Origin of the sequence: Arcobacter caeni, from assembly GCF_003063245.1 — a bacterium.
Lineage (GTDB): Bacteria > Campylobacterota > Campylobacteria > Campylobacterales > Arcobacteraceae > Aliarcobacter > Aliarcobacter caeni.
In genome coordinates, this window is sequence record NZ_MUXE01000017.1 from 1 (window position 1) to 43,891 (window position 43,891).

A 43,891-nucleotide genomic window follows, 5' to 3' on the forward strand; every position below is an offset into this window, starting at 1 on the left:
AATAAGAAATTGGAGCTTAACAATTTCACAACTAGCCATCCACTTTGATGGACGGCTTGATGATGCTTTAAATTTATGATAGAATTTTAGGAATTATCTAGGCTGACACAGAATGATGAACACTACCTTGTAAAAAGAAGGGAAGTTTAAATAAAACTTCCCAATTCATCACCTAAATATTCATCAATTATTTTTGTAAATTCTTCAAAAGATTTATCTCCAATTTTATTAAAAATCACGATTTCTTCTCCAAAATCATCTTGAATAAAATGTTCTTCTTTTAATATTTTTTCATATAGTTTTTGTAAATCTTCTTCACTTTCATTTTTGTTGAATAAAAACCAATTTGCTGTTGATTCTTCAATTCGAATTAATCCATAAGTTTTGTTATCATCAATATAATCTTGAATAGTTCCATTTTCAAATCTAGCACCTACAATTAAATCATTTTCATTTAGAATCATTTCCATATTTTGCCTTTTTTATTAGTCTTGGAATTATAATTAAACTAGCGTTAGCCTAAGATTAGTTTTTATCTACTATTGGATACAATTTCAAAAATTTAAAAAGGAAATATTATAAAAAAATTTCACAAAGTACATATAGAAATCACAAATATTTGTAATTTAAAATGTACATTTTGTCCTCCAAAAATACTTCCAAATGCAACTATGAGTTTAGAAAAATTTGATGATTTAAACAAACAATTAAAACCATATACAAAAGAGTTAGCTTATCATATTGTTGGTGATCCGCTTGTTTTATCAAATTTATCAGAGTATTTAAATATTAGTTTAAAATATGAGTTAAAAGTAAATATTACAACAACTGCAAATAATATAAATGAAAAACATTATATAGCACTTATGAATCCAACGATTAAACAAATAAATTTTTCAATAAATTCATATAATGCAAATTCTCATAAAAAATCACTTGATGAGTATTTAAATCCAATTTTGGATTTTGTGAAATTTGCTCAAGAACAAAAACATGAATATTTTATAAATTTTAGAATTTGGAATTTAGATGAAGAAAAAAGTGCAAAAGAGTTTAATAAAAAAGTCTTTGACAAAATCAATGAAACTTTTGGTTCAGATATAAATATAGATGATGTTTATAAAGAAAAACCAAAAAATATTAGGATAGCTAGAAAAATATTTTTTAATTTTGACGAGTATTTTTCTTGGCCTTCTTTAGAAAATGAAATAGTGTCTAAAACTGGATTTTGTTATGGTTTAGATTCTCATTTTGGGGTTTTAGTAAATGGAGATGTAATTCCATGTTGTTTGGATCAAAATGCCTGTGTGAAGCTTGGAAATACAAATGAGGTCCAAATTGAGGATATTTTAAATTCAAAACGAGTCAAAGATATTCAAAAAGGTTTTAAAAACAATATTATAGTCGAAGAGCTTTGCCAAAAGTGTGAATATCGAACAAGATTTGATAAATAGGAGAGAAAATGAATGAAGTAGAAATTATATTAAAAAGTATAAAAGATTTTTTCACAAGTTCTATGTTAAAAATAGCACTTGTCCCTTTGATTGTTACGATGATTATTTTATATGTATTGTTTTTTACAGCAGCAGATTTTGGGATTTCAAGTTTACACGAAATCGCAACTGCTTCACAAAATGGTCAAGAAGTTATTATTGATGAAAATGCACCATTTTATTTTGTTTGGTTTACTTATTTGATTGTATTTTTATTTAAATACTCATTTACTTCGTGGATTGCTGGGTTTTTGCTTTATACTATTGGAACAGTAATTGTGTTACAAGCATCAGTGATTTTTTCGATTATTGTAATTGGATTTTTAACGCCAATGATTTTAAGAATCTTGCATAAAAGATATTATTCTCATTTAAAATTACATGAATATGGAACTGTATTTTTATCTCTTTGGGTTTTAGTAAAAAGTTTTTTGATGATGATTTTTTTATTTATACTTTTAATTCCAGTTTATTTTGTACCTGTTCTAAATATAATAGCTTTTTCTATTCCATTTTATTATTTCTTTCATAAACTTTTAAATTTTGATGTGAGTTCAACTATTTTGAGTAAAGAGCAATATAAAATTATTTATGAAAAAGAAGCAAACAGTTTTAGACTTAGAACACTATTTTTATATTTTATTTCTATGATTCCATTTGCGATGCTTTTTACGGCTGTTTATTATGTTATTTATTTAGGACATGCATATTTTATAAAACTAGATGAATTAGAAAAACTAGAGGTAAAACTAGTCTCGAACTAGTTTATATCCTATTCCTTGAATATTTTTTAAAAAATCTTTAGGAAGTTTTTTCCTAAAGTTTTTAATAAAAAGTCTCATTGCATTTGCTGTCATAATTGAATCTTCATCCCAAATATTTGTTTCGAGTTCTCCATAAGTGATAATTCGATTTTTACTAATAAGTAGTTTTAAAAAGTTATTTTCTTTTTTAGTTAAAGTAAATTCTTCTTTTCCATTTGAAACTAAAGTTTTACTAGAATCAAAAATCCAATTAGGAATTAAATTATATATTTTAGAGTCATTATAACTATTTACAAAACTTTCAAGTGCTTCCATTAGTTTATCTTGAGTTATTGGTTTAATAATATATTTGATCAGATGAAGTTCTGTGGCTTGTAGTAAATATTCTAAATCTGTATATGCAGATGTTATTATAATTCTTGTTTTAGAATCAGATTTTCTTATTTTTTTTACCAAATCAATACCTGTTTCATTTCCCATTTTTATATCTGTAATTATTAAATCAGGATTATTTTCAAGATATTTTATATAAGCTTCACTGGCATTTTTAGTACAAGTTACTTCTTTAAACAGATGTTCTAAAATCTCTTTTATATTATTTCTAATTCCATCTTCGTCTTCTGCATATAAAACAGAATAAGCATTGAGTTTATTTATAAAATCATTTTGCATATTTATAAAAATCCTTATTATAAAAGATATGTTATCATAGCAAAATTAGGTTAAGAAGGGACTATTTTGGCTTTAGTTATAGAAAAAAATTTATCAAAGATTATTATTTTTACATTTATTGTAATTATGACATCAATGGTTTTTGCAATGTCATATTTTTATGTTAAAAATACTTATAGTGATTTTGATGTTGAAATGGAAAAATTTATAAATGAGTATTATTCTGATAAGAAAAAGACATTAAAAAAAGAGATTAATACTATTCTTGATATATTAAATTATAATATAGTTAAATCAAATTTAGATGATGAAGAACAAAAAATAGACGCGATTAGACTTCTTAATAATATAACTTTTGAAGAAAATACAAGTAACTATTTTTTTGTATATGAAGTAAAAAATATGCAAGGTGGCGATGATTTTGCAAAACTTATAGTAAATCCAAATAGACTTGATTTAGTGGGAACATTAATATCAACAAATTATGAAGATGCAGATGGGAAAAAATTTAGAGAAGATTTTTTAAGAGATATACGATATAAAGGTGAATCTTTTACAAAATATGCTTATAAAAAGCCAGATACAAAAGAGACAAAACAAAAAATATCGTATTTTAAATATTATGAAAAATGGAATTGGATTATTGCAGTTGGTATTTATACAGATGATATGGAAAATGAAATAGCAATAAAAACTCAAGATTTAAAAAAAAGAATTAAGAATCAAGTAGTTCAAAATGTAGTTTTATTTGTAATGTTTTTATCTATTGCTATTTTAATATCAATATTTATTTCAGAAAAAATTGATAAAGTTTTAAAAGGTTATGAAAATAAAGTTTCTTCAAATGCAAAAGAATTGGAAGAATTGAATCAATCTTTAGAAGAAAAAGTAAAAAAAGAGATTGAAAAAAATAGAGAAAAAGAGCAGTTTTTAGTTCAAAAATCAAAATTTATAGCATTAGGTGAAATGATTTCAAATATTGCACATCAATGGAGACAGCCATTAAGTGAATTGTCTTCCATTTTAATGTACATAAAATTTAAATATAGTATCAATGCCCTTGATTCTAAAACTATGGAACAAAAATCTTTGGAAGCAGATAGAGTTTTGGAGTTTATGTCTCAAACGATAGATGATTTTAGAAATTTCTTTATGCCTAAAAAAGAGAAAGAAGAGTTTTTTTTGTATAAAATAGTTGATGTTGTAATAAATATAATTTCAAGTACATTAAGAAACTATGATATTAAATTAGAAATACATATTGATAAAAACATTGTTTTAAAAACATATTTAAATGAATATCAACAAGTTTTATTAAATATTATTAACAATGCAAAAGATGTTTTAATAGAAAAAAAAATAAAAAATCCGTATATAAAAATTACTGCTTATGAAGAAGATACTTATATTGTTTTATATGTAGAAGATAATGGTGGTGGCGTTTTAGTTGAACCAAAAGGTAAAATATTTGAACCATATTTTACAACTAAAGAAGATAGTAATGGCACAGGAATAGGGCTTTATATGTCTAAAATAATTGTGGATAAAAATATGAAAGGTAAATTAAGAGTTAGAAATACAAAAGATGGTGCAAAATTTGCTATATTTGTACCTAAAAATAGTGATACTAAAGGAATTCATTATGAATTTATTTAAAAATAGATTTATAGCACATAGAGGTTTACATAAAAGTAGAATAATTCCTGAGAATTCAATATTAGCTTTTAAAGCAGCCATAGAAAAAAATTATGCAATTGAGTTTGATATAAATATTACAAAAGATAATCAGATAGTAGTTTTTCATGATGATGATTTAAATCGTTTATGTAATAAAAAAGAAAAAATTGAAGAGATAACTTATGATTTTTTTAAAGATTTAAGATTATATGAAAGTGATGAAAAAATTCCATTATTAAAAGAGTTATTAGATGAGGTTAATGGACAAATACCTTTAGTAATTGAAATAAAAAAACACGAAAATATTGGTGTATTAGAAGATATTTTAATTAAGATGTTAAAAGAGTATAAAGGAGAATATTTTATTTGTTCTTTTGAAAAAGATATTTTGTTTTGGTTACAAAATAATAAACCTAAACAAATTAGAGGATTGATTTTTGGAAGTTTTCTAAAAAAGTTCAAAAAGTATGAAAAAGCAATTTTTTTATATAAATTTCTTAAAAGTAAAGCAGATTTTATCTCTTTGGATGATAAGTTGATTGATAGTTCGATTTATGATTTTTGTAAAAAAAAAGAGTTGGAAGTTATAACTTGGACAATTAAAGATAAAAAAAGATTTAAGCAGATAGAAAAAAAAGTAAATGGTGTAATTTTTGAAGGTTTTATAATTTAAAAAAGAGGAGAATAAATCTCTCTCTTTTTTATCCATACATAAAATTCGGAAGCCATAATGAAATAACTGGAATATATGTTACTAATATTAAACCTAGAAGTAATACAGCAGTCATTGGTAAAGATGCCACAATAACTTCTTTTAAACTTAGTCCCGTTATACCACTGGCCACAAAGAGATTGAGTCCCACAGGCGGGGTTATCATACCTATTTCCATATTTACAACCATAATAACACCTAAATGAATAGGATCAATTCCTAATGCCATTCCAATAGGTAATAAAAGTGGTACTGTAATCATTACCACAGAACTAGGTTCCATAAATTGTCCCATTAATAAAAGTAAAATATTTACAATTAATAAGAACATCAATGGTCCAACATTTGCCTCAATAATCATTTGAGTAATATGTTGAGGAATTTGTTCATCTGTTAAAAAATGAGCAAATAAAATAGCATTTGCAATGATAAAGAAAATCATTGAGCTTGTTTGTGCTGAATCTAAAATAATTCTATATAAATCTTTATATTTTGTATCTTTATAAATAAAGAATGAAACAAAAAATGCGTACATAACACTAAATGCACCGGCTTCTGTTGGAGTAAAAATACCTCCGTAAATTCCACCAATTACAATTACGATAATTAATAATGCCCAAAAAGAATTTTTAAAAGCTATAAATTGCTCTTTTAAAGTTGCTTTTTTAGTACCTTTGAAACCACTTCTTTTTGCTAGAATATAAGTAGCAACCATCATCATTGCACCAATTGCAAGACCTGGTATTACCCCTGCCATAAAAAGTTTTCCAATAGATTGGTCAGCCGTTACCCCATACACAATAAATACAATTGAAGGAGGAATCAAAATACCTAAACTTCCTGATGTTGCAATCGTACCAATGGCAAATTGTTCATTATATCCAGCTTGTTTAATTGCTGTATACATAACAGAACCAATAGCAGCAACCGTTGCAGGAGAACTTCCACTAACTGCTGCAAAAATTATAGATGCAAGAATAGCTGCAATAGGAAGTCCACCTGGAAGATGTCCAACTAAAGTTTTTGCAAATTCTATTATTCTACCAGCTGATGAACCTCTTGATAATAAAGACCCAGCTAGAATAAACATAGGAATTGCCATAAGTGTGTACTTATTTAATCCATCAAAAACAGTAGATGGAATTCCCATTAAATCAAAATCTGTAAAAAAGAATGATGTAATTAATGTTGTAGCACCCAATGCAACAGCAACAGGAACACCTACAAACATTAAAGCAAAAAGTAAAATAAATAAAGTAGCAATAACCATATTATTTTTCTCCTTTTTGTGAAGTTACTTCATGTATTACAGCTTCATGTTCACTAAAAAGCTTAATATTATTAGAATCAGTTTTATAAAGTTCAACCAATTTTTCAGCACATCTGTATGCTGCTAATGCAAATGCAATAGGAAGAACTAAATGGGGAATCCACATAGGAATTCCTAAATCAACACTATCTTCGCCAAAATCTTTTAATAAAAAGATGAGATTGTATCCCAAATATGACATTAATCCAAGATATGCAATTGAAATAGCATTTGCAAAAACTAAAAAAAACTTGGTAATTTGTGGTGGAAATTTTTCTATAAATAAAGATACAGAAATATGAGCACCTTGTTTAAATCCATATGCAGCTCCAAAAAGTGCAGACCAGATAAAAAGATAGTTTGTAAGTTCAGCAGCCCATGTAAGACTCATATCAAAAACATATCTTAATATAACATTGATAAATGCCAGTAAAACACCAACTGACAGTCCAAGGACTGCCATAGTTTGGTTAATTGTACCAACAATTAAATCGATAATTTCAAAAAATCTTTTCATTCTATTTCTTCATTATTTTGTGTCAATAGCTTTTTTAATTAAATCTTCACCAATTACATCATAAAACTTAGGATAAACCGATGACATAGCTTTTTTCCATTGTTGTTTTTGTTCAGGTGTTAACTCAATAATTTGAAGCTTATTTGTATTTTTTGCATAAGTTTTTAACTCTTCCATTATTTTTGCATCTTCAATTGCTGACTCTTCTCTTTCAAGAACTGTAGCTTCTTTCATTGCTTGAGAAATATTATCTTGAAGATTTTTTGGAAGTTTATTCCAGAATTGTTCATTCATAACTACTAAATAACCTAAATAACCATGTTCTGTCATAGTAAGACTAGATTGAACTTCGTGGAATTTTTTTGTATAAAAGTTTGATAATGGATTTTCAGTTCCATCAACAACACCTTGTTGTAAAGCTGAATATACTTCTGAGAATGGTAATACTTGAGGATTTCCACCAATAGATTTAAATTGTGCTTCTAAAACTTTTGAACTTTGGATTCTAAATTTCATACCATTAGCATCTTCTGGTAAAATTAAAGGTTTTTTGCTACTTGAAAGATCTTTAAATCCAGCATCCCAATAATCCATTGCTAACATTTGTTTTTTTTCATCAACTTTTGATTTTAAAATCTTTCCAACTTCTCCATCCATAACTTTATATAAATGGTCTTTATCTCTAAAAATAAAAGGTAAATCAAAAAGTTGCATTTGTGGTGCAATACTTGTAAACTTTGATAAACTTGGCATAATTAATTGAACATTATTCATAGCAAGTGCTTTCATTTCTTCACCATCACCGTATAATTGTGAATTTGGGAATACTTGAACATCAATTTTCCCACCTGTTAACTCTTCAATTCTTTTTTCAAGAAAATCAGCAGCTTTTCCTTTTGGTGTACTAGCACTAACAACATGACTTACTTTCATTATATAATCTGCTGCAATTCCTGATGTTGCAATCATTGCAGCTGTAATTGTTCCTATAACTAATTTTTTCATATCTTTTTCTCTCCTTAAATTTGACATAAAAAATTATAGTTAAAAGTTATGTAATTATTATGTAACAAAGAGGGATAACTTTATAATTGTAGATTTTTTATCATTAATGAATTTTTTGTATAAAAGTTATCTTCTGTATAAAAATTATACAGAATGATATAAATTAAATCTTTTTTTCATAGTATAATGGCTTATCGTAAAGATTCAGTATTCTGCGTAATTAACTTCATTTAAACTAATTTGCAGTATATTACAATTCAATTTTATTACGGAATATAAAGATTAATATAAAGGAAAATGATGGGGTGCAATTTAGACTTACTAACTTCTTTTAAAGATAATTGCGGGTTTGGTTTAGTAGCAGACATGAAAAACCGACCGAGTCATAAAAATTTAGAAGATGCAATAACTTCGCTTGAAAGAATGATGCATAGAGGTGCAGTAGCAGCCGATGGAAAAACGGGAGATGGTTCAGGGTTATTGTTATCAATGCCAGACTCTTTTATGCGAAAAATGGCTAAACAAAAAGGTATAGATTTACCAGAAACATATGCGGTTGCTATGATTTTTACAAAAGATTTAAAACATATAGATGTTTTTACAGAATACTGTGAAACAAATGATTTAAAAGTAGTGTTTGTAAGAACAGTTCCTGTTGATATAAGTGCTTTAGGACAACAAGCTTTAGAAAATTTACCTCAAATAATACAAGTTTTTGTTGTTCCTAATACATTAATGTCATCAAAAAGATTTGATGCAATGATTTATTTAACACGAAAAGAGTGTGAACACAAATTAATAGATGATAAAGACTTTTATATTCCAAGCTTTTCATCAAAAGTTTTATCATATAAAGGGCTTATTATGCCTACTCATATTAAAACTTTTTATGTAGATTTAAGAGATGAAGATTTTAAAATATCATTCTCATTATTTCACCAAAGATTTTCAACAAATACACTTCCTTTGTGGAGATTAGCACAACCTTTTAGAGCAATTGCACATAATGGTGAGATAAACTCAGTTGAAGCAAATAGATTTAATGTTGAAGTAAAATCGGAACAATTAAAATCAGAGATTTTCTCAGAAGCTGAAATGAAAAGATTATTACCAATTTTACAACCAATTGGTTCTGATTCTACATCTTTAGATAATATGTTTGAATTTTTATTAGCAAATGGGGTAGATTTCTTTAAAGCTGCAAGAAGTTTAATTCCAGCACCTTGGCAAAATGCTCCTCATATGGATTCTAATTTAAGAGCTTTTTATGAATATACAGCAACTGCAATGGAAGCATGGGATGGACCTGCTGCTGTTTCATTAACAGATGGAAGACATATTGGTTGTTTAATTGATAGAAATGGATTAAGACCATCAAAATATATTATTACAAAAGATGACAAATTATATATTACATCTGAATATGGAACACTAAATATTGAAGATGACAATATTTTAGAAAGAGGAAGATTGCAATCAGGTCAAATGATTGCCCTTGATTTAAAACATGGGAAAATCTTAAAAGAAGATGATATTAACAATTATTTAAAATCATCTCAACATTATTCTAAATGGTTAAATGATGATATGGATTATATTCAAGAGTATATTGAAGATACTTTTTTAAATGTAAAAGACTATAAATTAGAAAACTTAGAGAAAAAACAAAAGTTCTTTAATATTACTTATGAAGTACTGGACCAAGTTATTGAACCAATGGCAAAAGAGGGTAAAGAACCTGTTGGTTCTATGGGAGATGATACTCCATTAGCCTGTTTTTCTCAAGTAAATAGAAATTTTACAGATTTATTTAGACAAAAATTTGCACAAGTTACAAATCCTCCAATTGACCCATATAGAGAAAAAGTAGTTATGTCTTTAGAAACAGGATTTGGGAAAGTACATAATGTATTAGATGAAAAACCTGAATATGCAAGAAGATTAAAAGTTACAAGTCCTATTTTAATGAAAGAAAAATATGATGTTTTATACTCTTTTGGAGATGAAAAATCACCAAGATATGATGCCTATTATAAAAATAGAGTATTTGCAACAACATTTAAAACAAATTTAAAAGCAGCTTTAGAACAATTAGCTTCTTATGTGATAAAAGCAGTTAAACATGATGGTGTATCAGTAGTTCTTTTAGATGATAGAACACTTAGTGAAAATGAAAAAGTAATACCTGCTGTAATGGCTGTTGGATATATTAATCAAAGATTATTAAAAGAAGAAATTAAACATAATGTTTCAATTGTAGCAATTACAGGTGAAGTTTATGATCCACATATGGCTGCTGTTTTAGTTGCATTTGGATGTACTGCAATTTATCCATATATGATGTATGCCTCAACGGTTGCATTTTTTCAAAGAGAAAAACCAACTAAATATGAGATGCAAAAATATTTAAAAAATACACAAAAATCTGTAAATGCTGGATTATTAAAAATCATGTCAAAAATGGGAATTTGTACAATTGCATCGTATAGAAACTCTGGTTTATTTGATATTATTGGTTTAAGTGATGAAATTAATAATGACTGTTTTACAGGTGCTCATAGTGATTTATGTGGATTATCATATGCTGATATTGAAGAAAAGATAAATAAATCTCATCATAATGCATTTAAAGAAGAAAATACAGTTTTTCCATTAGATATAGGAGGATTTTACAAATATAATAATGGTGGAGAATACCACGATTATGGACCTGCAACTACAAGAGCTATGCATAATAAAAAAGCGGCTAAAAAAGAAGATATTACAGATTTTGAAGGTTTAAGAGATTTAGTAAATAATAGAGATAAAAAGTTTATTAGAGATTTCTTTGAATTTAATTCAGATAAAGAGCCTATTGATGTAAGTAGTGTTGAAACAAAAGAAGATATTTTCAAAAGATTTTCAACTGCTGCCATGTCATTGGGTTCAATTTCACCAGAAGCTCACGAAGCAATGGCAACTGCTATGAATACAATTGGTGGTATGAGTAACTCAGGTGAGGGTGGTGAGGATTCAAAAAGATTTGGAACAATCAAAAATTCTAAAATCAAACAAGTTGCATCTGGGAGATTTGGTGTAACGCCAGCATATTTAAGAAGTGCTGAAGAGTTACAAATAAAAGTAGCACAAGGGGCAAAACCAGGTGAAGGTGGACAATTACCAGGACACAAAGTTACTCCTTTAATTGCAACGCTTAGACATACCGTTGCTGGTGTTACACTTATTTCACCACCACCACACCATGATATTTATTCAATTGAAGATTTAGCACAGTTAATTTTTGACTTAAAACAAATTAACCCATTGGCTAAAATTACAGTTAAATTAGTTTCATCAATTGGTGTTGGAACGATTGCAGCTGGAGTTGCAAAAGCTTATGCTGATAAAATCATTATTTCAGGTGGAGATGGAGGAACGGGAGCTGCTCCTTTAACTTCTATCAAACATGCTGGAAATCCATGGGAAATGGGTCTTAGTGAAGCTCATAATGCTTTAAAAGCAAACCATTTAAGAGAATTTGTTCATCTTCAAACAGATGGTGGATTAAAAACAGGTCTTGATGTTGTAAAAGCAGCAATGTTAGGAGCTGAGTCATATGCATTTGGAACAGCTTCATTAACACTTCTTGGATGTAAAATTTTAAGAATTTGCCATACAAATAAATGTTCAGTTGGAGTTGCAACTCAAGATGAAAACTTAAGAGATTTCTTTACAGGAACAGTTGATAGATTGATTTCTTATTTTACTTTTATAGCAGAAGATGTTAGAAATATTCTTGCTTCATTAGGTTATAAAACAATAGAAGAAATTGTTGGAAGATCTGATTTACTAAAAGTAATTGATGATAAATTTGCACAAAAATTTGATTTCCAAAATATCTTAAGAAGAATAGAGGGAATTGATACTTGTCAAAAAGAGACAAATGCTCCTTTTGATGATAATAAATTTGAAAAAGAGTTATTAAAAAAAGTTCATAGAACAATAGAAAACCCAAATTCGCCAATAAAAGTAAATACTGAAATTTCTAACTTAAATAGATCATTTGGTGCTTTAATTTCTGGAGAAATAGCAAGATTTTATGGAGACAAAGGATTACCTGAAAACTCTATAAATATAAATCTAAAAGGAATTGCAGGTCAATCTTTTGGGGCATTTTTATCAAAAGGTATGAATTTACACCTTGATGGAGTTGCAAATGATTATGTTGGAAAAGGTATGAATGGTGGAAAAATCATCATAAATCCAGCACATCAGGGAAACAATTTCGCTGGCGCTGGAAATACATGTTTGTATGGTGCAACAGGTGGAAAACTTTATATTAGAGCAACTGTTGGTGAAAGATTTGCAGTTAGAAATTCTGGTTGTATTTCGGTTGTTGAGGGAACTGGCGATAATCCTTGTGAATATATGACAGGTGGAATTGCTGTAATTTTAGGAAATACTGGAATTAATTTTGGAGCTGGAATGACAGGTGGTTTAGCATTTGTTTATGACCCCGAAAAAACTTTTGTTGATAAAATGAATCAAGAACTAATAGAAGCAGTTAGAGTTGATACAGATGATACAGAGCGAGAAAGATTATATTTAAAAAGATTGTTATTAGACTATTTACATGAAACACAAAGTGAAATAGCTGAAAATATATTACAAAATTTTAGAGCAGAAATTAGAAACTTTTGGATGGTAAAACCTAAAAATATGACGGTGCTACCACTGGATCCGGACAAGGGAGATTAGAGAGATGTTAAACTTTACAAAATTTGAAAGAATTAATCCTGAAAAAAGAGATGTACTTCAAAGATTAAAAGATTTTAATGAAGTATATCAAGTATTTACAAAACAAAGAGCAGTTGAGCAATCTGATAGATGTATGCAATGTGGTGATCCATATTGTCATACAGGATGTCCATTAGGAAATTATATTCCAGCTTGGTTAAAACAAACTGTTGTTAAAAACCCAGATATGGCATTTGCTTTATCAAATGAAACATCTCCTTTTCCTGAAATTTTAGGAAGAATTTGTCCTCAAGATGTTTTATGTGAGGGTGCATGTTCATTAAATACAGGCCATGGAGCAATATCTATTGGTGCTGTTGAAACTTTTATATCAGAAGATGCTTTTGAAAGAGGTGTTAAACCTAAATTCACTGAACATAAAAATGATAAAAGAGTTGCAGTCGTAGGTTCAGGACCAGCTGGAATTTCAGCAGCAACTTTTCTTTTAAGAAAGGGTTTTAATGTTGAAATGTTTGAAAGAGCAGATAGAGCAGGGGGACTTTTAATGTATGGAATCCCTGGATTTAAGCTTGATAAAACAACAATTGATAGAAGAATTAATTGGTTATTAGAAGCTGGAATGAAATTACATACAAATTGTGAGATTGGGCGTGATAAATCAATATCTGAACTTGAAAATGATTTTGATGCAATATTTTTAGGTATTGGATCAACTAAAAGTAATGAAGTAAAACTTGAAGGTGAAAAATCTTCAAATGTACATTTTGCAATTGATTTTTTAACAGGAATCCAAAAAAGAAATCTTGGCAATAAAAATGTTAATTATATAGATGTAACAGATAAAAAAGTAGTTGTAATTGGTGGTGGAGATACGGCTATGGACTGCGTTAGAACATCTGTAAGAGAAAATGCTACAAGTGTTAAATGTCTTTATAGAAGAGATGAAGCAAATATGCCAGGATCTAAAAAAGAGGTTGTAAATGCAAAAGAAGAGGGTGTTGAATTCGTATTTAATGTAAGCCCAAAATCTATAAAAGTTGAAAAAAATTTAGCAGTTGGCGTTGAATTAGTTGAAACTTCTATGAGTAAAGAAGATACAAGTGGAAGACAAAAAGTTGTATTAATTGAAGGTAGTGAGTATTTAGAAGAAGCTGATATTGTTATTTTAGCACTAGGTTTTTCTCCTGAAGTTCCTACATTTTTAAAAGAATTAAATGTTGAAACAAACTCATGGGGTGGAATTATAATTGATTCTAATTTCAAGACATCAAACAAAAAAGTTTATGCAGGTGGAGATTGTCAAAGAGGCGCTCACTTAGCTGTTACTGCTGCTGTTGATGGAAGAGAAGCTGCAAAAGCCATAATAAAAGAGTTATTATAAAAAATGAATAATAATCTTACAGCCTTATATAAAAGAAGTTTTATTGAGGCTGTAATTCTTGCAAACAAAGAATTACATATTTACATAAATACAAATCTATCTTTAAAAGATTATGAATATACAAATATCACTGGTTTTGGTGGTGATAATTCTTTAAAAATGGATTTAATTGCAGAAAATATTTTTATAAAACATCTGGAAAATTTTGGAAATATTTATTCTGAAGAGTGTGGATTAAAAACAACAAATAAAGAGTTTACAATTGTTATTGACCCACTTGATGGAAGTAATAATTTTTATTCTAATTTACCATATTATGGAACTTCTGTTGCTTTACAAAAAGATGGAACAACAATAGCTGGTTTTGTGACAAATTTAGTATCTTCAATTATAAAATATAGAGCATTTGATGATGAAATAAAATATTTTTCTCTTATAAAAAACGAAGAAATAATACCTATTCATATAGAAAAAACAAAGATTTCAGTTTTTGAAAGAGCTTATGAGTATCCAATAATTTGTCAAAAATTATCAAAAAATAATATAAAATTTAGATCTTTAGGTGCAGTTGCTTTGTCTTTGAGTGATGCCCAAAATTACGATTTTGTATTGTATTGTGGGAATATACGAGAGTTTGATATTGCTGCATCTTTATATATATTTAAAGATTTATATATTTATAAAACAGATAAATCTTTATTGCTTTCAAAAAATAAGCAAAAGTTTGATTTAGTTAAAGAATTTATTAAAGAAGTTTAGGTTATAACTCCACCATAAATAAATTATACTAGGGAAAAATTATATGTCTTTAATTATTACTGATGAATGTATCGCATGTGATGCATGTAGAGAAGAGTGTCCAAATTCTGCTATTGAAGAGGGAGATCCAATTTATATGATTGACTCTGATAGATGTACTGAGTGTGTAGGGCATTATGAAGAACCTTCATGTATTGAGGTTTGTCCAGTTGACTGTATTATAATTGATCCAGATAACCAAGAAACAATGGAAGAGTTAAAGTTCAAGTATGAACAATTAATGGAAGAAGAAGTTTAATGTCTAAAGTAACAACTATTATCGACATTGGGTCCAACTCAATGCGTATGGTTGTACTACAAAAAAGTAGCAGGTTCGCATTTAATTTAATAAATGAAACAAAAAGCAGAGTTAAAATATCTGAGGGCTGTTACGAAAATGGTGGAAATCTACAAGAAATTCCTATGCAAAGAGCATATGAATCATTAAAATCTTTTTTAAATATATCTACGGCATTAAAATCAAGAAAAATTATTTGTGTTGCAACATCAGCATTAAGAGATGCTCCAAATGCAAATGTATTTATTTCTAGAATCTCAAAAGATTTAGGATTAAATATAAAAGTAATTGATGGTGAAAAAGAAGCATATTATGGTGGAATTGCAGCTTTAAACTTACTTCATGATGATACTTTTGTAACTGTTGATATTGGTGGTGGTTCTACGGAATTTTGTTTTATAAATAATGGAAAAGTAGAAAAATCAATATCTTTAAATATTGGAACAGTTAGAATAAAAGAACTTTATTTTAATAAAAATGATGTTGAAGGCGCTAAAAAATATATTTTAGATAATTTAAAAAAGATTTCAGAATTAGAGATAAAAATTCCGAAAAAAGTTGTAGGAATTGGAGGAAGTATTAGAGCTTTGTCTAAGATTGTAATGACAAAAAATCAATATCCTTTAGATGTATTACATGAATATATGTATAAAGTAAAAGATGAAATTAGTTTATTTGATAAAATATCAATAGCTAAAAATAATGATGATTTAAAATCATTTGGTGTTAAAAAAGATAGATTTGATACGATAAAAGAGGGTGCATTTATTTTTAAAACTATTTTAGAAGAGTTAAATATAGATGAGGTTGTGACCTCTGGCGTTGGAGTGAGAGAAGGTGCTTATCTAACTGATTTATTAAGAACTTCAAATCATAAATTCCCAGAAAATTTTAATGTAAGCGTTAGAAGCCTATTGGATAGATTTCAAATTGATGAAAAACAAAGTGCTTATTTAGGAAATAATGCAAAAAAAATATTTGATGTTTTAAAACCAATACATAATTTAGATAATAAGTGCAGAAGTTTATTAGTAATATCTTCAAAACTTCATTCTATTGGTTCTGCACTAAATTTTTATAAATCAAATGATAACGCATTTGATTTTATTTTAAATGGTTTAAATTATGATTTTTTACATACTTCAAGGGTTCTTGTAGCTCATACAATTAAATTTTCAAAAAAATCACTTCCTACAAAAAATGATATTTTAAAATATGAAGAGCTTTTACCATCTTTAGAAGTTATGCAATGGATGTCTTTTATGATTTCTTTAAATATTGCAATAAATCAAGATTTATCAAGACCAAAAGTTGAATATATATTGGAAAATAATACTTTGCAAATAGCTTTATTAAATAAATCATTTTTGATTGAATCAAACATTGATAAATTAGAAAGTCCTGAAGATTTAAATATAAAGATATTATGATGAAAAAAATAGTTTACAAACTTTTTTTAGTAGTTATTTTTATACTAAGAAAAATACCAAAATCTTTAAGAAGAGCCTTTTTTAGGTTTATTGCTACTTGTGGATATTTGTTCGCAAAAAAAACAAATAGAATAATAAAAACAAATTTAGATTTTGTTTTTGAAAATACTTTATCAGATTTAGAAATTAAAGAGATTCAAAAATACTCTTATTTTAATATGATTTTATGGGTTCAATCACTTATAGAAAACTTAGATGTTACAGATGAAGAACTTAAACAAACTGTTGAAATAGAAAATGCACATATTCTTGAAGATTTAAAAAAACAGAATAAACCAATTATTTTAATCTCAGCTCATTACGGAAATATTGAAATGCTTAGCTGTTATATAAATAAATTCGTAATACCTTTATATCAAGTAGCAAGAGAATCAAATTTTGAAGAAATTGATGAATTTATAGTAAAAGCTAGAGAAGCATCTGGAAGTAAGATCATTTTTAAAACAGGAGCTTTAAAAAAACTGGTAAAAGCGATGATTAAAAAAGATGCTGTTTCTTTATTAATTGATCAAAATATTAATTCAAAAGATGGTGAAGAAGTAGAATTTCTAGGAAAAAAGGCTTATCAAACATCTTCAAGTGCAAGTTTAGCTAGAAAATTCGATGCTTATATCGTACCTCTTGCTATTTTTAATCAAGAAAATTATAAATACAAAATAAAAATATATAACCCTATTATTCCTGTTAAAACAGATAATGAAAAAGATGATATAAAAATAATTTCACAATTAGAAGCTAATGCAATATCTGCTATAATCTATGAAGATAAAAAACAATGGTTTTGGCCTCATAAAAGGTTTAAAAGTCATTATAAAGAGATATATGAAAAGAATTTTAATAATAAGTGACGGTAAACCAGGACACTTAAATCAATCCATAGCTTTTTGTAAAATTAAAAACATTAGTTATGATATTTTAGAAGTAAAATTTAAATCAAGGTTTTATAAACTTTTATCTTATGTTTTTGATAAATTTAATTTTTTCACAGACTCTTTATTTGAAGAACACAAAAATTATTATCCAGAATTTTATGATGCAATTATTAGTGCTGGTTCTGGAACTTATTATTTTAATAAATTAATTGCTCAAAAATATAACAAAAAATCAATCGCATTAATGCTTCCCAAATCTTACAAATACTCAAATTTTTATTATATAATTGCGCAAGAACATGACCATCCTGTTTTATTAGATAATTTATTGGCTATTCCTTTAAATTTATCATATTCAAGTCCAAAAGGTTTTATTGAAAAAAATAAAAATAAAAAATCTCTGGCTATAATAATTGGTGGAGATAATGGTGTTTTTTCAATGCAATACCATATTATAAAAGAAAAATTAGATGAAATTTTCAAAAATTATCCTGATTATTTAAAATATGTTACAACCTCAAGAAGAACATCTTCTAAAATAGAAACTTTGGTTGATGAATATGATTTTGATTATAAGCTTATTTATTCAAAAGAACCAAATATAAATCCAATCGGTGATTTTATAGCTGTTTGTGATGAATTTTTTATTACTATTGATTCTACCTCAATGTTAAGTGAAGTAAGAGCAAATAGTGATGCAAAAATAAATATAATTGAATTAAAATCAAAAAAAGAGAATACAAAATATCATAAATTAGCATCTATAATTAATGATATGGATGAAAAATTAGATTTTGTGAAAATATTAAAAAGAGTAAAAATTTAAAGGAAAAAAGTTGAATAAAAAAATATGCATAATCGGACTAGGATATGTAGGACTTCCTCTAGCACATGCTTTTAGTAAGAAATATCAAGTAGTAGGTTTTGATATAAATAAACCAAGAATTGATGAATTAAGTAGTGGTTTTGATAGAACTTTAGAATTAACAACAGAAGAAGTAAATGAATCAATCAAAAATGGAATGATTTATTCAACAAATATAGATGATATTAAAGATAGTAATATTTATATAGTTACAGTTCCTACTCCCATTGATAGCTCAAATAGACCCGATTTAACTCCTTTAATTAAATCTTCTCAAACTATTGGGAAAGTACTTAAAAAAGATGATATTGTAATTTATGAATCAACTGTTTATCCAGGTGTTACAGAAGAAGTTTGTGTACCAGAACTTGAGAAAGTTTCAGGAATGACTTTTAATAAAGATTTTTTCTGTGGATATTCTCCTGAACGAATTAATCCAGGTGATAAAGAACATACAGTTACAAAAATTCTTAAAATAACATCAGGTTCAACTTCTGAAATTGCAACTGTTGTAGATGATTTATATAAAAGTATTATCACAGCAGGAACTCATAAAGCAAGCTCAATAAAAGTAGCAGAAGCTGCAAAAGTAATTGAAAATACTCAAAGAGATGTAAATATTGCACTTATAAATGAATTAGCACTAATTTTTGATACTATGAATATAGATACAAATGATGTAATTGAAGCAGCTGCAACAAAATGGAATTTTATAAAACTAAAGCCAGGACTTGTTGGTGGACATTGTATTGGTGTTGATCCATATTATCTTACTTATAAATCTGAAGAATTAGGATATAAACCAAATCTTATTTTGAGCGCAAGACAGATAAATAATGGAATGGGTAAATATATTGCTGAAAAAACAATCAAACTAATGATAAAAGCTGGGAAAATTATAAAAGATTCAAATATTCTTGTAATGGGATTAACATTTAAAGAAAATTGTCCTGATATTAGAAATACAAAAGTTGTAGATATTATTTCTGAATTAAAAGATTATGGTGCAAATATTGATATTTATGAACCTTGGATTGATGAAAAAGATAAAGGTTATTATAATTATAACTTTGTGAAAAATCCATTTGAAAACTTAAAAAAATATGATTCAATCCTTGTAGCGGTTGGACATGATAAATTTAAATCATTGACTCAAAATGAATATGACAATATAATAAATGGTGAAAAAATAATAATAGATGTAAAAGGAATAGTTCCTAATCCTTCTTGGAAATTATAGCACTATAAAAAATTATAAATAAAAGGAAATCACTTGAACGAAAAACTATTAAAATCAATAGAATATTTGTTTTATCTAATGATATTATTATTCTTGGTTGGTAAAGCTTTTGAAATTATAACAATATTAATTGATATATTATTTATTATATATTGTATAAAAAATAAAAATTTAATTTTAGAATTTTATAAGAAATATGAAAGTCTAATTAATGGATTTGCTTTGTTATTAGGCTATTTTATTATACAGTCATTATTTACAAATAATCCAATGATTTCATTAAAACATTCTTTTGGCATGTCAAGATTTATAATTTTATTATTTGCAATTTTATATGTATTTAATACAAGAGAAAAAATTAAAAATGTAATGATTGTTTCCTTTATAGCACTTTTTATTCTTAATCTTGATTCTTTGTATCAATATATTTTTAAATTTGATGTTTTTGGAAAACCAATGTATGGAGATGGAAGTAGAATAACGGCATGGACAACGATGCCAGTTGTAAATCTTTACTCAGGAGAATTTTTTGGTTTACTTTTATCATCAATAATTTTATTAAAAGATAAATATAGAAAAATTGCAATATTTTCATTCATCTTTTTTATAATAATATTCTTTTTATCAGGGAATAGAAGTCCCATAGTAGCTTTGTTTTCTACTTTATTTGTTGTAGGGCTATTATCAAGTTATAGAAAATATTTTGTATTATTATTCATTGGATTATGTATTGTTTTTTCTTTGAGTTTATTTAATGATAAGTTGTATCGAGGTTATTCTGCAATATTAAATCCTACATCAAATAGTGCAACATCAGGAAGACATCAAATTTATAAAACTTCTTTTGAGATAATTAAGGATAAACCTTTATTAGGTATTGGTGGTGGGATGTTTAGATACGATTTTCAAGAGTATTATTCAAAAATATATGATAATAAATCATTAGATCCTTTTGAAAAAACATGGTTAGAAATTTCTCCTTTTCATGCCCATAATATCTTATTAGATTTATTAGTTTCATGGGGAATAATAGGTTTACTTTTATTTATATATATTTCATATAAAATATATAAACTTTTTATTAAAGATAAACCTATTTCATTAATAGCATCTATTGGAATTTTATATTGCATTACTCCCTTACAGTTTGCAAAAAGTTTATCACAAAGTAATTGGCAATTTTATACATTTTTAGCTCTTATATTCCTGCTTTTAGTTAGTATTTATGAGGCAAAAGATATTGAAGAAAAAAGAAATAAAGTGAAAAACATTTGATGAAGATAGTACAATTAGTTCCAGAGCTAAATGAAGGTGGAGTTGAACGAGGTGTCGTCGAGCTAAACCGTGAGTTTGTAAAAAAAGGAATAGAATCTTTTGTTATTAGTAATGGAGGAAAACTTGAAAATCAAATAAATGTTGATGGTGGGAATTTTATAAGATTTGATGTTTGTAGTAAAAATATTTTTACTGCATTTTCAAGAATAAATGGTTTAAAAAAGATTTTAAAAGAACTAAAGCTAGATATTATTCATGTAAGAAGTCGCGTTCCTGCATGGCTTGTTTATTTTGCAAATAAAAAATTAAAAATAAAAGTTGTAAGTACTGTTCATGGATTTAATAGTGTTGGTTTTTATAGCTCAATTATGCAAAAAGCAGATGCTGTAATTTGTGTGAGTAATAGTATAAAAGAGTACATTCAAAAGCATTATAAAACAAGTGAAAATAAAATTACTGTAATTCCACGAGGAATTGATTTAGAACTTTTTAATCCTAAAAATATAGATGAAACTTTTATTGATAATTTTAAAAAAGAGTTTAATTTAAAAGATAAATTTATAGTTTCAAGTGTTGGAAGAGTTACTCAATTAAAAGATTATGAGACTTTTATAAAAGCTATTTTAATAGTAAAAAAAGAAATTCCTAATATAGTTGGTTTAATTGTAGGTGGCGTTAGAAGTGATAAAGAGAATTATTTAAACTCTTTAAAAACCCTAATGAAAGAGTTGGATTTAGAAAATAATATTATATTTACAGGAAGTCAAAGTAAAATCGAACAAATTTATGCTTTAAGTGATGTAATAATTAGCAGTTCAAAAAAACCAGAGAGTTTTGGTCGAGCTGTTGCTGAGGCTATTTGTATGAATAAACCAGTAATTGCCACAAATCATGGTGGTGTAAAAGATATAATTATTGAAAATGTTAATGGTTTTTTCTTTGAAGTAGGAGATGATAAAAGCTTAGCAAATAATATTTTAGAATCTATAAATCTAGAGTTTAATGGATATAATTATATTTCTAATAATTTTTCTTTGGAGAATATGGTAAATAAAACTTTAGAAGTTTATAGGAATTTATAATGAATTATATTTATTTTATTGAAGGAATTATTTTTTTAACTTTTGTCATTTTATCATTTAGATTCTCATGGTGGAGAAAAGATATCGCTTATTCTTATCCTCGAGTTTTAATGTATCATATGATTAGTGAGCATTTAGAAAAAGACAAATCAAAATTTAATAGATTAAGAGTTAAACCACAAGAGTTTGAGAAACAATTGAAATGGTTAAAAGAAAATAATTGGAATAGCTATACATTATCAGAGTTAGAAAATTTAAATGAAATTCCAGAAAAAGCTGTCGTAATAACTTTTGATGATGGATATGAAGATAACTTTAAAAATGCATTTCCTCTTTTAAAAAAATATAATTTTAAAGCAACAATTTATATTGTTTTAAATAGATTTAATCAAAATTGGGCAACGGATAAAGATTTAAATCAATCTTCAAATGAATTAAATTCTGAGAAAATGCTATCAAATGAACAAATAAAAGAGATGATAAATAGTGGACTAATTGAAATAGGATCTCATACTTTAGATCATGTAAATTTACCAAAATTGATTAAAGAAGAAAAAGAGAAACAAATATTTGAGTCTAAAAAACAAATAGAAGAAATTTTTAATATAAAATGTACTTCATTTGCATATCCTTTTGGATTTTTCGATAATGAGGATTTGAAAATATTAAATAATTCTTCTTATACAAATGCAACAACGGTTGTTAATGGTGTTTATGATAAAACGAAATTCTCAAGTTATTTAATTCCAAGAATTATGATAAGTGGAAGACAAAATATGTTTAGTTTTATTTTAAAAATGAAAAAAGGTCAAAGTAGATGAATATTTGTTATTTTACTTGCTCTACTAAATATGGTGGACTTGAAAAAGTAACAGTAGATATAAGCAATAGTATATCTTTATACAATAGCGTTATAGTCTTAGTTCCAAATGGTTGTGAATATAAAGACAAATTCTTTAAAAATATAATTTTAGTAGAATATAAATCTTTAGATAGAAGATTAAATCCATTTTTATATTTAGAAGTATATTTTATTTTGAAAAAATATAAAATAGATTTAGTTCATACTCATGCATCAAAAGCAACACAAATTTTTTACTATTTAAATAAATTTATGAAGTTAGTTCATATTGCTACAAAACATAATGCAAGAAAAGGAAAAATATTTAATAAAATAAAATATGTGACAGCTGTTTCAAATGATGCTGCTAAAAGTATAAAAAATGATAATGTTAAGATAATTTATAATGGAATTGAACCTTTAGAATTAGAAGATAATAAACAAAAAAATGAGATATTTACAATAACAGCAATAGGAAGACTTGATAAAATAAAAGGTTTTGATATTTTAATAAAAGAGTTTTCTAAAATAAAAAATAATGCAATATTACAAATTGTAGGAGAAGGTAATGAGTATGATAATTTAACTTCTATTATAAAAGAGTTCTCTTTGGAAAATAAAGTAAAATTATTAGGATTTAGAAAAGATATACCAGTTGTTATAAATAACTCAGATTTAATAATAATGTCTTCGTTGAGTGAAGGTTTTAGTATTGTAATGATTGAATCATTATTTTATGCAAAACTTTTTATTTCTACAAAAGTTAGTGGCTGTAAAGATATTTTAACTTCAAAATTAATAATTGAAGATTTTAATATTGCTTTAAAAATTGATGAGCTTATTAATAATTATGAAGAGTATAAAGATGAATTTTCTAGAATTAAAAATAAATATAAAAATAGATTTACTTTAGAGAATATCTCCAAAGAGTATTTTGAGTATTATTCAAGTATATTAAAAATAGAAAGAAGATAAATTGAATATTTTAATATTAATTATATGTATTTTAGTTGTTGTTTTTTCTTTAAGATACAACTGGTGGAGAATTCCTCAAAGCTATAAAAAAGCGAGAGTTTTGATGTACCATAGTATTTGTGAGCATATTGGAAAAGAGAAACATAATAAATGGAGAGTAAAACCAAAAGATTTTAACAAGCAGATGAAATGGTTTTATGATAATAAATGGAATTCATTTACTATTTCAGAACTTGTAAAACTTGATAAAATTCCTAAAAAATCATTTGTAGTTACTTTTGATGATGGATATGAAGATAATTTTATAAATGCGTTTCCAATTTTAAAAAACTACAATTTTAAAGCTACAATTTATTTAGTTCCAAATCAAAAAACAAATCATTGGGAAGAAAAAAATACATCAGTTTTATCAAAGCTATTGACTGTTGAACAAATTTTAGAAATGCAAAACTCAGGTTTAATGGAATTTGGTTCTCATACTTTATCTCATGTAAATTTATCAACGATAAATGATGAACAATTATTTATTGAACTTAAAGAGTCAAAAGAAGAGATTGAAAATATTACTAAAAAAGTGTGTGAAGCATTTGCTTATCCTTATGGAAAATTTGATGATAAAATTATTCAAGCTGTAAAAAAAGCTCAATATGAAAATGCAACGGTAGTAAAAAGAGGTTTATATCAACAAAATGATGATCCTTTTATAATAAAAAGAATTGGGATTTTAGGAACAGAAAGTTTCGTAGATTTTTTATTAAAAGTTAGTAGAATTAGGAATAAATTATGATAAAAGCATCTGTTTATATTATTTGCAAGAATGAAGAAAAACATATTCAAAGAGTTTTAGAAAGTGTAAAAGATTTTGATGAGATTGTGATTGTTGATAGTGGAAGTATTGATAATACTTTAGAAATTGCAAAAACATATACAAATAAAGTTTTTCATCAAGATTGGAAAGGATTTGCAAATCAAAAAGAGTATGCAAAGAATTTATGTTCAAATGAATGGGTTTTAAATCTTGATGCAGACGAACAATTAACAGATGATTTGAAAAAAGAAATTATTGATGTAATTGATAAAAATAAAATTGATGGATTAAATATAAAAATTTCTAGTTTATATCTTGGAAAGTTTAATAGTGAAAAGTCAAAATTCAACAGAAGAATTAGATTTTTTAGAAAAAGTGTCGGATTTTATCCTGAAAAATTAGTTCATGAATCAATAGTAATAAAAGGTAAAATAGAAAAAGCTAAAGGTTTTATTTATGATTATGGAACATTAAATTTAAGAACTCATTTAACTAAGATAAATGAGTATTCTTCATTACGAGCGCAAGAAAAATTTGAGAAAAATAAAAAAGCTTTATTATTAAAATTAATTTTTGTTTTCCCTCTATCTTTTTTTAAATCATTTTTTATTAAAAGAGGCTTTTTCAATGGAACAAGAGGATTTATAGCAGCTATAAATAACTCTTTTTATGCATTTTTAAAAGAAGCAAAATTATATGAATTAAATAATCAAAAGAGTATAAAGAAAGATAATAATGAATAAAATAACAATCTCATACAAATCAACAAGTTTGTTAATTGAAGAATTAAAAAAACAAGAAAATATAAAAGTTTTAAAAAAGAACAATTTACTAGCTTCTTTATTTAGTAAAGAAAAGTATGCAGATGTATATTTTCATATAGGTATTTTAGATGAAAAATCTATCAAAAATATTAAAAATTCAAAAATAACTATTACAAATTCATTTGCTTTAATGGATGAAATTATTGAAAAAACTAAAATTTCTCAAGAAAAAATAAAAGTAATTTATCCAAGTATAAATATCGAATATAAAAAACCAAAAGAGATAAAAGCAAAACTTTGTGAAGAATTACAAGTAAATTTAGACACAAAACTTATTTTATTTACTGCAAAAAACTTTAAATCATCAGGTGTAAAAGAATTTTTAGATATTTGTTCTTCTATTACTTATAATGATTTTAAAATTATAATTGCTGGAGAGAAAAAACAAATGGCAAATTTAAATTTTCAAATTTCTAAGTATTCTAATCTTCAAGATAGAATAATTTTACTAGAAAATTATTCTAATATGGACGATTTATTTTTAGCTTCTGATATATTTTTATTGCCAACTTATAATAAATCATTTTCAACAAATATAATAAAAGCAATGTATTGTAAATGTGTAGTTTTCGTAAGTTTAGATAATGATGCCAAAGAAATAGTTGATGTTTTTGCTTCTATGGATTCTCCAACAGATCAAAGTATCGCTTTCAAAATAGATGCTATTTTGTCAAATGAAAATGATTTAAAAATGATTAAGAAACAAAATCGAAAACTAGCTTTAGAATTTACTCTTCAAAGTAATTTAGAGAAAATAAACAATTTAATTAAGAATATTTAAATAGAACTTAAGAAAATTAAGATAGAATACGCAAATATTTTTCACTATAGAAGGAATACAAAATGGCAAGAAGATGCGCAATATCTGGAAAAGGACCTATGTCTGGTAATAACGTAAGTCACGCAAAAAACAGAACTAAAAGAAGATTTTTACCAAACATTAGAACAGTTAGAGTTACATTAGATGATGGAACTACAACTAAATTAAAAGTTTCTGCAAAAGAGTTAAGAACTCTTAAAAAACACTCATAAAAGGCTCTAGAAAAGTGCTTTCATGAGCATCTTTACTAAAGTAAAAAAGGCTATTGGCTGGGAAATAAGAACAGCCAAACCTCAATACGATTTAAATCCCTTAATTTATTCTCAACTCAAACCTTTAAGGCTTCCCTTAATATTGATTCAGATTGTTATGATGATAGGAACTTTAGGATATGTTTATCTTGAAGATTATTCTATTATGCATGCAATATTTCAATCAGCATATACTTTAACTAATACAGGATTTGGTGCATTAAATGAATCAAATTTTAGAAATGAAACAATAGTTTTTACAGTATGTTTGATGTTATCAGGATTTGCAAGTCTTATTTTTGCAGTGGGTATTGTAATTGATGTTATAGCTAATGGACCTTTACGAGAATTATTAAAGGAAAGAAAAATGCTTTATAAAATAGCAAGATTAAGAAGACATTTTGTGATTTGTTATCACAACGAATATACAGCTCAATTAGCAAGACAATTTAGAGAAAATCATATTCCTTTTGTTGTTGTTGATCCAAGTGACCAAATAGAGCAAATTGCAAAAGAGAATAACTATCCTTATTTTGTAAAAGAAGAACCTTATAAAGAAATTGCTTTTCTAAAATCACATTTAAGTTCAGCAAAAGGCGCTATTTCTTTATCAAAAAATATTTCAGATAATATTACTTTAATAGCATCTGTTAGACTTTATGAAAAAGAGTTAGGAAGAAATCCCTTTTTAATTATTTCAAATGCAGAAACTCAAAATGAAAAAATAAGGCTTAAAAAACTTGGAGCTGATAAAGTTGTAGCAACTCCATCTCTTATGGCAAAAAGAGTAAGTGCCATGGCAATTAGACCCGATATGGAAAATGTTCTTGATGAATTTTTATATAAAAGAGATACTCCAATAGATATGGAAGAAGTTTTCGTAAATGAAAATTCTTGGGTAGTAAATAAAGAGATAAAAGATTTACATTTAAGAGACAGATTAAAAGTTTCTATCATTGGAATCACGGAAGATAAAGGAAAGTTCATTCAAATGCCAAAAGGTGCAACACCAATAAATGCAAATTGCAAATTATTGTTAGTAGGTTCTCAAAAAGGTATTGTAAGAGCTAAAAAAATTATAAATTTAACTAATAAACCAGAGGATGTATAAGATTATGTTTACTATTTTACCAATCAAAGGCTATATTGACCAAATAGATGGATTTTATTGTGATGGAATTCATGCTGGACTTAAATCAAATTCAAAGCTTGATTTAGGGTTTATTTATAGCGATAAACCTTGTACTGTTGGAGCAATTTTTACAGAAAATAGATTTCAAGCTGCACCTTTAAAACATTTTTTGCAATATGAAGAAAATTTTAAAACAAATTTTGTTTTAATAAATTCTAAAAATGCAAATGCACTAACAGGAAGAAAAGGTATTGAAAACATTAATACTCTGTTTTCTCAATTGGATTTTGGCTCTTTAAAATTGGTAAATCCAATTATGAGCTCAACAGGTGTTATTGGAAATCCACTTCCTATTGAAAAAATAGTTGCAGGTGCAAAATCTTTTGATTTAACTTCTAAAAATGGTGAGAATTTAAGTCGTGCAATTATGACAACAGATGCATATGCAAAATCTTGTATGTATGAAGTAAAACTTGAAGATGGAACTTCTTTTAAAATAGGAGCTGTCGCAAAAGGTGCTGGGATGATAAACCCAAATCTTGCAACAATGTTATGTTTTATTTGTACAGATGCAGCTGTTCCTTATGCTGATATTATGGAAGCTTTAAAAACAAATAGTGAAACAACTTTTAATGCAATATCAGTTGATGGAGATACTTCAACAAATGACACAGTTATGGTTTTATCAAATGGAAATTCAAATGCTTATAATAAAGAAGCCTTTGCAGAAGTTTTAAGACTTGTGATGTTTGATATGGCTATGTTAATGGTGGCTGATGGTGAGGGTGCAAAAAAAGTTGCAGCATTTGAAGTAATAAATGCAGTTTCAAATGAACAAGCAATGATTGCTGCAAAAGCATTATCAAACTCACTTTTAGTGAAAACAGCACTTTTTGGAGAAGATCCAAATTTTGGAAGAATTGCTTCAACTATTGGTGCTTCAAGAATCGATTGTGATGATGAAAAATTAGTTATTTCTTATAATGATGTAGTTGTTTTTAATAAAGGTGAAATTTGTTTTGATGCAGCTACTGAAGCACGAGCAGGGGATGTTTTAAAGAAAGATAAATATAAAATTATTTGTGATATTGGCTTAGGTGAGGGTAGGTTTACAGCTTATGGTTGTGATTTAGGTTATAAATATGTAGAGATAAATGCAGATTATAGAAGTTAATAAATTATTTTTTACAAAAAATTAAGTAGTTAGATAGTATAATGCAAAAAAATTAAACACATAGGATGCAAAATGTTTCACGAATACAGAGATGTAATTACAGAATTAAAACAAAAAGATGGACACTTCCATAAACTTTTTGAAAAACATAATGAGTTAGATGATGTTATTGCAAAACTAGAAGAATCTCATGCTGATCAGTTTCAAATTGAAGCTAGTAAAAAAGAAAAATTAAAATTAAAAGATGAAATTTATTCAATACTTGTTAAATACAAAAGTGAAAATTAATTTTTTAATTAGTTAAAAAAAAGGGGATAAAAGTTTAGGCTTTTATCCCCTTTTTTTATATTTATATTTTAATAAATTTTATTACAACTTATGCTAAGCGCATTTTAGATATAATAAACCAATTTTATACTACAAAGGCCTTTTTTTATGGAAAACCTTTTCGAAAATCAAGATATTATAGATATAAATATTGAAGACTCAGTAAAAGCTTCATATTTAGATTACTCTATGAGTGTTATTATAGGTCGGGCATTACCAGATGCAAAAGATGGTTTAAAACCTGTTCACAGAAGAATTTTATTTGCGATGCATGATTTGAATATTACTTCAAAATCTGCTTATAAAAAATCAGCAAGAATTGTTGGAGATGTTATTGGTAAATACCATCCACATGGAGATACTTCTGTTTATGATGCATTAGTTAGAATGGCACAAACTTTCTCTATGCGAGCACCACTTGTTGATGGTCAAGGAAACTTCGGTTCTATTGATGGTGATAGTGCGGCTGCTATGAGATATACGGAAGCTAGAATGACTAAAATAGCGGAAGAAGTATTGCGAGATTTGGATAAAGATACTGTAAACTTTACTCCAAATTATGATGATACGATGAAAGAACCATCTGTTCTTCCAACAAGAGTTCCAACTTTACTTTTAAATGGAAGTGAAGGAATTGCTGTTGGTATGGCTACAAAAATTCCTCCTCATAACATCAATGAATTATTAAATGCTGTTTTATATACGATTGATAATCCAGATGTTACAGCTGATGAATTAATGCAATTTATTCAAGGTCCAGATTTCCCAACAGGTGGAACAATCTTTGGAAGACGAGGAATTATTGATGCTTATAATACAGGTCGTGGAAGAGTAAGAATAAGAGCTAAACATCATATTGAAACAAGAGGTAAAAAAGAGATTATAGTTCTTGACGAATTACCATATCAAGTAAATAAATCAAGACTTATTGAACTTATTGCAAACCTTGCAAAAGATAAACAAATTGATGGTATTTCAGAAGTTAGAGATGAATCTGATAGAGAAGGTATTAGAGTTGTAATTGAGCTTAAAAAAGATGCAATGAGTGAAATTGTTTTAAACAATTTATACAAATCAACTCCAATGGAAACTACATTTGGAATTATTCTTTTAGCTGTTTACAACAAAGAACCAAAAGTATTTACATTACCTCAGTTATTAAATGTTTTCTTATCACACAGAAAAACTGTAATTATTAGAAGAACAATTTTTGATTTAGAAAAAGCAAAAGCTAGAGCTCATATATTAGAGGGTTTAAAAATTGCTTTAGATAATATTGATGAAGTTGTAAAAATTATACGAGCTAGTGCAAATGATCAAGAAGCAAAAGATAGTTTACAAAATCGATTTGGTTTAAGTCCAATTCAATCACAAGCTATCCTTGATATGAGATTAGGAAGATTAACAGGTCTTCAAAGAGATAAATTAGAAGCTGAATATCAAGAATTAATGATTTTAATTGCTGAATTAGAATCAATTCTAAAATCAGAAGAAAAATTAAATGAAATTATAAGAGAAGAATTAACTGATATTCAAGAAAGATTCTCAAGTGATAGAAGAACAGATATTGAAGACTCTTACGATGAAATTGATATTGAAGATTTAATTCCAAATGAACCAATGGTAGTTACAATTACTCATAATGGTTATGTAAAAAGAGTTCCAATTAAATCTTATGAAAAACAAAGACGAGGTGGAAAAGGTAAAGTTGCCGTGACTACTCATGATGATGACTTCATTGAGAAATTCTTTGTAAGTAATACTCATGATACTTTAATGTTTGTTACAAATATGGGACAATTATACTGGTTGAAAGTTTACAAAATTCCAGAAGGTAGTAGAACTGCAAAAGGTAAAGCGGTTGTTAACTTAATTAATTTAAGACCTGATGAAAAAATTATGGAAATTATTCCAACACCTGATTTTGATGAATCAAAATCATTAGTATTCTTTACAAGAAATGGTGTTATTAAAAGAACTTCATTAAGCGAATTCTCAAATATCAGATCAAATGGTGTAAGAGCAATTGTTCTTGATGATTTAGATGAAATCGTAACTGCAAAAATTGCAGATGTTGAAACTCAATACTTAATGATTTTCACAAGTATGGGACAATGTATTAGATTTGAAATCGAAAAAACAAGAGATCAAGGTAGAAGCACAAGAGGTGTTAGAGGAATTAAATTCAAACATGATATTGACTTTGTTGTTGATGCTGATGTTGTAAGTAATGAAGAACAAGAACTTTTAACTGTATCTGAAAAAGGTATCGGGAAAAGAACAACTGTAAGTGAATATAGACTTACAAATAGAGCAGGTTCTGGAGTTATATCAATGAAATTGTCTCCAAAAACAGGTAATGTTATTGGTGAAGTATTAGTTGATGATACTCAAGATTTAATGTTATTAACTTCAATTGGAAAAATGATTAGAGTTGATATGCAATCAATTAGAAAAGCTGGAAGAAATACAGCTGGTGTTATTATTGTAAATGTTGATAAAAATGATAAAGTTGTGTCAATTGCAAAATGTCCAAAAGAAGATGAAGAAATAGAACTAGATGAAAATGGAAATATCATAAGATATACAGAAGATGGTGAAATTTTAGAATCAATACCTGTAGAAGTTGATATAAATAAAGTAGCAACATTATTAGATACTATGGAAATTAAAGAAGATAATTTAGAAGAAGAGGAAGAGTAGAAAGATGAGAAAGTTTAATGTTGCAGTTGTAGGAGCTACTGGGGCTGTTGGAGAAGAATTATTTAGAGTTTTAGCTGATTATGATTTTCCAATTAATAAATTAATACCATTAGCTAGTTCAAGAAGTGCTGGTTCAAAAATTGAATATAAAAATAAAGAGATTACAGTTTTAGAATTAACTGAAACTTGTTTTGAAGAAAATGATATTGAAATTGCATTTTTTAGTGCAGGAGGTTCGGTTTCTGAAAAATTTGCAAAATTTGCAGTTGAAGCTGGAGCTGTTGTAATTGACAATACAAGTCATTTTAGAATGGATCCAAAAGTTCCTTTAGTAGTTCCTGAAGTAAATCCAGAAGATATTAAATTATGGAGAGAATCAGGAATTATTGCAAATCCAAATTGTTCAACAATTCAAATGGTTATGTCGTTGAAACCACTTGATGAATTATATGGAATCAAAAGGATAGATGTTTCAACTTATCAAGCTGTTTCTGGTGCTGGTAAAACTGGAATGGAAGAACTTGTAAAACAAATGCAAGCTTTTTTTAATTTCAAATTAGATGAAGCAGAAGTGAAAGCTTTTCCTCATCAAATTGCACTTAATGTAATTCCTCAAATTGATGTTGCAACTGATAATGGATTTACAAAAGAAGAAATGAAAATGATAAAAGAGACTCAGAAAATCATGCACAAAGAGATGCAAATAGCAGCAACTTGTGTAAGAGTTCCAGTTCTAAGATCACATAGTGAGTCAATTACTGTAACATTTAATGATGGTGTAGATGTAGATTTAGAAAAAGTAAAAGATGTATTAAATAACTTTGAAAATGTAGAAGTTATTGATGATTTAGCAAATAAAAAATATCCAATGCCAATTATTGCAACTGATACAGATATTACTTATGTTGGAAGAATTAGAAAAGATATTTATGCTTCAAATATGATTCACTATTTTAATGTAGCTGACCAAGTAAGAGTTGGAGCTGCTACAAATGCAGTTAGAATCGCTCTTAAATGGGCAGATTTAGAAAACGATATCTAAAATGTTAGAAACGATATTTGAAAATGCTATGTGGAAAGCAAGACTTTTTGTTTTACTTCCGGTTATTTTTGGACTTATTGGTGCAGGAATACTTTTTGTAGTTGCTTCAATAGATATTTTTAATGTTTTATCTTATACATTAGATGTTTACTGGAATGGATTGCATCCAGAAAATTTTCATGAAGAGATAGTGAGTAAAATTATTGGTGCAGTTGATTTATATTTAATTGCAGTAGTAATGTTGATTTTTGCATTTGGTATTTATGAATTATTTATTTCAAAAATTGATGCAGCCGATAATAGTTCAGCTGGAAATAATATTTTAGCAATTCATTCATTAGATCAATTAAAAGATAAAATTGCAAAAGTTATTGTGATGGTATTAATTGTAAGTTTTTTTCAAAAGGTATTGCATACAAGTTATGATGGAGCACTACAAATGCTTTATTTTGCTTTATCAATTGGAATATTATCTGTAGGACTTTTCTTTTTAGGAAAAGTTGGAAAACATTAAAAAGGTAAAAAATGTCAAAAATTTTTGTTGATGCATGTTTTAGAAAACCAACTCCATATACACCTGTATGGATGATGAGACAAGCGGGAAGATACCTTCCTGAATATATGAAAGTAAGAGCCCAAGCTGGAAACTTTTTAAATCTTTGTCATAATCCAGCCCTTGCTGCTGAAGTAACAATACAACCTCTTGATATTGTAGGTGTTGATGCAGCAATTTTATTTTCAGATATTTTAGTTATACCAAATGAAATGGGAATGCACTTAGATTTTATAAAAGGTGAAGGTCCTATTTTTAAAGATCCAATTGTAAATGAAGCAGATATTGACGCATTAATCGGTGGTGAAATTGCTGCTAATAAATTAACTTATGTTTATGAAACAATAAAACTTTTAAAACAGCAGTTACCAGAAGATAAAGCACTTATCGGATTTACAGGTGCTCCTTGGACATTAGCTACTTATATGATTGAAGGGCAAGGAACAAAAACTTATAATCTTTGTAAAAAAATGATGTATTCAGAACCTGAACTTCTACATAAGATTTTAAGAAAAGTAACCGAAGTTGTAAAGTTTTATATGGAAAAACAAATTGAATCAGGAATTGATGTTGTTCAAATTTTTGATTCATGGGCGGCTGCAATTGAGCCATCAAAATATGATGAATTCTCATGGAAATATATGGTTGAAATTGCAGATTATTTAAAAGAAAAATATCCACATATTCCTATAATTATGTTTCCAAAAGGTGTTGCTGCATTTATTGAAAGAGGTTTAGTTTATGGAAACTTTGATGTATTTGGTGTAGATTGGGGAACTCCAATGGCAATGGCTAAAGAAAAACTTGGAAGTAAATATGTACTTCAAGGAAATATGGAACCTTGTAGATTATACTCAAAAGAAGCAACTACACAATGTGTAGAGGGAATTCAAAAGATAATGCAAGGTGCGGGACATATTTTTAACTTAGGTCATGGAATTCTTCCTGATGTTCCTGTTGAAAATGCTATTCACTTTGTAAAAGAGTGTCAAAGAGTGAGTAAAAAATAATCTAACAAAATTAAGTAGGATCTTTCCTACTTAAACTATCGAAAGAAAAATCATGTCGTATTCAAATTCTATTATTTTTGGACCAATCCCCTCAAGAAGATTTGGTATATCTTTAGGTGTTGATTTATCACCAGGAAAAAAACAGTGTAATTTTGATTGTTTATATTGTGAACTCGAAGGTGCTAAAACAGTTGATAAAATGGATGAAAGTCCAAGCGTTTCTGAAATAATTAGTGCAATTAAAGAAAACCTTGAAAAACATTCAAAAATAGATGTGATTACTTTAACTGCAAATGGTGAACCAACTTTATATCCAAAATTAGATGAATTAGTTGAAGAGATAGATAAGATAAAAGGAAATATTAAAACACTTATTTTATCAAATGGAAGTACAATATATAAAAAAAATATTTTTAACACACTTTTAAAAATTGATACTGTTAAATTATCTTTAGATTGTATAAGTGAAAAATGTTTTAAAAAACTAGATAGAACAAATAGTAGTGTAGAAATAGAAAAAATTGTTCCTGCAATGTGTGCATTCTCAAAGCAAACAAAAAATGATTTAGTTTTAGAAGTTTTATTTGTTAAAGATTTAAATGATAAAGAAGATGAAATATCATTATTATATAAATCTATACTACAAATAAATCCAAAAAGAATAGATATAGGAACTATAGATAGACCACCAGCATATAATGTAAAACCTGTATCTTATGAATTTTTAGAAAATATTGCAGAAAAATTTAGGAATTTAAATATAAATATTGTTCATAAAAATAGACCAAAATCTATACAATTTTTTTCTAAAGATGAAATAATTACAATGTTAAAAAGAAGACCATTAACAAAAGAAGATGTAGAAAATATGTTTGATGATCAATCAAAAAAGATTTTAGAAAATTTAATAAAAAATAAAATAGTTTCGATTATAAATAGTAGTGGGGTTGATTTTTATAAATGTTTATGTAAATAAATATTTATACTTGACAATTAAGTCTTTTTTTACTATAATTCCAACCCATTAAAGATGAAGTCAAAATCCGGCATAGCTCAGCGGTAGAGTAGATGACTGTTAATCATTTGGTCCCAGGTTCGAATCCTGGTGCCGGAGCCATAACTTCCTTTTTAATGTTTAAATTTATAGATTCCGGCATAGCTCAGCGGTAGAGTAGATGACTGTTAATCATTTGGTCCCAGGTTCGAATCCTGGTGCCGGAGCCATTTATAAATTATTAAAATTCTTAAAACAAAAAAACTTTCAAGTTCCGGCATAGCTCAGCGGTAGAGTAGATGACTGTTAATCATTTGGTCCCAGGTTCGAATCCTGGTGCCGGAGCCACTTCAAAGAAAATCCCATAAAATCAACTTTATAGAATTAATTTATCCTTAATGTGCCCAAATTGTGCCCAAAATCATCTTTTCTTTATAATATTCCTACAGTTCAATGAAAATATTTAATATAAGCATATTTACTTTTAAAAATAGGTGTTTTAACTTGTGCCCAAAACAGTTCAAAATAATCATTTTTTGTGATTTGAGTAATGCTAGAAATATCCGATTATATAGGTGCTTGTAGTTAAAAAATTGATTATCTGTGTGTGCCCATTAGCTGTGCCCATTTTGAAATTTTTATAATAGAAATTGAGCTCTTTTTACATTCTCTCTTTTTATGTATCTAGCATATTTAGAAAGTGTCATTGTTGAGTCTGTATGACCGAGCATATTTGAAACCCAAAGAATATCTTCATTATGTTCTATCATAATAGTTGCAAAAGTATGTCTCGTATGATATATAGGTCTATATTCAAAACCACAATTTTTTAGAAGTTTTCTCCAATGGGTTTCTCTTATTCTTTTAATATCATAAAAATGTTCATCTTTATCATTTAAAAATACATAGCTCTTTTTATTTCCAGTAACTTGAAATTGGTTTTTTAGATAAGGGTGTAGATAACTTATAATATCAATAACTCTCATACTATTTTCAGTTTTAGGAGTTGAGATTTCTCCCATTTTTATAGCTCTTGTTATTGATATTTCATTCTTTTCAAAATTAATATCACTCCATCTAAGACCAATCATTTCTCCACTTCTCATACCACTGAAAAAAGCAAGTGCCAAAAAGTTTTTTATTTGTCCTTCGGCATTAGATATTAATAGTTTTATTTCATCTAATGAAAAAGGTTTAATTTCTACTTTTTGTGCTTTAGGAACTCTAACCATAGTTAAGGGGCTAACATTTACAACACCATCTTTTATTGCATCAGAGTACATTGTTGTAAATATAGTTCTTAGCGTTTTTATTCTTCTAGGACTTAAACCTTTTTCTAATAAAGAGTTTTGCCATAGTTCAATATCTGATGGTTTAATTTCATTTAAATATTTCTTCCCAAACTTTTCTTGAATATGATTAAAGTATCCATTATAGTAATCTAAATGAGTTGATGGTTTTCTTCTTGATTTATGTATTTTAAATGATTTTTGAACAAATTCATCAACAATAGGTATTTTTATTTCATTTTTAAAGAACTCACCTGAATTCAATTTATACTGAATTTCAGGTATTAATTTTTGTTGTGCTAACTTTCTATTTGTCCTTGTATCAATTAAATCTAAACTACGTTTATATCTTTTTGATTGATGATAAAATGTTATCCACAATGTGTCGTTTCGACTGAATAAGGTCATTGTTTTCCTTTCCAACTACCCAATCATCAATCGCAACTCTATCGAACAGAATCTTACCAGTTTTTTTATAAAAATGTAAATTTTCAATAAAAGCATCTTCTTTTAATTTGTATATTCTATCTTTTGAATATCCTAAATATTTTGCAATCTCATTTGTATTTAACCATCTTTTTACTTGGATTGAAGATAAAGATTTTTTTATTGTTTCTATGTCTTGGGCTATTGATTTAATTAGATTTATATTTTCCATATCAATCATTTTAGTGCCTCACTTGAACTGATATCAAGAAGTAAATTTCTTTTTTTAGCTTCATTAAAAGCAACAGTATAAATAAGATTATCTCTAGTACTTAAATGTTGTTTTTCGCTCGTTTTATCAAGGTAAACCATAAGTTCATAATCAGATAAATTTGCAACTGTTTCAGTTCTTAGAGGTTTAATTAACTCACCACTATTTAACAATCTAAAATTCTCTTTTAAATTTGTTTTTTCATCTATAACAATAACTTCTATATAATCTTTTTTCATCTCTTTTTGAGTGGTTGTTTTTTTAAGAGATTCTTTTGCTTTAAAATATAGTTCATTTAAAAAATCAATATCCAAAGTTAAATTATTTATATATGCTTTTCTTAAAAGTGATATATATTCAAATTCAAACTTATTTTCATCATAAATTGATATTTTTCTTTTTAATCTACCTAAGGGCAAAGCTGATTGTAAAAAATCTTTTAAATCATATTCTTGTTTTATTTCTTCCCACAAAGGATGAGTTTCTGCTTGATATTTATTATTTATCAATCTTTCATTTGAAACTGATTGAATATCAAGTAATCTAATATCATCCATTGCACTTTGAAACAAACTTTTAGCATTTGCAAATAAATCATCTATTGTATTTATATTAAATTGTTTTAAATGACCTCTATTCATTTGGAACTCAATATTAAAAATTGTTTGTTCCAAATCAAAGCCATTATTCAAAAAATATTCATTCATAACTTCAAACTTTTTAGATTTTTTTAGTTCTAGTGATTTATTATAAAGTCTTAATTTAAAAGGCTCTTTTCCAACATAAATTGTTTGTGTTGAATTTGCATCTCCTATTTCATTAATAGTGGAATATTTTCTTTTTCTAGTGCTAAACATATCTTTTTTTATAAAAGATAAATCATATTGAACAAAGCAGTTTAAATCTGCTCTTGTAACTGGCATATAATCACTTATACACCCTTTAACTAAATCTTTGAGTAATTCAACAATAGAATTAATGCCAACAGTATAAATACCATTTCCTTGAAGCTGTACTCTAATATCATTTAGTCCTCTATTTTTATATCTATCTTTAAATCCAATTCTAAAAAATTCATTTGAATCTTTAAACCAATAAAAGCCCTCTTGTTTTCCAAGATAAGATAATTGAATTTCATTTATAGATATTATTAAATCTCTGTTTTCAAACTCTATTTCTCTTTTTTCAAACTTAGCTTTTAAATCTTCTAATTGGTCAAGAATTTCTAAAAATAAATCATCATAGTTTTCATTGGTTTCAAAGAAGAAATAAAGTGAATCAATACCAAATGTTTTTTTTATTTCACTCATCTTTTCTCCTTTTGAGTGTTTTAGTACGGGGTATTACTAAATACCCCGAATCACTTTTTTTATTTTTTATCTTTTGTTGTCATAAGAAAAAAACTTTCATCCGTGCCTACTAAAAGTATTTTTTCTTAGACACCATAGAAATTTACTTTTTCTTTTGAGAGAATTCCTACTTCTATTGAAACCTCTTTTCCTAGTTTGTCTTTGTACATATTTATCTTTTCATCTGGAATTGAGATTGTATGAAGCTCTTTTACTTTTGCTCCATTTGCTCTTGCTGTTTCAACAAGAATTTGAAGCTTTGATTTAGTATCAACTTCAATGTTGTCTTTTTTATATTTGCTTTTTTCTATTATGTTTAATAGCGTTCCTGTTAATGTAAACATGATAAATCCTTTTCATATTTTTTCTATTTTTATTTATTAAAATAGAATGTTTTAGTAAACGTCTTTACTGTTATATAAATTTATATGACTTTGTTTTGATTAATCTGTTGGAATTTTAATGGATAAGTTAAAAAAAGTATTTATTAACTAGGAGTAAAAAAAACTCTTAGTTAATTTGTTGAATTTGAGACTTTTCAATAAAGGATAAAAGTAATTCAAACTCTTTTTTAGTTAAATTAATTTCTTTTCTAAAGCTTATAATATTTCTTGCTATTTGTATATTTGAGATTTTATTTTCTTTATTTTTATCTTCATCAAAAATTGTTTGTAGCCCTAAAATTGAATTGATACTTAATTCAAGTAATTCACTAAAAAAATTATTTGAATTTTTATATATGTAAGAATAAACTGGCAGTTCATTAATATATGTTTTAATATAAAAATCTTTTAAAATATTATCCTCATTATAGGTAACAGTTTTTTTCTTTTTAGTTTTTTCAATTTCTTTAATTGTTTTTTGGAAAAAGAATCTTAATATATTTATAATTGATTGAGATAATTTTTTATGATATTGAATATCTTCTTTTTTTATTTTAGATTGAACTCTAGTGTACATCATTACACTATTCAAAATCTCTTCTTTAGATGTTCTTATGCCATTAAAAAAAGAACATAATTGAGTAAATGTTTCTTTTTCAATATCTGTCATTTGAAAACTTGAATTATCAAAACCTAAATAAATATTTGTAAAATTCATCCATTCAGGCAAGTTTTTAAAATCGTCTTTTAAAGAATATTTTATAAATTTGATTTGCATTTTTGTTTTAATAATTTCATCTTCACTTGTAAGTGTAAAAAATGTTCCGTCAAGTCTATTTTCTAAAATATTTAATTGAGTTTCTAATAGTTTTTTATATGAACTACTTCTAAATTTAGTTCCATGATGATTACCATAATTTTTAGGATATTTTTTAAGTAAATCTTCTATTCTATTTATATAGGTTAATACTTCAATAATTTCAATATAAATTGGAGTTATTTTATTTTCTTTGGTAAATATTTTTATTTTATTGTTTACAGAGAAAATTGAAAATTGTTCTGTTAGATAACTTAATTCCTCTTTCTCCAGATTTGGTAAAAAATGTAAAATACTATTTGTTGTTACATCATTTTTTTTTAAATTATTTGTTTCTAAATAATCATTTTCACTTTTAAAATTTAGATTATTTTTTGGTAGGATATTATTAATTTTAGTTTCCCAAAATTTCTTATATTTATCTGAAAAACCATTAAAAAGCTTTGGAATAATTGTGTATTGTAATGTATTTAATTGCTCTAACATTACAAAATTTTTTAGATTAATTTTTTTATTTATGTATTGTTGTTTTGATAATCTTTTCATTAGACAATTATATAGATGATTATCTTAATTATTATTATTTTAGATTTTTAATAGTATAATGATTCAAATATGCTCTTAGTTTGGCTTGAAACTAAAAAAAGTTTTTTAAGCTTATGCTGGGGGATTTCCCAAGCTGTAAAAAATTGCTATACATAAATGCAGATAATTATATAAATTGTCTGCTATAGCCATATCAGACAATTTATATAATTATCTGCATATTGAAAGTAAGAGCATATTGAGATTTTAATAAAAATGATATTATGACAGAATATATTCCAAATAAAATTCTTCTTGAATACTATAATGAGATTGATTCCATATTTAAAAAAATAAAATCTTATAGAAAGCATTTAGATGTAATTTTTGTTTTTGGTGGTGCTGAAGATGGCTATACTAGAAATAAATTTTTAAATTATGTAGAAACTAACAATTTAACACCATTTAATTTCATTACTATAGAAAGTTTATATAAAGATATTGTAAATTTTTCAAAAACTCACAAAACAATTAGTGCAAAAAAGATTAAATTAGCAAATTTAGAATTAGAAGCTATTAATAATGCTTATTCAATTTTATTATTTCCTGAAAGTCCTGGTTCTTTTGCTGAATTAGGTTTTTTTTCTGCCGATGAAAAAACAAGAGAAAAAATTTTAGTTATGAATAATTCAAAGTACGATCATGAAGAATCTTATATAAATGAATTAATTAAATTAGTTCATGAAGAAAGACAAATTAGTCCTTTCTATTTTTCCGTTGATAGAGAAATAGAAGAATTTGAAAAATATTTAAAAAAAGTAATACATGGATATAAAGATTTTGACGAATATAATAGTGATGTTTTTGAATCTTTTACAAGTTTTGAGAAAGAAATAGTTAAATTATCTTTAATATATGAAACAATAAAAATTATTCCTTATCTTTCTGTCGGTGAATTAACAGTCGTATTAAGATTTATTTTTAAAGAAAAAAAAATAAAAGTAATAAATTTTGATAGATATATAATGTCTATGGTATCGTTATTAGTTGTTTCAGGTCTTATAAAAAGGGAAGAAATTGATACTAAACATTTTTTTATTGTTTCTGATGAAAATTATAATTTGTTTTTGTTTGAAGATTTTACGGATAATGAATATAAAAAGAAACTGAAAATTTCAATGTTAGTAAAAAAAAGTAGGGGTTTATTTTGAAATTTAATGAGTTGTTGAAAAAAGAAGATGATATTGATTTTTTCAAATTATATTTATTTTCGTTAGATGCCTCAAGAAAATATAAAACATATTCAATAAAAAAGAGAAAAGGCGGATTACGAACGATTAATCATCCTTCAAAAGAATTAAAAAAGTATCAAAGAATATTATCTAAATTAATTTTTTCTAAGTTACCAATTCATGAATCAGTTTTCTCATATAAAAAAAGAATTTCGATTAAAAACTTGGCAGAACAACATAAAAATAATAGATTTTTATTAAGAATAGATTTTAAAGATTTTTTTCCATCTCTTACAAGTAAAAATATTCGTGAACTTCTAGAAAAAAATCTAAGTTTATTTGATTTTGAACTATCTAAAGATGATATAACATTAATAAATAATATTGTTTGTAAAAGTAATAAATTAACAATAGGAGCTCCAACTTCTCCTATTATAAGTAATGCTTTACTATATGATTTTGATTGTGAAATGAATAATTTTTCAAAAAAAATTAAATATTCAAGATATGCGGATGATTTATATTTTTCATCAAATATCCCTAATTTATTGCAAAATATCATTCCTTATATAAAAACTTTTCTACTGAATTATAAAATAAAATTACAGATAAATGAAGATAAAAATATTTATACATCCAAAAAGCGTAAACGTTGTGTTACAGGACTTGTGTTGACAACTGACAATGAAATATCAATTGGTAGAGAAAAAAAGAAGTATCTGAAAAGTCTAATTTTTAAATATATAAAAAAAACAATTACGTCAGAGGAACTAATTTATTTAAAAGGCTATCTTTCTTTTGTTAAGTCTGTTGAAGAAAGTTTTCTAAATAATTTGATAAAAAAATATAATCCAGTAATAATAAAAGAAATACAAGAATTAAAAAATATAGTTATATGAAAATTTGAAATTTACTAAAAAATTATTTTTCTATTTTAATCTCTTTTAATATTGAATCAACTATTTCATTAATGTTTATTTTTTGAATTTTTGATTTAGTATCTTCTCCTAAAATCCATTTATCTATTGCATGACTATCAAAAATTATCTTACCAATTTTTTTATGATAATGATAACCTTCAATCCATTCATTTGTCTTTATTTTATGGATAGATTCTTTTGAATAACCAATATATTCTGCAAGTTCTCTTATATTTAACCATCTTTTGGAATAGTTGTTTTCAAGATGATTTTCTATTTGTTGGAGTTTTTCATATATCTTAGGTAATAATTCTAAATGTTCAAAATTTATTTGCATAAGTTATCCTTTTTTAATTTGTTAAAAGTATTAAAACAAGGAGTTTTATATTCTTTTTGCTGTAATAGATATATAGTACCTAATTTTACTATTTAGAAAATATGAAAATAATATAGATTTACTTTTGTGCCCAAATTGTGCCCAAATATGAATAGAAATATTAAAAAATTATGTAGTGATAGAGTTACGATGTCCGATAAAATAGTTGTTCTTAGTTTTTTGTTTTTATTTAATTAATTCCTGGTGCCGGAGCCACTTTATTAAATCAAATTATCATTTTCTAAATCTATCTATCTTTATTTTAATTTTTATTCTTCAATTTCTATTATACTTCTTTTTAAGCCCATAAATAAGCCTCAAATTCTAAAAGTAGTTAAAAGTATCAAAATCCTCCGAAGGCAAGTAAAAAGGCAATAAAGCCAATAAAAACAAAGCAAAAAGATAATGAATCGACAAATCCAAAAATTTAAGCCAAATTTAAGCCAAAAGCTATTGACAAAGGGAAGGAAACCTATTATAATTCCCGTCCAAATTGACTGAAGCGCATCAAACGAAAGAATGATAGAAGCGTTGTAATTGAAGCTGGATGATCTTTAAAAATAATTATAAACAATTTATAAAGTAATCTTTATAAACCGAATATAGAATTCTTGTAGAATAATCTGTTGTTTATTACAGATGTAAAATAAGAATAAATGTTA

General features: G+C 26.2%; 41 protein-coding genes and 3 tRNA genes. 33 read left to right on the plus strand and 11 right to left on the minus strand.

What is annotated here, in order from left to right; all coding sequences use genetic code 11:
• Nucleotides 1–146: 146 nt before the first annotated feature.
• Nucleotides 147–470 carry a hypothetical protein gene (locus B0174_RS10225; RefSeq protein WP_108560398.1) on the minus strand — a complete coding sequence of 108 codons (324 nt, stop codon included), beginning with the start codon at nucleotides 468–470 and terminating at the stop codon, nucleotides 147–149.
• A 138-nt stretch (nucleotides 471–608) separates the two neighbouring features.
• On the opposite strand from B0174_RS10225, the gene B0174_RS10230 reads away from it, so the two are divergent.
• Nucleotides 609–1,454, plus strand: a complete 846-nt coding sequence (locus B0174_RS10230) for a radical SAM/SPASM domain-containing protein (protein ID WP_265734945.1) — start codon at nucleotides 609–611, stop codon at nucleotides 1,452–1,454.
• Nucleotides 1,455–1,462: 8 nt separating this feature from the next.
• A complete protein-coding gene (locus B0174_RS10235) occupies nucleotides 1,463–2,257 on the plus strand; it encodes an EI24 domain-containing protein (RefSeq protein ID WP_108560404.1) in 795 nt (264 codons plus the stop codon).
• On the opposite strand, the gene B0174_RS10240 is transcribed toward B0174_RS10235, so the two are convergent.
• Entirely contained in the window at nucleotides 2,243–2,929 is a 687-nt protein-coding gene (locus B0174_RS10240) for a response regulator transcription factor (protein WP_108560407.1), read from the minus strand. The two genes, B0174_RS10235 and B0174_RS10240, sit on opposite strands and share 15 nt — an antisense overlap.
• A 66-nt stretch (nucleotides 2,930–2,995) precedes the next feature.
• Between B0174_RS10240 and B0174_RS10245 the strand changes: the two genes are divergently transcribed.
• Nucleotides 2,996–4,585, plus strand: coding sequence for a cache domain-containing protein (locus B0174_RS10245; protein ID WP_108560410.1), 1,590 nt, complete (start codon nucleotides 2,996–2,998; stop codon nucleotides 4,583–4,585).
• Nucleotides 4,572–5,279, plus strand: coding sequence for a glycerophosphodiester phosphodiesterase family protein (locus B0174_RS10250; protein ID WP_165790416.1), 708 nt, complete (start codon nucleotides 4,572–4,574; stop codon nucleotides 5,277–5,279). The genes B0174_RS10245 and B0174_RS10250 overlap by 14 nt, the downstream gene beginning before the upstream one ends.
• Nucleotides 5,280–5,307: 28 nt before the next feature.
• Here the strand turns inward: B0174_RS10250 and B0174_RS10255 are convergent, their stop codons facing one another.
• From B0174_RS10255 to B0174_RS10265, 3 genes are read right to left on the minus strand one after another with little or no spacing between them, the layout of a single operon-like run.
• Nucleotides 5,308–6,588 (minus strand): TRAP transporter large permease, encoded by a 1,281-nt coding sequence (locus B0174_RS10255; RefSeq protein ID WP_108560417.1) that lies wholly within the window; start codon nucleotides 6,586–6,588, stop codon nucleotides 5,308–5,310.
• 1 nt (nucleotide 6,589) lies between these two features.
• Nucleotides 6,590–7,144, minus strand: a complete 555-nt coding sequence (locus tag B0174_RS10260; protein WP_108560420.1) for a TRAP transporter small permease — start codon at nucleotides 7,142–7,144, stop codon at nucleotides 6,590–6,592.
• Between the two features lie 12 nt (nucleotides 7,145–7,156).
• Nucleotides 7,157–8,149 carry a DctP family TRAP transporter solute-binding subunit gene (locus tag B0174_RS10265; RefSeq protein ID WP_108560423.1) on the minus strand — a complete coding sequence of 331 codons (993 nt, stop codon included), beginning with the start codon at nucleotides 8,147–8,149 and terminating at the stop codon, nucleotides 7,157–7,159.
• 300 nt (nucleotides 8,150–8,449) lie between these two features.
• Between B0174_RS10265 and gltB the strand changes: the two genes are divergently transcribed.
• The 27 genes from gltB (at nucleotide 8,450) to B0174_RS10400 (ending at nucleotide 35,989) form a co-directional block, all read left to right on the plus strand.
• Nucleotides 8,450–12,886 carry a glutamate synthase large subunit gene (gltB, locus tag B0174_RS10270; RefSeq protein ID WP_108560426.1) on the plus strand — a complete coding sequence of 1,479 codons (4,437 nt, stop codon included), beginning with the start codon at nucleotides 8,450–8,452 and terminating at the stop codon, nucleotides 12,884–12,886.
• A gap of 4 nt (nucleotides 12,887–12,890) precedes the next feature.
• Nucleotides 12,891–14,267, plus strand: coding sequence for a glutamate synthase subunit beta (locus B0174_RS10275; protein ID WP_108560429.1), 1,377 nt, complete (start codon nucleotides 12,891–12,893; stop codon nucleotides 14,265–14,267).
• A 3-nt stretch (nucleotides 14,268–14,270) separates the two neighbouring features.
• Entirely contained in the window at nucleotides 14,271–15,026 is a 756-nt protein-coding gene (locus B0174_RS10280; RefSeq protein ID WP_108560432.1) for an inositol monophosphatase family protein, read from the plus strand.
• 43 nt (nucleotides 15,027–15,069) lie between these two features.
• Nucleotides 15,070–15,324, plus strand: a complete 255-nt coding sequence (locus B0174_RS10285) for a YfhL family 4Fe-4S dicluster ferredoxin (RefSeq protein ID WP_108560435.1) — start codon at nucleotides 15,070–15,072, stop codon at nucleotides 15,322–15,324.
• Nucleotides 15,324–16,793, plus strand: a complete 1,470-nt coding sequence (locus tag B0174_RS10290) for a Ppx/GppA phosphatase family protein (RefSeq protein WP_108560438.1) — start codon at nucleotides 15,324–15,326, stop codon at nucleotides 16,791–16,793. Before B0174_RS10285 ends, B0174_RS10290 begins: the two co-directional genes overlap by 1 nt.
• A complete protein-coding gene (locus tag B0174_RS10295; RefSeq protein WP_165790417.1) occupies nucleotides 16,793–17,701 on the plus strand; it encodes an LpxL/LpxP family acyltransferase in 909 nt (302 codons plus the stop codon). The genes B0174_RS10290 and B0174_RS10295 overlap by 1 nt, the downstream gene beginning before the upstream one ends.
• Nucleotides 17,676–18,551 (plus strand): ELM1/GtrOC1 family putative glycosyltransferase, encoded by an 876-nt coding sequence (locus B0174_RS10300; RefSeq protein ID WP_165790418.1) that lies wholly within the window; start codon nucleotides 17,676–17,678, stop codon nucleotides 18,549–18,551. The genes B0174_RS10295 and B0174_RS10300 overlap by 26 nt, the downstream gene beginning before the upstream one ends.
• A gap of 10 nt (nucleotides 18,552–18,561) precedes the next feature.
• Nucleotides 18,562–19,830, plus strand: coding sequence for a nucleotide sugar dehydrogenase (locus B0174_RS10305; RefSeq protein ID WP_108560448.1), 1,269 nt, complete (start codon nucleotides 18,562–18,564; stop codon nucleotides 19,828–19,830).
• A gap of 33 nt (nucleotides 19,831–19,863) precedes the next feature.
• Nucleotides 19,864–21,105, plus strand: a complete 1,242-nt coding sequence (locus B0174_RS10310; RefSeq protein WP_108560451.1) for an O-antigen ligase family protein — start codon at nucleotides 19,864–19,866, stop codon at nucleotides 21,103–21,105.
• Nucleotides 21,105–22,187, plus strand: coding sequence for a glycosyltransferase family 4 protein (locus B0174_RS10315; RefSeq protein ID WP_108560454.1), 1,083 nt, complete (start codon nucleotides 21,105–21,107; stop codon nucleotides 22,185–22,187). The genes B0174_RS10310 and B0174_RS10315 overlap by 1 nt, the downstream gene beginning before the upstream one ends.
• The gene (locus B0174_RS10320) at nucleotides 22,187–23,008 is read left to right on the plus strand and encodes a polysaccharide deacetylase family protein (RefSeq protein WP_108560457.1); all 822 of its coding nucleotides are present in this window, start codon (nucleotides 22,187–22,189) and stop codon (nucleotides 23,006–23,008) included. Before B0174_RS10315 ends, B0174_RS10320 begins: the two co-directional genes overlap by 1 nt.
• Nucleotides 23,005–24,003 (plus strand): glycosyltransferase, encoded by a 999-nt coding sequence (locus tag B0174_RS10325; protein ID WP_108560461.1) that lies wholly within the window; start codon nucleotides 23,005–23,007, stop codon nucleotides 24,001–24,003. Before B0174_RS10320 ends, B0174_RS10325 begins: the two co-directional genes overlap by 4 nt.
• A gap of 1 nt (nucleotide 24,004) precedes the next feature.
• Entirely contained in the window at nucleotides 24,005–24,790 is a 786-nt protein-coding gene (locus tag B0174_RS10330; protein WP_108560464.1) for a polysaccharide deacetylase family protein, read from the plus strand.
• Nucleotides 24,787–25,554, plus strand: a complete 768-nt coding sequence (locus B0174_RS10335) for a glycosyltransferase family 2 protein (RefSeq protein ID WP_108560467.1) — start codon at nucleotides 24,787–24,789, stop codon at nucleotides 25,552–25,554. The genes B0174_RS10330 and B0174_RS10335 overlap by 4 nt, the downstream gene beginning before the upstream one ends.
• Nucleotides 25,547–26,416 (plus strand): glycosyltransferase, encoded by an 870-nt coding sequence (locus tag B0174_RS10340; RefSeq protein ID WP_108560470.1) that lies wholly within the window; start codon nucleotides 25,547–25,549, stop codon nucleotides 26,414–26,416. Before B0174_RS10335 ends, B0174_RS10340 begins: the two co-directional genes overlap by 8 nt.
• Before the next feature lie 62 nt (nucleotides 26,417–26,478).
• Nucleotides 26,479–26,667 (plus strand): 50S ribosomal protein L28, encoded by a 189-nt coding sequence (rpmB, locus tag B0174_RS10345; protein WP_108560473.1) that lies wholly within the window; start codon nucleotides 26,479–26,481, stop codon nucleotides 26,665–26,667.
• A gap of 22 nt (nucleotides 26,668–26,689) precedes the next feature.
• Nucleotides 26,690–27,817, plus strand: coding sequence for a potassium channel family protein (locus tag B0174_RS10350; protein ID WP_108560476.1), 1,128 nt, complete (start codon nucleotides 26,690–26,692; stop codon nucleotides 27,815–27,817).
• 4 nt (nucleotides 27,818–27,821) lie between these two features.
• Nucleotides 27,822–29,012, plus strand: a complete 1,191-nt coding sequence (gene argJ, locus B0174_RS10355; protein ID WP_108560479.1) for a bifunctional glutamate N-acetyltransferase/amino-acid acetyltransferase ArgJ — start codon at nucleotides 27,822–27,824, stop codon at nucleotides 29,010–29,012.
• Between the two features lie 72 nt (nucleotides 29,013–29,084).
• The gene (locus B0174_RS10360) at nucleotides 29,085–29,300 is read left to right on the plus strand and encodes a YdcH family protein (RefSeq protein ID WP_108560482.1); all 216 of its coding nucleotides are present in this window, start codon (nucleotides 29,085–29,087) and stop codon (nucleotides 29,298–29,300) included.
• A gap of 147 nt (nucleotides 29,301–29,447) precedes the next feature.
• The gene (gene gyrA, locus B0174_RS10365; protein WP_108560485.1) at nucleotides 29,448–32,042 is read left to right on the plus strand and encodes a DNA gyrase subunit A; all 2,595 of its coding nucleotides are present in this window, start codon (nucleotides 29,448–29,450) and stop codon (nucleotides 32,040–32,042) included.
• A 4-nt stretch (nucleotides 32,043–32,046) separates the two neighbouring features.
• A complete protein-coding gene (locus B0174_RS10370; protein ID WP_108560488.1) occupies nucleotides 32,047–33,084 on the plus strand; it encodes an aspartate-semialdehyde dehydrogenase in 1,038 nt (345 codons plus the stop codon).
• Nucleotide 33,085: 1 nt separating this feature from the next.
• Entirely contained in the window at nucleotides 33,086–33,598 is a 513-nt protein-coding gene (locus tag B0174_RS10375) for a YqhA family protein (protein WP_108560491.1), read from the plus strand.
• A gap of 11 nt (nucleotides 33,599–33,609) precedes the next feature.
• On the plus strand, nucleotides 33,610–34,647 hold the full coding sequence (gene hemE, locus B0174_RS10380) for a uroporphyrinogen decarboxylase (RefSeq protein WP_108560495.1): 1,038 nt from the start codon (nucleotides 33,610–33,612) through the stop codon (nucleotides 34,645–34,647).
• A gap of 52 nt (nucleotides 34,648–34,699) precedes the next feature.
• Nucleotides 34,700–35,623 carry a radical SAM protein gene (locus tag B0174_RS10385; protein ID WP_108560499.1) on the plus strand — a complete coding sequence of 308 codons (924 nt, stop codon included), beginning with the start codon at nucleotides 34,700–34,702 and terminating at the stop codon, nucleotides 35,621–35,623.
• A 66-nt stretch (nucleotides 35,624–35,689) separates the two neighbouring features.
• A tRNA-Asn gene (locus B0174_RS10390) sits at nucleotides 35,690–35,764 on the plus strand.
• Nucleotides 35,765–35,796: 32 nt separating this feature from the next.
• Nucleotides 35,797–35,871, plus strand: a tRNA-Asn gene (locus B0174_RS10395).
• 43 nt (nucleotides 35,872–35,914) lie between these two features.
• Nucleotides 35,915–35,989, plus strand: a tRNA-Asn gene (locus tag B0174_RS10400).
• A 290-nt stretch (nucleotides 35,990–36,279) separates the two neighbouring features.
• Here the strand turns inward: B0174_RS10400 and B0174_RS10405 are convergent.
• From B0174_RS10405 to B0174_RS10425, 5 genes are all read right to left on the minus strand, one after another.
• Nucleotides 36,280–37,338: a tyrosine-type recombinase/integrase gene (locus B0174_RS10405; protein WP_108560502.1), complete on the minus strand. Its 1,059-nt coding sequence runs from the start codon at nucleotides 37,336–37,338 to the stop codon at nucleotides 36,280–36,282.
• The gene (locus B0174_RS10410) at nucleotides 37,274–37,597 is read right to left on the minus strand and encodes a helix-turn-helix domain-containing protein (protein WP_108560506.1); all 324 of its coding nucleotides are present in this window, start codon (nucleotides 37,595–37,597) and stop codon (nucleotides 37,274–37,276) included. Before B0174_RS10410 ends, B0174_RS10405 begins: the two co-directional genes overlap by 65 nt.
• A complete protein-coding gene (locus B0174_RS10415) occupies nucleotides 37,594–38,937 on the minus strand; it encodes a hypothetical protein (protein ID WP_108560509.1) in 1,344 nt (447 codons plus the stop codon). Before B0174_RS10415 ends, B0174_RS10410 begins: the two co-directional genes overlap by 4 nt.
• A gap of 125 nt (nucleotides 38,938–39,062) precedes the next feature.
• Entirely contained in the window at nucleotides 39,063–39,320 is a 258-nt protein-coding gene (locus B0174_RS10420) for a hypothetical protein (protein ID WP_108560512.1), read from the minus strand.
• A gap of 166 nt (nucleotides 39,321–39,486) precedes the next feature.
• Nucleotides 39,487–40,722, minus strand: coding sequence for a hypothetical protein (locus tag B0174_RS10425; protein WP_108560515.1), 1,236 nt, complete (start codon nucleotides 40,720–40,722; stop codon nucleotides 39,487–39,489).
• Nucleotides 40,723–40,985: 263 nt separating this feature from the next.
• On the opposite strand from B0174_RS10425, the gene B0174_RS10430 reads away from it, so the two are divergent.
• On the plus strand, nucleotides 40,986–41,912 hold the full coding sequence (locus B0174_RS10430; protein WP_108560518.1) for a retron St85 family effector protein: 927 nt from the start codon (nucleotides 40,986–40,988) through the stop codon (nucleotides 41,910–41,912).
• A complete protein-coding gene (locus B0174_RS10435; RefSeq protein ID WP_165790419.1) occupies nucleotides 41,909–42,832 on the plus strand; it encodes a retron St85 family RNA-directed DNA polymerase in 924 nt (307 codons plus the stop codon). Before B0174_RS10430 ends, B0174_RS10435 begins: the two co-directional genes overlap by 4 nt.
• 22 nt (nucleotides 42,833–42,854) lie before the next feature.
• Here B0174_RS10435 and B0174_RS10440 read toward each other — a convergent pair whose 3' ends face one another.
• Entirely contained in the window at nucleotides 42,855–43,190 is a 336-nt protein-coding gene (locus tag B0174_RS10440; RefSeq protein ID WP_108560525.1) for a DNA-binding protein, read from the minus strand.
• Between the last annotated feature and the right edge of the window lie 701 nt (nucleotides 43,191–43,891).

Coding starts and splice junctions, on each gene's coding strand:
- B0174_RS10335 (WP_108560467.1), top strand. CDS start 24,787: ATGATAAAAGCATCTGTTTATATTATTTGCAAGAATGAAGAAAAACAT.
- B0174_RS10405 (WP_108560502.1), bottom strand. CDS start 37,338: ATGACCTTATTCAGTCGAAACGACACATTGTGGATAACATTTTATCAT.
- B0174_RS10320 (WP_108560457.1), top strand. CDS start 22,187: ATGAATTATATTTATTTTATTGAAGGAATTATTTTTTTAACTTTTGTC.
- B0174_RS10235 (WP_108560404.1), top strand. CDS start 1,463: ATGAATGAAGTAGAAATTATATTAAAAAGTATAAAAGATTTTTTCACA.
- gltB (WP_108560426.1), top strand. CDS start 8,450: ATGGGGTGCAATTTAGACTTACTAACTTCTTTTAAAGATAATTGCGGG.
- B0174_RS10260 (WP_108560420.1), bottom strand. CDS start 7,144: ATGAAAAGATTTTTTGAAATTATCGATTTAATTGTTGGTACAATTAAC.
- B0174_RS10375 (WP_108560491.1), top strand. CDS start 33,086: ATGTTAGAAACGATATTTGAAAATGCTATGTGGAAAGCAAGACTTTTT.
- B0174_RS10370 (WP_108560488.1), top strand. CDS start 32,047: ATGAGAAAGTTTAATGTTGCAGTTGTAGGAGCTACTGGGGCTGTTGGA.
- B0174_RS10225 (WP_108560398.1), bottom strand. CDS start 470: ATGGAAATGATTCTAAATGAAAATGATTTAATTGTAGGTGCTAGATTT.
- B0174_RS10285 (WP_108560435.1), top strand. CDS start 15,070: ATGTCTTTAATTATTACTGATGAATGTATCGCATGTGATGCATGTAGA.
- B0174_RS10255 (WP_108560417.1), bottom strand. CDS start 6,588: ATGGTTATTGCTACTTTATTTATTTTACTTTTTGCTTTAATGTTTGTA.
- rpmB (WP_108560473.1), top strand. CDS start 26,479: ATGGCAAGAAGATGCGCAATATCTGGAAAAGGACCTATGTCTGGTAAT.
- B0174_RS10350 (WP_108560476.1), top strand. CDS start 26,690: ATGAGCATCTTTACTAAAGTAAAAAAGGCTATTGGCTGGGAAATAAGA.
- B0174_RS10250 (WP_165790416.1), top strand. CDS start 4,572: ATGAATTTATTTAAAAATAGATTTATAGCACATAGAGGTTTACATAAA.
- B0174_RS10325 (WP_108560461.1), top strand. CDS start 23,005: ATGAATATTTGTTATTTTACTTGCTCTACTAAATATGGTGGACTTGAA.
- B0174_RS10295 (WP_165790417.1), top strand. CDS start 16,793: ATGAAAAAAATAGTTTACAAACTTTTTTTAGTAGTTATTTTTATACTA.
- B0174_RS10290 (WP_108560438.1), top strand. CDS start 15,324: ATGTCTAAAGTAACAACTATTATCGACATTGGGTCCAACTCAATGCGT.
- B0174_RS10340 (WP_108560470.1), top strand. CDS start 25,547: ATGAATAAAATAACAATCTCATACAAATCAACAAGTTTGTTAATTGAA.
- B0174_RS10420 (WP_108560512.1), bottom strand. CDS start 39,320: ATGTTTACATTAACAGGAACGCTATTAAACATAATAGAAAAAAGCAAA.
- B0174_RS10315 (WP_108560454.1), top strand. CDS start 21,105: ATGAAGATAGTACAATTAGTTCCAGAGCTAAATGAAGGTGGAGTTGAA.
- B0174_RS10385 (WP_108560499.1), top strand. CDS start 34,700: ATGTCGTATTCAAATTCTATTATTTTTGGACCAATCCCCTCAAGAAGA.
- B0174_RS10360 (WP_108560482.1), top strand. CDS start 29,085: ATGTTTCACGAATACAGAGATGTAATTACAGAATTAAAACAAAAAGAT.
- B0174_RS10240 (WP_108560407.1), bottom strand. CDS start 2,929: ATGCAAAATGATTTTATAAATAAACTCAATGCTTATTCTGTTTTATAT.
- hemE (WP_108560495.1), top strand. CDS start 33,610: ATGTCAAAAATTTTTGTTGATGCATGTTTTAGAAAACCAACTCCATAT.
- B0174_RS10280 (WP_108560432.1), top strand. CDS start 14,271: ATGAATAATAATCTTACAGCCTTATATAAAAGAAGTTTTATTGAGGCT.
- B0174_RS10410 (WP_108560506.1), bottom strand. CDS start 37,597: ATGATTGATATGGAAAATATAAATCTAATTAAATCAATAGCCCAAGAC.
- B0174_RS10265 (WP_108560423.1), bottom strand. CDS start 8,149: ATGAAAAAATTAGTTATAGGAACAATTACAGCTGCAATGATTGCAACA.
- B0174_RS10275 (WP_108560429.1), top strand. CDS start 12,891: ATGTTAAACTTTACAAAATTTGAAAGAATTAATCCTGAAAAAAGAGAT.
- B0174_RS10425 (WP_108560515.1), bottom strand. CDS start 40,722: ATGAAAAGATTATCAAAACAACAATACATAAATAAAAAAATTAATCTA.
- gyrA (WP_108560485.1), top strand. CDS start 29,448: ATGGAAAACCTTTTCGAAAATCAAGATATTATAGATATAAATATTGAA.
- B0174_RS10415 (WP_108560509.1), bottom strand. CDS start 38,937: ATGAGTGAAATAAAAAAAACATTTGGTATTGATTCACTTTATTTCTTC.
- B0174_RS10430 (WP_108560518.1), top strand. CDS start 40,986: ATGACAGAATATATTCCAAATAAAATTCTTCTTGAATACTATAATGAG.
- B0174_RS10300 (WP_165790418.1), top strand. CDS start 17,676: ATGAAAAGAATTTTAATAATAAGTGACGGTAAACCAGGACACTTAAAT.
- B0174_RS10440 (WP_108560525.1), bottom strand. CDS start 43,190: ATGCAAATAAATTTTGAACATTTAGAATTATTACCTAAGATATATGAA.
- argJ (WP_108560479.1), top strand. CDS start 27,822: ATGTTTACTATTTTACCAATCAAAGGCTATATTGACCAAATAGATGGA.